The following is a 55951-nucleotide window of genomic DNA, read 5'->3' on the forward strand; positions in this document are numbered from 1 at the left end:
GAGCACGTGCACCTCATCCACTGCGCCATGCCGGAGATGGCCGTGGAGGACGTGGACCTGTCCACGCCGTTCCTGGGCAAGCGCCTCCAGGCGCCGCTGCTCGTCACCGGGATGACGGGGGGCACCGACCGCGCGGGGGCCGTGAACCGGGACCTGGCGCTGCTCGCCGAGCGGCACGGCCTGGCCTTCGGCGTGGGCAGCCAGCGCGCGATGGCGGAGGACAGCGCTCGCGCGGCGTCCTACGCGGTGCGCGACGTGGCGCCCACGGTGGCGCTGTTGGGCAACATCGGGCTCTATCAGGCCATTGGCCTGGGCGTGGACGGCGTGCGGCGGCTGATGGACGCCATTGGCGCGGACGGCATGGCGCTGCACCTCAACGCGGGCCAGGAGCTGACGCAGCCCGAGGGAGACCGCGACTTCCGGGGCGGCTACCGCGTGGTGGAGGAACTCGCGCGGGCGTTTGGCGACCGGCTGCTGGTGAAGGAGACCGGGTGCGGCATCGGCCCGGACGTGGCGCGGCGGCTGGTGGAGCTGGGCGTGCGCAACGTGGACGTCTCCGGGCTGGGCGGCACGTCGTGGGTGCGCGTGGAGCAGCTTCGCGCGGCGGGCTCGCAGGCGCAGGTGGGCGCGGAGTTCAGCGGCTGGGGCATCCCCACCGCGGCGGCCATCGCCAGCGTGCGCAAGGCGGTGGGGCCGGAGGTGCGGCTCGTGGCCAGCGGCGGGGTGCGCGGCGGGCTGGAGTCCGCGAAGGTGCTCGCGCTGGGCGCGGACCTGGCGGGCATGGCGCTGCCGCTGTTCCGGGCCCAGCAGCAGGGCGGACTGCCGGCCGCTGAAGAGGCGCTGAAGGTCATCCTCACGGGGCTGCGGCAGGCGCTGGTGCTGACGGGCAGCCGCTCCGTCGCGCAATTGCGGCAGCGCCCCCGCGTGTTGACCGGCGCGTTGAAGGATTGGCTGGCGGCGTTGTGATGCCGGGTGGATCCCAGGTTGGGAAGGAAGAACATGTCTGACACCGTGACGTCCCGGCTCGCCGGATTCCACAAGCTGCCCCTGGAGGAGCGTCTGGCGCGCATCGGCCAGATGTTCCGGCTGACCGAGGCGGAGCTGGAGCAGCTGCGCGGCGAGAGCGGCCTGGACCTGTCGACCGCCAACCAGATGATTGAGAACGCGGTGGGCACGTTCTCCCTGCCGCTGGGCCTGGGCCTCAACCTCAACGTCAACGGGCGCGACTACCTGGTGCCCATGGCGGTGGAGGAGCCCTCCGTCGTCGCGGCGGTGTCGTTCGCGTCCAAGATCGTCCGCGAGGCGGGCGGCTTCACCGCGGAGGCCGACGAGTCGATGATGATCGGCCAGGTGCAGGTCTCCAACTACGGAGACGCCGGCATCGCGCGCGAGCGCATCCTGGACGCGAAGGAGCAGATCCTCGCCCTGGCCAACAGCTTCCACCCGGCCATGGTGGCCCGCGGCGGCGGCGCGAAGGACGTGGAGGTGCGCCTGCTGCCCGCGCCCGAGGGGCCGCGCGGCGAGCCGCTGCTCATCGTCCACCTGCTCATCGACGCGCAGGAGGCGATGGGGGCGAACCTCATCAACACCATGGCGGAGGGTGTCGCGCCGCTGATTGAGCAGGTCACGGGCGGCCGGGTCTACCTGCGCATCCTGTCGAACCTGGCGGACAAGCGGCTCGCGCGCGCCACGTGCCGCATCCCGCTGCCGCTGCTGGCGGACTTCGGCCTGCCGGGCGAGGAGATCGCCGAGGGCATCGCGCAGGCGAGCCGCTTCGCGGAAGCCGACCCGTACCGCGCCGCCACGCACAACAAGGGCGTGATGAACGGCATCGACGCGGTGGCCATCGCCACGGGGCAGGACTGGCGCTCCATCGAGGCGGGTGCGCACGCGTTCGCGTGCCGGGGCGGGCAGTACCGGCCGCTGTCCACCTGGTACCTGGAGGAGGGGCACCTGGTGGGCCGCATCGAGCTGCCGCTGGCGCTGGGCATGGTGGGCGGCCCCATCAAGATCCACCCGGGCGCGCAGGTGGCGCTCAAGCTGATGCGCGCGACGAGCGTGCGTGAGCTGTCCATGGTGTTCGCGGCGGTGGGCCTGGCGCAGAACTTCGCGGCGCTGCGGGCCCTGGGCTCCGTGGGCATCCAGAAGGGCCACATGGCCATGCACGCGCGCAGCGTCGCCGTCACGGCGGGCGCGCGCGGCGGAGACGTGGAGAAGGTGGCCAACCTGCTGGTGAAGGCGGGGCACGTGAAGGTGGAGAAGGCGCGCGAAATCCTCGCGAGCCTGCCCCCGGAGACGCCCGCCATCGCCACCCTCACCAACGGCTGACGTCCGACCCCCGGGCGCTCCCCACGCGGGAGCGCTTGACGGAGCGGGGCGGGGCGCGGAAAGAAAGCGCCCGTCCCTTCGCCTGCCTGGTGCCATGACTTCCGCAATGAATCCCCTGGTCGCCTTCGGTGCCGGCAAGGTCATCCTGCTGGGCGAGCACAGCGTGGTGTACGGCTACCCGGCCATCGCGGGCCCCCTGACCATCGGCGTGGTGGCGCGCGGCGTGCCCTCCCGCTCGTGCGTGCTGGACGTGCCGGTGACGGCGGACGCGGCGCAGAAGCGGATGATGCGCAAGGCCTTCGCGCGGGCGGCGAGGCTGGTGGGCGAGCCGAAGGTGAAGGTGACGCTGGAGCCGCAGTTGCCGCTGTCCGCGGGGCTGGGCAGCTCCGCGGCGCTAGCGGTGGCCACCTCCCGCGTGCTGCTCCAGGCGGCGGGGCAGGCGCCCACGGCGAAGGCGACGGCGCGGCTGGCGTGGGAGATGGAGCAGGAGTTCCACGGCACGCCGTCCGGCGTGGACCACACCACCAGCGCGGAGGAGAAGCTCATCCTCTACCGGCGGGTGCAGGCGCCGGCGGGCGTCACCGGGCGGGCACGTGAGCTGAAGAGTCCGCGGCCGGTGTCGGTGGTGGTGGCGCTGGCGGGCGCGCGCAGTCCCACGAAGCTGACGGTGGGGGCGCTGCGCGAGCGGCAGGCGCGGTGGCCGGAGCGCTACAAGCGGCTCTTCGGGCAGGTGGGGAGGCTCGTCACCGACGCGGCGAAGGCGGTGGAGGCGGGGGACCTGGAGGGGCTGGGGGACGCGATGAACGTCAACCAGGGCCTCCTGAACGCGCTGGGCCTGTCGTCGCCAGCGTTGGAGGACATGGTGTTCCGGCTGCGCGCGCTGGGCGCGCTGGGCGCCAAATTCACCGGAGCGGGAGGTGACGGTGGCGCGGTCATCGGCCTCTTCTCCGAACCGGAGCCCGTGGTCGCGCGGCTGACGCGCGACGGCGTGCGCTGCTTCGCGAGCCAGCTCGCGGGGCCGCGGGCCCAGGGAGACATTCCATGAAGGCAACGGTCCGGGCGCATCCCAACATCGCGCTCGTGAAGTACTGGGGGAAGCGGGACGAAGCGCTCATCCTCCCGCATCAGTCCAGCCTGTCGCTGACGCTGGCGCCCATCCACGTGACGACGACGGTGGAGTTCGGCGCGCCGTCGGACACGGTGGAACTGCACGGCCACGCGGCGAAGGGCAGCGAGCGCGACCGCGTGCTGCGCCTCCTGGACGCGGTGCGCGTGCAGGCGGGGCGCGACCTGGGGCCCGCGAAGGTGGTGTCGCGCGGGGACTTCCCCATGGCGGCGGGGCTGGCGAGCAGCGCGGCGGGCTTCGCGGCGCTGGCGGTGGCGGGGCGCGCGGCGGCGGGACTGCCGGCGGACACGCGGGCGTCCAGCATCCTGGCGCGGCGGGGCAGCGGCTCCGCGTGCCGCAGCGTGCAGGGCGGCTTCTGCGAGTGGCAGCGCGGCGAGCGCGCGGACGGCGAGGACAGCTACGCCCTCCAGCGCTTCGACGCGGGGCACTGGGCGGACCTGCGCATGGTGGTGGCCATCGTCGACCGCGGCGAGAAAGAGGTGAAGTCGCGGGACGGGATGAAGAACACCGTGGAGACGAGCCCCTACTACCCGGCGTGGGTGAAGGACGCGGAGGCCGAGGTGCCTCGGGCCCGCGAGCTCATCGCGAGGAAGGACCTGGAGGCGCTGGGCGAGCTGTGCGAGCGCAACGCGTGGCGGATGCACAGCACCTCGCTCGCGGCGGATCCGCCGCTCTGCTACCTGAGCTCGGCGACGCTGGGGCTCATCCAGCACCTGCGAGAGCAGCGCAAGAAGGGCGTGCCGGTGTGGTTCACGCTCGACGCGGGCCCGAACCCGGTGCTGCTGACGGACGCGGCGCACGAGGTCGCGGCGGAGGCCCTGGCCCGCGCTTGTGGAGCCGTGGATGTGGTGCGCTGCGTGCCCGGCGGTGACGCGACGCTTCTCTCCGAGCACTTGTTCTGACGGACGGCGCACGTCGCTGGAGCCGCCATGCGGCTCCAGTGGATGCGCCCTGTCGCCCGACGTGGACGGGCTCGTCGTCGGCATCCAGGCAGTGGAAACCTGTCCGACAGTCGGACCCGTTGGGACCCGCCGGGCGGGATTTGGGCGGTCATGGCTGAACCTGTCCGACAGTCGGACCCGTTGGGAGCCGCCAGGCTGGGAGTGGCCCCATGAGGGGCAGCAGGCATGGGGCGGCCGTGCCCGAACCTGTCCGACAGTCGGACCCGTTGGGTACCGCCAGGCGGGATGCGGACCGGGTGAATGTCAGCGGGCTTGGGGCGGTCATGCCCGAACCTGTCCGACAGTCGGACCAGTTGGGGTCCGCCGACGGGCGGGAAGTGGGCGGGACTCAGGTCCGCGGACTTCGGGTGGTCACTTTCGAAATCGCGGACTCGGTCGTGGCCGGGCGCCCAGGCTCAAGGCCTCGCGCTGAAGGCTGACAGGGTCGGCGCCTGCCGGGATGTGCCTCGCAAGGCCATCGCCGCCGTGAGACGGTACGGCGCACGGCCTGGAAGTCGGCTGGACTCCCATGAACGCGCCGCGCCGAGACACGGCACGTCACGCGTGGAAGAGGTGACACACGGATGGACCGAGCGCTCTCCGCACCGGGCAAGCTGTTCATCTCCGGCGAGTACGCCGTGCTGTGGGGCGGCGTGTCGCGCCTGGCCGCGGTGGCGCCGCGCACGGCCGCCTATGTGCGCAGGCGCCAGGACTCGCGCGTGCACATCTGCCTGGAGGAAGGAACGCTCCAGGGGCTCACCACGCCCCGGGGCGTGAAGTGGGACCGCGACGTGCCCGCCGGCTTCTCCTTCGTCGCCCGCACGCTGGATGAAGCCCTGCGCGCGCACGGCCGCGCGAGCGTGGGCTTCGACCTCGCGGTAGCGCCGGGCGCGCTGGGCCCGGGCGGCCACAAGCTGGGCATCGGCGGCAGCGCGTCCGCGACGGTGCTCGCCGCGGAGGCCGCGCGCTACGTGCTGGAAGAGAAGTTCGACGTGCTGAAGCTCGCGCTCACCGCGCACACTCTGGGGCAGGGCGGCAAGGGCAGCGGCGGCGACGTGGCCACGAGCTTCGCGGGCGGCGCCGTGCGCTACCGGCGCTACGACATCACCGCGCTCGCGAACGCCGCCAACACCGGCCGCTTCAACGCCGCGCTCGCGGAGTCCCCGCCGGTGGACCTCTGGCGCATGCCCGTGCCCCGCGTGTCCATGCTCTACGCCTTCACCGGCGAGAGCGCGTCCACCAAGCTCCTCATCGACCAGGTGGAGGCCCGACTCGCGGAAGCCGGCCGCAAGACCTTCGTGGAGCGCTCGGACGCGCTGGGCCATGCGATTGAAGACGGCCTGGGCGGCGGCGACTTCCGTGCGTTCTCCGAGGCCGTGAAGGCCCAGCACGCGCTGCTGCTGGAACTGGGCCCGTTGGAGACCGAAGGCATGCGCCGCGTGCTCGCCATCGCCGCGTCCTACCACTGCGCGGGCAAGCTCTCCGGCGCGGGCGGAGGCGACGGCTGCATCCTCTTCGCCCCGGATGCGCAGGCGCGTGAAGCCCTGCGCCAGGGGCTGGAGTCGCGCGGCTTCCTCACGCTGACGCTGGACGTCGAGCCCGGCGTGCGCGGCGAAGCGCAGGTGGATGCGCGGCTTCGCGGCTGGGTGGACGCGCTCACCTGAAAACGTGCGGCGCGCGCCCGGGCCCGCCGTTAGAACATGTGACCGAACGTGATGTAGAAGCGCTGACGGCCCGTCTCGGTGGAGCGCGCGTAGTCCATGCGCACCACGGCCGCGCGGCGCGAGAAGCGCAGGCCGCCGCCGATGCCCGGGTGCCACTCATGCCACTTGCCGTCCGTCACGCCCGGATGCCACACGCGGCCCAGGTCCAGGAACACCACCGCGCCCAGCGCCAGCGGCTGCCCGAAGAAGGCCATCCGCGCCGCCTGGAAGCGCAGCTCGGAGTTGCTGAAGGCCTTCACGTTGCCGGCGAAGCGGTTGCGCTCGATGCCGCGCACGCTGCTCATGCCGCCAATGCCCTCGGACACGTTGACGCCGCCCGTCGTCATCCACTCGAAGAACGGCACCTCGCCGAACAGCATGTCCAGCGTGAGCCGCTGCGCGAACACGAGCCGCGGCGTGATGCGGATGTAGCGGCGCTCGCTCAGCGTCACGCCCGCGTACTGGTAGCGGCTGAAGGTGGCCAGGCCCGACACGCGCAGCGCCACCTCCTCCACGCCACCAGACGTCGGGTCGGACTCGTCGTCGCGCGTGTCCCAGAGCGCGCCCGCCAGGAGCTGTCCGCTGGGCCCGCCCTCGATGCCGATGGGCTTCTCCTGCGCCAGGATGGACGTCTCGTAGGGTGACACGCGGGTGTAGCGCCAGCCGTAGCCCACGTACGACTGGAACGGGTGCTTCTCACCGAAGGGCCGCCCGCGCAGCCGCACCCAGAGGCCCGGCGAGCCCTTGTCGTAGTTGTACCGCTCGTCGTCCACGTCGCCCCGGAAGTCCGGGGCGGACAGGTTGCCCGCGCCGAAGAAGGGGCTGCTCTTCTCCTGGCGGTACTCCAGCCGTCCCTCCAGCCGCAGGGGCCCCAGCAACTGCGGGCCGTCGTAGCGGAGGTAATGATTCATGGCGCCGCGCGCGGTGAAGAACACCTGTGCGGACAGGGCATGCGCATAGGGCTTCCTGGTGCCGTCGCCGTACAGGTACATGCCGCCCACGGCGCCGTAGCCGAAGCCCTGATCCGAGCTGAAGCTCAAGAGGGGCAGCGCGATGCCGTCCATCGTCGGCGTCTGCTTCACCGGCCCGAGCCCGGGCGCGGTGCGGCCAGCCGCCATGGCGCTCAAGGACAGCAGCAGGAAGAACAGAAAAAGGACTGGAGCCAGCATCGAAACCCCGTGAAGCCCCGAGGGGGCGCATCGATTCCAGCCCGGGACAGGAACCCTTTCCGCCCGCCTGCTCTCCAAGAGAGCAGCGCGGCCTCGGAAGCTCCTGTCCCCCTGAATGCCCATTTTGCCTTGGGGGATGGGGGAGCCGTCAACGTGCGCGAAAGTCTCAACGAGCTCGTCAGCGAGAATTCACGAAATTGGGCGAACACCCTTGTCCGGAGGATTGGCTCGAAAGTTCCGCCCGCGGCGGCGCGTCGGCCCCGGAACGCTCTGCTCGTCCACCTGGACGGGGTGCCCAAGGCGCTGCTTGACGAGGCCATTGTCACGGGGCGAATGCCCTTTGTCGCACAGCTGGTCCGCTCTGGCGCGTATCACCTGGAGAACGCGTTCTGGGGCGCGCCCACGTCCACGCCCTTCTTCCAGGCGGGGCTGCTCTACGGGCTGCAACACCCCAACCTGCCGGGCTACAGCTGGTACGATCGGGCGCTCGGCCGCAAGGTGCAGATGAACACGCCGGGCGACGCGATGGCCATTGACGCGCGCCTGCGGGGCCACGGCCGCACGAGCCTGCTGGATCACGGCGGCCACACCTACTTCTCGCTCTTCCACGCGGGCGCCATGAACCGCATGTGCATGAGCACGCTGTCGAGCTTCAAGCTCATGGCGCGCTCGTTCGCGTACGAGATGCAGGGCCTGGGGTCCGCGCGCACGAAGGGCGCATGGGACTTCCTGCGTTCCTTCGGCATGGAGTCCTGGCAGGCCGTGCGCGAGGTGCGCCAGTGGGCGCGCGCCCTCAACGACTGGCGCCACGAGCAGGGCTTCCTCCTGAGCCGCATCCTCCTCCAGCGGTTGGGCTGGAGCTTCGCGTACACCAAGTCCCTGGTGGACATGGTGCGCGGCGTGCCGCTCATCTACCTGGTCTATGGCAACTACGACGAGGTGGCGCACCGCCGGGGCCCTCGCTCGCAGCTGGCGATGCAGGAGCTGCACCGGGTGGACGCGTCGCTTTCGGAGCTGTTCGCCGTGGCCCGCGCCGCGCCGGAGCCCTACGACGTCATCCTCCTGTCCGACCACGGCCACGTGGACAGCCTGCCCCTGGAGCAGCGCCAGGGCCGCCGGCTGGAGGCCGTGCTCTTCGAGGGCGAGGTGCCGCCGCTGAGGGACGACGTGCGCCGGGGCCTGCTGGATGGCCGCACGCCTCCCGCACCGGACACCGCCGCGCGTGAGCCCTTCATCCCCGTGGTGGTGGAGGCCGGCAACTTCGCCCACGTGTACCTGAGCGGACGGCCCGCGCCGCTGGAGGCGCGCGAGCTGCTGGCGCGTCACCCGGAGGTGCTGGCGCGGGCGACGAACAACCCGGACATCGGCATGGTGGCGATGCGCCGGGGCGCGGAGGCCGTCGTGGTGATGGGCGGGGGCGTCTACGGCCCGGAGGACCTGGACCGCGCGCCGCTCACCACCGAGTACAGCCGGCGCGCCGTGGCGGACTTCCTCCACGGGCTGCCGCGCATGGACACCGCGGGGGACCTGGTCCTCTTCGGTGAGGCCGTCCAGAAGGGCGGCACGGTGGGCTTCGCGTGGGAGTTCGGCTCGCACGGCGGCCTCACGCGCGTGGAGTCCGACAGCCTGGTGATGTGGCCCGCCAACGGCCCGGTGGACCTGTCCGGCCTCAGCCACTGCGCGAGGCTGCACGAGCGGCTGGCGGAGGCCTACCTGGACACCGGCTCACCGCGGATCCTGCATTGACCATGACGAAGGGGAGGACCATGCGGCTTCCCAACGCCGGTGGACGCACGTGGCTGAAGGTGCTGGGCGCGGTGGTGGGGCTCGTCCTGTCCGTGCTGCTGCTCTCCACCGCGTTCTTCAAATGGAACCTGAGTGGGACTGGCGACCTGCTGACGCCGCGCTTCCCCCTGGACAAGTTCGTCCGCGACCTGCCGGGGCACCTGGTGTGGCTGGTGCCGTTCATGCTGCTGCAGGCGTCGCTGGTGCCGCTCCGGGCGGTGCAGTGGCAGGCCACGCTGCGCAAGCCCATCCCGTTCAAGGACCGCTTCCAGATGGTCGGCATCGGCGTGTTCGTGCACAACGCGCTGCCGGGAAAGCTGGGGGAGGTGACGCGCTCCTTCCTCCTGTCGCGCACGCACCACATCCCCTTCGTGCGCAGCCTGGGCTCCGTGGGCGTGTGCAAGCTGATGGAGTTCGCCTGCCTGATGCTGCTGGTGGCCCTGTCCTTCCTGGGCCCCTTCGGCGCGACCATGGCCCACTTCCGCACGGAGATGGAGGTGGCGGTGTCGCTGTGCATCGGCCTGGTCGCCCTGGTGGTGCTGCTGGCCCACTGGGCGGCGCCGCTGGGCCGCTGGCTGCACCAGCGCCACAGCCTGCCCCGCGTGGACAGCTTCCTCAGCCACGTGGGCGAGGGCCTGGGCACCGCGCGCTCCTTCAAGGGCATGGCGAAGGTGTTCTTCTTCTCCATCTTCCCGGTGTGCGCCTCCGCGCTGGCGTACGGCCTGGCGCTGCGCGGCGTGCGCATCCCCGGGGGCCTCTTCGCGGGCGCGGTGGTGCTGGGCGCCATCTCGCTGGGACAGTCGCTGCCGGGCGTCCCGGCGGGCATGGGCATCTACTACTTCGTCACGAGCTGGGCGGCGCGCGCGCTGGGCTCCAGTCCGGAGGACGCGGCGGCCTTCGCCACGCTCACCCACCTGGGCACCGTCATCAGCCAGGTGGCCGTGGGTGCCTGGTCCGTGCACAAGTCCAAGCTGCGGATCCGCGACCTGCGCAAGGGCGGCCGGCTGGCCAACGCCGCCGCGCACCACGTGGCGCACGAGGCCGTGGAGCCCGCGCCGCCCTGAGCCCGCGTGAAGAGGGCAGGGCGGGAAAACAAAAAGGGCCCCGACTTGTGGTCGGGGCCCTTCGTTTACTTCATGCCCAGGAGAGGACTCGAACCTCCATGCCCTTGCAGGCGCTAGACCCTGAATCTAGTGTGTCTACCAATTCCACCACCTGGGCAGGTGGCTCGCGGTGCCTTGCGGCGCCGCGATGGGCGAGACGTATAGAGAACCTCCCCCGCCCGGTCAACACCCTTTTTCAACCCGCGCGGCGGCCTACTTCTCCGCCTACTTTTTCAGGGGCCAGCGGCCCTCGGACTCGAGCTTCCGGCGGATGACCGGGTTCTCGTCCATGAAGGCGACCAGAGACTCCTCGGTGATCTCCACCGTGACGTCCTCGGCGCCGACCTCCGTCTGGCAGGACAGGCGGGAGTACGGCCGGACGTCGAAGCCCATGTCCAGGCGGTCCATCTCGTCGTCCCGCTGCTCGCTCAGCGAGTCCAGGCCCTTGCGGACCCAGACATGGCAGGTGGAGCACCCGCACACGCCGCCGCAGCTATGGCCCACCTGGGCCTCGCCCTTCTCCGCGGCGTCCAGCAGGGTGGTGCCCGGAGGCACGTCCACGGCGACCTCCGCCAGGGGGCTCTTGAAGGTGACCTTGGGCACGGCTCAGTACTCCTCCACGGAATGGCCGGACACCACCTGGGTGATGGCCCGGTTCATGACCCGTTCAATGAAGCCCCGGGACGCCTCGTCCAGCGCGTGCAGGGCCTCCTTCACGGCCAGGTAGTCCTTGCCGGCGGCCGTCTCGCGCACGCGGGCCATGGCGGCCTGGATGGCCTCCGACTCGCCGGGCTCCAGCAGGGACGCGTTCTCGCGCAGCTGGCGGTCGGCCTCGGAGAGGACGCGCTCGGCCTCCACCTGCTGCTCGCGCAGCTGGCGGGCCTGGATGTCGTCCTCCGCGAAGTCGATGGAGTCCAGGAGCATCTTTTCAATCTCCTCCTCCGTCAGGCCGTGGCTGGGCTTCACGGTGATGGCCTGCGCGGCACCGGTGGTCTGCTCCTTCGCGGTGACGGACAGGATGCCGTCCGCGTCCACCTGGAAGCGGACCTCCACGCGGGCCATGCCGGCCGCCATGGAGGGGATGCCGGAGAGGGTGAAGCGCGCGAGGCTGCGGTTGTCCTGCACCAGCTCCCGCTCGCCCTGCACCACGTGCACGTCCAGGCCCGTCTGGCCGTCCTTGAACGTGGTGAACACCTGCGCCGCCGCCGTGGGGATGGTGGAGTTGCGCGGAATCAGCTTCTCCGTGATGCCGCCCATCGTCTCCAGGCCCAGCGACAGGGGGATGACGTCCAGGAGCAGCACCTCGTCCTGGCGGTCGCCGTCAGTCAGCAGGCTCGCCTGCACCGCGGCGCCCAGCGCCACGACCTGATCCGGATCGATGTCGCCCAGGGGCTCGCGGCCGAACAGCTCCGCCACGAAGCGGCGCACCGCGGGCACGCGCGTGGAGCCGCCCACCAGGATGACGCCGTCCAGCTCGCCCGCCGCCACGCCCGCGTCCTTCAGGGCCCGCCGGCACACCGCGCCCGTCTTCGCCACCAGCGGCTGGATCCACGCCTCGAAGTCCGCGCGGGACACCGGCTGGGAGTGGCCCTCCACGCTGAGCGTCACCTCCGCCGCGTCGGTGAGCGCTTCCTTCGCGCGGCGGGCGGCGGCCATCAGCTCCGCCACCTGCGAGGGGGAGGGGGCCTGCACGCCGCGCTTCTGGAGCACGTGCTGCGCGATGGCGCGGTCGAAGTCGTCACCGCCCAGCGCGGAGTCACCGCCGGTGGACTTCACCTCGAAGACGCCGTCCTCCAGCTTGAGGATGGAGATGTCGAACGTGCCGCCGCCCAGGTCGTAGACGGCGAACATCCCCTGGCTGCCCTTGTCCAGGCCGTAGGCGAGCGCGGCGGCGGTGGGCTCGTTGAGCAGCCGCAGCACCTCCAGGCCCGCGAGCTTCCCCGCGTCGCGGGTGGCCTGGCGCTGGGCGTCGTCGAAGTACGCGGGCACGGTGATGACGGCCTGCTCCACCTTGCCGGAGAAGTGCGCCTCCGCGCGGCGCTTCAGCGTGCGCAGGATTTCACCGGAGACTTCAATGGGCGTGACCGGCTGGCCGCCGGCCACGTTGAAGCGCACCACGTTGGCGCCGGGGGCGAAGTCGTAGTGGCCCAGCTTGCGCGTCTCCGGGTCGTCCGGGCTGCGGCCCATGAAGCGCTTCACGGACACGATGGTGTCCGTGGGGGCCTCGGCCGCGAGCTTGCGCGCGCGGGCGCCCACCACCACGCCGCCGTCCTTGCCGTAGTGCACGACGGAGGGCAGGAGCAGCGAGTCGCCCTCGTCCACGGGGACGCAGCGGGGCTTGCCCTGCGTCACGGACGCCACCAGCGAGTGCGTGGTGCCCAGGTCGATGCCCACCACGTGGCCCTTCGGCTTGAGCGGGTCGTGGATCTGCAGATAGCCGTTGTTGCTCACGCGAGCACCTCCTCCTCGAACGCGTCCACCTGCTCGAGGAAGCGCGTGAAGTAGCGCACCCGCCCCAGCGCGTGCGACGCCTTTCTCACCCCGTCCGGCGAATCCCCAGCGCCCTCCAGCGCGCCGAGCGCCGCCACGGCCTCCTGGAGCGCCGCCGCCTTGCGGCCCGCCACGTCCTTCGCCATCCCTTGCGCCTTCGGCAGGTCCTTCGCCGCCATGGCGTCGTCCAGGGCCTCGCGCAACTCCATGACCTCCTCCAGGAAGGCCAGGGGCATGTCCTTCTGGGCGCCCGCGTCCTCGCGGTCCAGGTCCACGCCGTGGAGCTTGAGCAGGTAGAAGGCGCGGCGCACCGGGTCCTTCAGCGTCTTGAAGGCCTCGTTGAGGGCGGTGGTGCCCTCCACGGCGGCCAGGCGCGCCTTCGCGTCACCGGGGCCGACGCGGTCCGGGTGCAGCTGGAGCGACAGCTCCCGGTACTGCTTCTCCAGGGCCGGCACGTCCACGGCGTGGGAGCGGGGCAGCCCGAACACGTCGAAGTGGGTCCTCACGGTGCGCACATCCTCACGGGGGAAACGAAAAAGGGGCCCGGCACCGGGCCGGACCCCTGCTGCCCGCTCCCTGACCAACGGGGCGGGCGGGAAGGCTGCTTCAGGCTTCAGACGGAGAAGCTCTCTCCGCAGCCGCAGGCGGCCTTGATGTTGGGGTTGTTCAGCTTGAAGCCGGACGCCATCAGCGTCTGCTCGAACACCAGCTCCGTGCCGATGAGGTACAGGTAGCTCTTCGGGTCCACGAAGACGCGCACGCCGTCGCGCTCGAACACCTTGTCGCGCTCGCGGGACTTCTCCGCCCACTCCATGGAGTACTGGAGGCCGGAGCACCCGCCGCCCTTCACCGCGATGCGCAGGCCGGCCTCCGGCGTCTGCCGCTCCGCCAGGAGCTGCTTGAGGCGCGCCACCGCGCTGTCCGACAGGCCAATGCCCTTGGGGGCCGGCTTGGGGGGCGCCTGAGGGGCCTGGGTCGTCTGGGCCTGCTCGTTCATGGGGTCGTCCTCGGTTCCTGGAAGAAGTGCCGCGAGCTCTTTGACGCTACGCCTGCCGCGACGCGCGCTTCTTCTTGAAGTCTTCGATGGCCGCCTTGATGGCGTCCTCGGCCAGCACGGAGCAGTGGATCTTCACCGGGGGCAGCGCCAGCTCCCGGGCCACGTCCTTGTTGGAGATGGTCATGGCCTGATCCACCGTCTTGCCCTTGACCCACTCGGTGACGAGCGAGCTGGACGCGATGGCGGAGCCGCAGCCGAAGGTCTTGAACCGCGCGTCCTCGATGACGCCCGAGTCGCTGATCTTCAGCTGGAGCCGCATCACGTCGCCGCAGGCGGGGGCGCCCACGAGGCCGGTGCCGACGTTCGGGTCGTTCTTGTCGAGCGTCCCCACGTTGCGGGGGTTCTCGTAGTGCTCGATGACCTTCTCGCTGTAAGCCATGCGTTTAACGCTCCTTCATCCAACGCTTGAACTGATGCGCCATCCGGGCAACCGATGCGCGGCCGGGCGGGCGGGGGGTTCCGTGCCCGGCGGGAAGTCTTGAGGGGAGGGGAGCGCCTAGTGGGCGGTCCACTCGATGCTCTTGAGGTCGATGCCTTCCTTGGCCATCTCGTACAGGGGGCTCATGTCTCGCAACTTGCGGACTTTGTCCACCACCAGCCGGATGACGAAGTCGACCTCCTCCTCCGTGTTGAAGCGGCCCAGGCCGAAGCGGATGGAGCTGTGCGCCATGTCCTCCTCGACCCCCAGGGCACGCAGCACGTAGGAGGGCTCCAGCGACGCGGACGTGCACGCGGAGCCGGACGACACCGCGACGTCCTTGATGGACATCATCAGGGCCTCGCCCTCCACGTAGGAGAAGGAGATGTTGAGGCTGCCCGGCATGCGGTGCTCCAGGCTGCCGTTCACCGTCACCATGTCCAGCTGCTCCATGATGCCGGTGCGCAGCCGCTCGCGCAGGCGCAGCAGGCGCGCGGACTCCTCCGGCAGGTCCTGCTTCGCCACCTCCGCCGCCGCGCCGAAGCCGACGATGGACGCCACGTTCAGGGTGCCGCTGCGCATGCCGCGCTCGTGGCCGCCGCCGTCCACCATGGGGGCGATGCGCACGCGCGGCTTGCGGCGGACGTAGAGCGCGCCCACGCCCTTGGGGCCGTACATCTTGTGCCCGCTGATGGAGGCCAGGTCGACGTTCATCTTCTCCACGTCGAAGGGCACCTTGCCCACGCCCTGCACCGCGTCGCAGTGGAAGAGGACGCCCTTCTCACGGCACAGCTTGCCAATCTCCGCCACCGGCTGGACCACGCCGATCTCGTTGTTGGCGAACATGATGGAGACGAGCACCGTCTTGGGCGTCATCGCCGCGGCCAGCTTCTCCAGGCTCACGCGGCCGTCCTTCTCCACGTCCAGGTAGGTGACGCGCGCGCCGCCCGTGGGCAGCTCCGCCCACTTCTTGTACGTCTCGTCCGCGTCGATGTTGAACTTCGCGGACAGATCCGGAAGCTCCTCGGCGGACACGTCGCGCTCGGCCAGCTGGCCCAGGCGCAAGAGCTTGAGCTCGTCCAGCCGCTCCTGGCGCACGCGCTCCAGGCGCTTGCAGGTGTCCAGGACGGCCTTGTGCTCGGTCTTCAGGGTGATGATGTGGTCGCCCTTGGACTTGTAGAACTCGATGACGCCCTTGATGGCCAGGTTGTCGGACTCCGTCGCGCCGGAGGTGAAGACAATCTCCTTCTCCGACGCGCCGATGAGGTCCGCCACCTGCCGGCGCGCCTTCTCCACCGCGGCCTCGGCCTTCCAGCCGAACGCATGGTTGCGGCTGGCCGCGTTGCCGAAGTCCTCGCGGAGGTAGGGCAACATCGCCTCCAGCACCCGCGGGTCGAGCGGGGTGGTCGCGTGGTTGTCCATGTAGATGGGCAGGTTCAGCATGGCTTCCTCTGAAAAGAAGTGACGCGGGAGGATGGGACATCCCTCCGCTCCCCGGCGACGCGGTGGGTCCGCGCGCAGCGGCAGGGTCTACATGGGCCCACACGAATGTGGACCGGACTGGTCAATTATAAAATCGACCCCCCTCGGGTCAAGGGAACATAAGGCGCCATGCCCCCTTCTCCGACGCACCGGGTCGCGGGTGGGCCGGCCTGGTTCAACCCTCCTCCGGAGTGGAGCACTCCGGCCGCGCCGGGATGGAGCGGGGTGAGCCAAAACGGCGCTTCGCGCGCCCATAAGTGCCCGTTTCGTGGCCCTGGGGGACATGGCCGGGCGCCTGCACTGGAGCGGACGCGGAGGGTGCCAAACATGAGCGCCAACGCGAAGTCGCAGGCCCGGAACAACGCCCAGGACATGCAGCAGGAGATGGGACGGCCGTCGCTGATCCGCCTGGAGGGAGGCCTGGAGCGCTCCCGCTACTCGGACGGGTGGCGGGCGGGCAAGCCCGCAGAGGACCCGGACAAGGTGAAGAAGTGGGGGCTCATCACCGCGCGGCCCAGCGAGTTCCTCATCCACATGCGCCGCGGTCGCGTGCGCGAGGTGAGCGGCCAGGGCGCCAGCTGCTTCAAGCTGCCGGGGGACTCGGTGGCCATCGTGCCCACCAGCATCCAGCGGCTCCAGTTCACCGCGGATCAGGTGACGAGCGAGAAGGTAGGCGTCGCGGTGACGGGCCTGGCGGTGTACCGCATCGCGGATCCGCTGGTGGCCTTCCGGATGCTCAACTTCAGCTACCCGGAGCGCGCGCAGGAGAAGCTGGCGGAGCTGTTGGGGGAGATGTTCGTGGGCGCGGCCCGGCGCCTGGTGGCGAACCTCTCCGTGGAGGAGTGCCTCACCCGGCGCAAGGAGGGCATCGCGGAGGAGCTGATGCGGGAGATTGCCCCCGTGCTCTCCGGGCGGGGCCGGCTGGAGGACCGCACCGACACGGGCTGGGGCGTGCTGCTGGACACGATTGAGATTCAGGACGTGCGCGTCCTGTCCTCCGCCGTCTTCGAGCACATGCAGGCCCGCTTCCGCCGTGAACAGGAGCGGCAGGCGCGCGAGGCGGAGCTGGCCAAGGAGCGCTTCGTCCAGCGCGAGGAGACGGAGGCCGAGCGCGTGCTCAACCTCCAGAAGCTCGCCGCGCGCGAGGAGGTCCGCCAGCGCACCCAGGCCACGGAGGAGCAGGCGCGGCTGGAGCAGCTCGCGGTGGAGGCGCGGCTCGCGCAGGCGAAGATGGAGCAGGTGCGCCAGCAGCAGCAGGAGCGCACGTCCGTGGAGCGCGAGGTGGCGCTCGCCAGGCTGACCGCGCAGGAGGAGGTCCGCACGCGGACGCAGGCTCTGAAGGAGCAGGCCCGCCTGGAGGCGCTGGCCACGGACGCGCGGCTGGAGGAGGCACGGCTCACGAGCGAGCGGCAGCTCGCGTACAACCGCGCCCAGGGTGGGCTGGAGCAGCTGCGCTGGGAACAGGACGCGGAGGCCGCCAAGGCGCAGGTGGAGCTGGACCGGCTGCGCCGCCAGCAGGAGGCGGAGGCCGCGCGTCACGAGGTACAGCTCGCCGAGGCCCGGCAGGAGGCCGAGCAGCTGTCCGCCCGGCTCCAGGTGCTGCTGGCGAAGCAGTCCATCGCGGAGGCGGAGACCGGCATCGCGGAGCTGGAGCTGCGGCGCACCCGCGCGCAGCAGGGGCTGGAGATGGAGCGCGCGAAGGCGCTGCGCGACATCGAGAACTCGGTGAGCCCGGAAGTCATCCAGCTGACGTTGGCGCGGCAGCTGCCGCAGGTGGCGGCGGCCTTCCAGCAGCAGATGGGCGAGGTGCACGTGACGGCGGTGGATGGAGCGAACCCCTTTGGCTACATCGCCGCCGCCGTGGAGGGCGTGATGGGGCTGGCGCGCTCCGCGGGCCTGAAGGTGCCTGCTTCCCCTTCGCAGGTGCCTGTGGGGTAGCCGCGTCCCCTGCCTCCGCATATAGAAGGGGGCCTCCACAGGGTCCGGACGCGCGGAGGCGAAAAGGCACGCATGGACACGAAGAAGCTGACGCTGGCGGCGGTGGTGGCGGGAGTGGCGGTGGCGGTGGTGCCGTGGCTCTTGCCCACCGGCCCGAGCGCGGGGCTGGACGCGGCCCGGTTCCTGGAGTCCGGCAGCCTCGCGTGGGGCGCCCTGGTGGTGTTCGCCGGCGGCCTGCTCACCGCGATGACGCCGTGCGTGTACCCGCTCATCCCCATCACCGTGTCGGTGTTCGGCGCGCGGAAGGCGGAAGGGCGGGGCCGCTCGCTGGCGCTGACGTCGTCGTACATCGTGGGCATGGGCGTGGTGTTCAGCGCGCTGGGCATCCTGGCGGCGAAGACGGGCCAGGCCTTCGGCTCCATGCTGGGCAGCCCCCCGGTGGTGATGGGGCTGGCGCTGTTCCTGCTGCTGCTGGCCTCGTCGATGTTCGGCGCGTTCGAGCTGGCGCTGCCGTCGTCCATGCAGACGAAGCTCAGCAACGTGGGCGGCGCGGGCCTTGCCGGTGCGTTCGTGATGGGCAGCGTGTCCGGGTTCCTGGCGGCGCCGTGCACGGGGCCGGTGCTGACGGGCCTCTTGGCCTTCGTGGCGAAGTCCGCCAACACGACGTTGGGCGCGACGCTGCTGTTCATCTACGCGCTGGGCATCGGCGTGCCGTTCTTCCTCATCGGCGTGTTCACGGTGCGCCTGCCGCGCGGTGGCGTGTGGATGGAGTGGGTGAAGAGCGTGCTGGGCATCATGCTGGTGGCGCTCGCGTTCTCGTACCTGAAGGACGCGTTCCCCTGGGCGCGCGACACCGTGAAGGCGCTGGGCGCCGAGGTGGGCCAGGTGCCCGGCGCGGTGATTGCCGCGGTGCTGGTGACGGTGGGCGTGCTGGTGGGCGCGGTGCACCGCTCGTTCAAGGAGGGCGCGCGCGACTTCGGCTTCAAGGCGCTGGGCGTGGCGCTGGTGGTGGGCGCGCTGGTGGTGCGCGGCGGCGCGCTGGACGCGCGGCCCACGGGTGAGCTCTGGGTGCGCATGGGGTTGCAGGAGCGTCCCGTGGCGCCGTCCTGGCAGTGGGACCACGTGATGCCGGCGAAGACGGCGACGTTCGACGCGAGCCAGTTCGAGCAGGTGCTCGCGGCGGCGAAGAAGGAGGGCCGCCCGGTGCTCATCGACTTCTTCGCGGACTGGTGCGCGGCCTGCAAGGAGCTGGACCGGCTGACGTACCCGTCCACGGAGGTCATCTCCCAGGCGCAGGACAGCCGCTTCCTCACCATCAAGATCGACGCGACGAACAGCGAGGACCGCCTGGACGCGCTGATGGAGCAGCTGGGCGTGGAGGGCCTGCCCACGGTGGCCTTCGTGAACCCGGACGGCACGGTGCTGACGAAGCCCCGCGTGACGGGCTTCCTGGAGCCCGTGCCCTTCGCGGCGGAGATGCGGAAGGTCCTCCAGTAGGAGGCGCCTCACCGCGGCCGGGCGTCAGAGGTAGTTCTCCCACCCCAGCCGGCCCCGGCTCGCGAGCACGCGCTCAATCATCAGCTCGTGCAGCGTGAGCAGCGGCTTCGCGAGCTCCTCGCCTTCCAGCCGCGCGAGCGCGCCGGCCATGGCCTCCAGCGTGGACATCCCGTCCGGGTGCGGCGGCTTGCGCAGGCGGCGCGTGTCCGGCGCGGGCGGCGGCAGCCTCAGGCCCGGCAGCCGGCGCAGGGCGGGGACGCGCTGCACCATGCGCCGCGCCTGCGCCCAGCTCCCGTCGATGATGACCAGCCGCTTCGGCGGTGGCCCTTCCGCCTCCGGCGCGTCGGGGAACAGCAGCCACGTGTCCGGCGTGTCCAGCACCGATGCGTCAAAGGGCGCCCCGGGCGCGCCATAGGAGACGATGTGGCAGCGGGGCAGCGCCAGCGCCGCGATGCGGGCGGTGTTGGTGCTCTTCTGCGACTCCTTGTTGTGCCGGATGATCAGCAGCTCCGTGCGCGTGGGGATGACGGGCACGTCCGCGCACAGGCACAGGGCCGTGGGCAGGTAGCACCGCTCGCAGCGGCCGGACAGGTCCTCCGGGGTGCTCGACCTCATTTCGCCGCGGTGCGGTAGCGCTCCATCAGGGCCCGCGCCTCACGCAGCTTCTCCTCGACGAAGCGGTCATCCGCGTCCGGCTCGTATTCGGCGTCCGGTGGGTCCAACTGGAAGAGGGCGGACAGGCTCGCGGGCGCGACCTCCAGCCACTCGGACGTGCGGGTGAGCGCGGCCTGCCGGCGCCCGGCGAAGGTCTCCGGCCCGTCCTCCGGGCCGCAGCGGCAGATGCGCGCGGAGTCTCCGGACACGTCCACGTAGAGCCCCAGCACCTCCGCGTCCACCTCCGCCGCCAGGGCGCAGGTGGCCTCGCTGACGTAGGCCGCCATCGCCTGCGCCGCGGAGCGCTCCGTCAGCGAACGCACCAGGTAGACCTGCCACCCGGCCTCCGTGAGGGCCCCGGCCTCGCTCAGCGGGGCCAACTCCGCCGGAGGCGCCTGGATGCGCGACAACAGCCGGCGCACGGGGACCTCCAGCCGCTCGAGCCGGGCGTTGGACGCGGGGCAGAAGAAGACCACGCGGTACTCTCGGCTGTCGGCGGCGGTTTCCATGGGCATACGGCGTGGCCCAAGAGGACCAAAGGACTCCCCAGGCATGCAAGGGGGAGTTTCGCTCCGGGACGCTTCCCCGGGCCCCCGGGAGGCTTCCTCCGGACCGGGAGGGCGCTCCCCCGGGAGGTGTCACCCCGCTTGACGCACCCGGAGGCCCGCCGCGCGGTGCGTCCCCGGAGCCTTCCCGGAGCCTTCCTGGCGGATCCCCGCGTTCACGAAAACGCTCCAGGCACCTCCAGCCGCTGGGGCATGCTGGGCCCCATTTTCCACGCCACTTCCACGCCGGGCGGGGCGCGCGCCACCCGGAGGCAAGACACACCCACGGAGAGGAATTGAACCGGGAGTGCCTGGATGTCTGTCTATTCCATGCAAGGAATTGGCGTCTGCTTGAAGTGTTCCAGCGACACTGGTCGCCGTGACGCGGGAAGAAGCGCGGCAGCGTTTGTCGCATCCGTGAGAGAAAAAGAATCCGACCCTCGGCGTTCTCTGGAGGGAAGGGAGGCGGTCGCATGGTGCCAGGGAGGGAGGAGCCGCCAGTCCGGGAGGGCTCTGGAGGGGAGTTCGCCGCGTTCGCGATCCGCCATCAGCCGGTGCTGGTCGCCATCGCGCGCAACGTCTGTGGCAAGAGTGCCAGTGATTGCGACGACCTGGTGCAGGACGTGCTCTTGCGCGCGCTCCTGCAATGGGAGCGGCTCAAGCGGTGGCCGGAGCCCGCGCGCCGCGCGTGGCTGGTGCGCGTGCTGCACAACCGGTTCCTGGACCAGTGCCGCCGCCAGGGCGCGGAGACGGACCGCCGGGTGGACCTGCACAACGTGCACATGCTCTTCGAGGACCCGGAGGACGCGCCGGAGCCCGAGCAGTGGGAATGCGTCACGGAGGACGAGCTGCGCCAGGCCGTGGCGCGGCTCAACGAGAAGCTGCGCCAGGCGTTCGAACTGCATGCGCGGGGCCTTCGCCATGCGGAGATCGCCCGGCGGATGAACACCCCCAGCGCGGGAACGGTGGGCACGTGGCTCTTCCACGCCCGCCGCCGCCTCAAGGCCATGCTCCACGACACTGCGGAACGCCGCCGCCAGGAGAGGGAACGATGAGCAGCGCGTGCGAGGACCTCCAGCCCTTCCTGGATGGAGTGCTGTCCGCCGAGGACCAGCGCCGCGTCCGCGGCCACCTGGCCGGCTGCGACGTCTGCTCCCGGCGCTTCCACGACCTCCTGCAACTGGAGATGCTCGCGCGGCTCGCGCTGGAAGACGCGGCGGAGAGCGAGCGCTGGGTGTCCGCCCGTCAGGCCCGTGAGACGGTGCCCGGCTCCTGGGACGACGACGTGCCGGAGAACTGGCCGGGGGACGTGCTCGCCACGCAGGAGCCGCCTCCTCCCGAGCGCGAGGGCCGCGCGTGGCACCAGGGCGCCCGCCGCTTCCGCCGCCGCTGCCCGGGGTGCGCCAACTGCTGCCCCTGGTTCTCGCGGACGGAGGCCGTGGAGGCTGTCAGCGCGCCGCGCCTTCCGTGCCCGCGCTCCAGCCGCTCCGGTGGGACGCTGCTGCGCCCCCGCTCGCGGCGCTGAAGAAGGGCTCGGGCAGCCTGCTCCTCCCTGGGGGGCAGGCGGGCGAGCCAGCGCCGGACCGCTGGGAGCGGAATCCACCAAGGATTGCCTCCGCTCGCGTTTCGCAAGGGACGGGAGGCGGCCGCGTGACTCGGGGCCCTGACGCGTGATGGATCTCTGGTGCAAGAAGCTCTACCGGTTCCTGGATGGGGAGCTGGAGTCGGGGGACGAGGAGCATTTCCGGCTCCATCTGGCCCTCTGCCGCGCGTGCGCCAGCGGGCTGCATGATGCCATGCAACTGGAGATGCTCAGCGTCCAGGCCCTGTGTGGAGCGGTGGCCCACAACGACGCGCCACCCCCGCCTTCCTCCGTCCGCGAGCCGGTCCGCTTCTCCCTCCCTCGCGGCCGGTGGCTGCAGGCGCTGGGAGCGGTGCTGGCCATGGGGCTGGGAGCGCTCGCCGCGTTCCTGACGGGGGATGGCTTCCGGCCGGGGGACGCATGGCGGGCGGATGCGTCCGCGCGGGAGCTGGAGGCGCGCATCGCGTACCCGGCCGCGGACCGGTACCTCCCCTACGTCCCCGTCCGGACGGGTTCGGGGGACCTGGCGGCGCTCGCGGCCGAGCCTCCGGTGCCCCTGCGGACCCTGGCCGCGCTGGAGGAGCGGGGGGACCTGCATGGCATCGCGGCGGCCTACCTCGTGCGTGGCGAATTGCGTCAGGCCGCGGACTTCCTGTCGCGCAGCGCGCCGTCCCTGGACCGGGACAGCGACCGGGCCGTGGTGGCGATGGCGGCGGGGGACTTCCGGGGCGCGCTGGAGCTGCTCGAAGGCGTGCTGCGTCAGGCCCCGGATCATCCCCAGGCGCTGTGGAACCGGGCGCTGGTGCTCCGGGCCATGGGGCTCCCGCTCCAGGCGGCGGAAGCCTTCGATGCGGTGGCCCGCCGGGGAGAGCCGGGCTGGAGCGAAGAGGCCGGGATCCGGGCCCGCGCGCTGCGGCAGGGGGGAAACTTTCTGAAATAAATGAGGCAGGGGCGACCCAAGGTTTTTTGCGGTCGGCGTCTAATTATCGAGGCGCGGCGTGGCGGCGGCGTGGATGGACCGGAGACACCGCACCCCGGGGGGAAGCGATGTACCGCATCGAAGCGTGGAGCCAGGGGGACGGTGCGCTGTGGGCGCCCGGTTCCAACGGGGGCGCGGGCGTGCGGCCGGAGGACGAGTCCCGGGAGCCCAGGGGATACCGGGTCGACGAGGATGAGGGGGACGGGGAAGAGGCCTCCTGGCACGAAGGGGAGGAATCGCTCTTCGATTTCGATGAAAGCGGCCTGGACGGGGTCGCCAGCTACTGACGTTACGGCGCGCGCGGTTGGATGTCCGCGCTCCACGCGGCCTTCGGGGGAGGGCCGCCGCTTCCAGTGGATCCGCCAGCCGTGAGGCCCGGCGGGTTCCAGGTGTCCCGGACCGGGGGGGACGGGGCCCGGAAGCGTGAAGGAGCGAGGCCATCCGAGCGGGTGAGCAGGTGGGATGCGCCCCAGGCCCTCCGCGCCCGGAACCCAGGAGGTTCCGGGGCGGGGGGCTTCGGTTTTTCGGGCACGCTACGCTGCCCCACCTTCTTCCCGACCCGGAGTTCCCGACATGAAGCGTTGGCGCAGCGTCCTTCTGCCCGCCCTGAGCCTGGGCTGCCTGGTGGCGTGTGCCACCGCGCCCGTGCGCGACACCGCCGTCCCCGCCACCTCGCCCGTGCCACCGCCGTCCCAGGAGCGGGCCCTGCGCGAGTCCTGGCTGAAGGAGCGGCACGGCCTGCTGCTGGACATGATGCGCCGGCACGGCGTGGGCATGTGGGTGGTGGTCAACGAGGAGTTCCACGATGATCCGCTGACGGCCTGGGTCGCGCCGCCCCTGCCGTACGCGGGCAACCGAGACGTGTTCGTCTTCGTGGACGCGGGCGACGCGGGGCTCCAGAAGGTGGCCTTGACGGGCTACGCCACGGAGGCCGTGACGCGCTTCTTCACCTCGCCTCCGGTGGAGCGCAAGCAGGAGGAGGCGCTCGCGGAGCTGGACGCGCGCTACCACCCGCGCACCATCGCGCTGGCCATGGACGGCCGGCGCGGCGTGACGCGCAGCCTCACGCATGACAGCTACAAGTGGCTGGCGGCGGCGCTGGGCCCGTCCGCGGAGGCGCGCTTCGTGAGCGCGGGGCCGCTCATCGAGGAATACCTGGACACGCGGCTGCCCGGAGAGTTCACGCCCTACCGCGACCTGGTGGCGTTGACGGAGTCGCTGGTGAAGCGGGCGCTCTCCAACGAGGTGGTGGTGCCCGGCAAGACGACGGTGGGGGACGTGCGCCGCTGGCTCTACGACGCGCTGTTCGAGGCGCGCGTGGGCACGTGGTTCCAGCCGGACCTGCGCGTGCAGCGGCAGGGCATGAAGGACGGCTTCTCCCGGGGCTTCCTGGCGGTGGCGGACGAGGCGGTGGTCATCCAGCGCGGGGACCTGTTGCACGTGGACTTCGGCGTCACGGCGCTGGGCCTCAACACGGACTGGCAGAAGATGGCGTACGTGCTGAAGGACGGGGAGCAGGACGCGCCGGAGGGGCTGAAGCGCGCGCTGGCGAACACGCAGGCGCTGCAGGACGCGCTGATGCTGCGGGCGTCGCGGCCGGGGCGCTCGTCGGCGGACGTCTACGACGCGACCATGGCGGAGATGAAGGAGCGGGGCATCGAGGCCAAGGTCTACAGCCATCCGCTGGGCGCGCAGGGCCATGCGCTGGGGGCGGCCATCGACTTCCGCGCGGCGTCGCGCAAGGAAGCGCCCCGGCTGTTGCGCAAGGGCTCGTACCTCGCGGTCGAGCTCAGCACCACCACCGCCGTGCCAGAGTGGGGCGGGCAGCAGGTGGCGGTGATGCAGGAAGATCCGGCGTACCTGACGGACGAAGGCTGGCGGTTCTTCGTGCCGCGCCAGGACGCCTTCTATCTCATCCACTGATGACACGAAGGGAGCGGACGTGATGCGCGTGGGCAGGCCATGGACGACGTTCGGTGGGGAGGGCCGCGCACGAGGCGCGCTGCTCGTCCTGGGATTGGGACTCACGGGGTGTAGCGCCGCCGGTGGGGACGAAGCTCCCGCGCGACAGGAGCGCCCGCTGGTCGCGGACGCGTCGCTCCGGCCGCCGCGCGCGGTGGACAGCCTGCTCAGCCTGTTCGACCAGACGGCCTCCGTGGTGGAGGGCGAGGTCACCGACGTGCGCTCCGAGTACTCGCCGCGCACGGGCCCGTGGACGGTGGTGACGCTGGGGGACGTGCGCGCGCACCTGGGCGCGGCGCCCCGGGAGCTGCGCCTGAAGCAGGCCGGAGGGCTGCTGCCGGATGGACGCCAGCTCGTGGTGAGCCACGTGCCCCGCTTCGTCCGGGGCGCGCGCTACGTGGTGTTCCTGCGCAACACCGGGTGGAGCCTGTCGCCGGTGCTGGACGAGCACGCGTTCCGCGTGGAGCCGATGGGAGGCCGCGAGGTGCTGGTGGGGGCCGAGGGCGGGCTCGTGTCCGGCCTGGGCTCGGAGGGCGTGCGGCAGACGGCGCCGGTGTTCGAGACGGTGGACCTGATGGGCGCGCGTCCGGCGCTGCGCGCGGAGGCCCAGGCGCTGGGGGCTGCTCCGGAGGCGCTGGAGCGGGAGGCGTTCCTCTCGCTGCTCCAGAACCACCTGCGCGCGCGGGGACTCACCGTGACGGGGGCGTTCCGCGAGGAGCCCGTCACCACCGCGTCGTCGCTGTCCGTGCCGGTGACGCCCGCCGTGGCGAATCCGGCGGCGCCGCGTGCCGTTCCCCTCCAGCCCGAGCGGGACATCCCGCCCGGCCAGCCGTGATGAGGTCCGCCATGAAGACAACGACATTCGTGGGTGCCGTCGCGGCGCTGGTGCTGGGCGGCACGGAGGCGGGAGCCGCCGCCTGGGACACGTGCAACGGGTCGCCGGTGAAGTGGTACAGCGGGCCCGTTGTCTACCGGAACCGGTGCAGCATCCCGGACTCCGGCAACGTCAACACGGCGTACTGGAACGGCTTGCGACAGTGGGACGACCTGTCCCACATCGTCAGTGGCTACAACGTGAACGCGGCGACGGACTGCTCGCTGAACCACAGCGACGGGCAGAACGAGATCGGCCTGTGTGACCGGGCGGCGATCGACGGGAACAACGGTGTGACGTACTCCACGGTGGGGCTGTGCTTCATCGGGAGCAACGGCATCGACGAGGCGGACATCTGCATCGCCAGCGACCTGGACTTCACGCCTCGCACCGGAAACGCCTTCGGTACGTCGGGCCGCAGCACGTTCGTGCACGAGGCGGGGCACTTCTTCGGCTTCAAGCACGAGGGAGGGCACAGCATCCTGCGCACCTCGCCGCCGCACCTGGTGACGGGCGGCTTCGAGTCCTCCACGCTGTGGCCCACGAACGCGCAGGGCATGAACACGCTGTACGGCTATTCGCAGACGAAGCCCAACCTGCTGCCGTCGTCGATGGGCGTGGTGGGTGACGTCGCGCAGACGCTGGATCCTTCCGGCACCCAGACCGTGTGCCGCGGCACGGCGCAGAGCGTGAAGTTCTACGTGGGCAACATGGGCAACGCGGCCGTGTCGTCCTACACGCTGCGCGTGCGCCTGAGCCCGACGGCGCCGCCGAATGGCTACAGCGAGTCCACCACCATCGTGGCCACGTTCAACCACTCGCTGGGGGCGTTCTCGGAGGGCACCTACTCGCTGGGCTTCACGGTGCCGGCGTCGCTGCCGTTCAACACGTACTACGTCTACCTGGACATGGATCCGGAGGGCGTGGTGTCCGAGCTGCGTGAGAACGACAACACCACCGTCAGCGCGATGACCCTGCGGGTGGGCTGCTGACCATGCGGTACGGCGCCCTGATGGCCGCACTGCTCCTGGGCGCCTGCGCGAAGCCGAGGGAAGAGCCGATGTCGTCGCGCGGAGCGCTCAAGGACGCTCCCGCGGCGGTGTCCTCCTCCGGCTCCGAGCGTCCCCAACCGCGCGGCGCGGCCACGGTGCGCACGGACCAGGGCACCTACTCGGCCCCGGCCGTGCGGTTCAGCGCCGACTTCCTGAATGATCCGCCTGTTCCCCTGATGCGGGTCGCGCTGAGCGCGCAGTCTGAGGACGGGGGCTCCTGGCGCTTCCGCATGGCGGTGGACGCGAAGTTCCTGGAGTCGAAACACGCCACCGCGCGGATCATCTCGCAGACGGCGCTGGGACCGGGGCTGGCGGTGGTGGACTCCCAACTGGCCCAGGGGCCCGCGATGACGATGGACGAAGGCACCCTGGAACTGACCGTCACCGGGAACCAGGCGAGGGGTGAGGTGCGAACGAAGGACGGACGCGTGCGCGCGACGTTCGAAGGGCCGCTCACCATCGAGTGCATGGTGCCACCCGCGTGGCTGAGCGGAGCGAACGTGCAAGGGGCACCGCCCGCGCCAGTCCCGTCCTCTCCCGACGAGGGGACTATCCGGGTGCCCGATGAGGCCCTGGCCACAAGGCAATGCCGGTCCGTGGCGGACGCCTTCCGTTGATGCCAGGTGCCCCTCCCCAGGTCCCCGGCCACGCGGCCCCCTCGCCGAGCGGCCCCAACCGGTCCGACAGTCGGACAGGTTTCCACGGCCAGGGAGGAGGGACGCCCCCTGCCAGGCGGTTGCCCCAACCGGTCCGACAGTCGGACAGGTTTCCACGGCCGGGGGGACGGACGCCCCCCTGCCACGGCGGTGGTCCCAACCGGTCCGACAGTCGGACAGGTTTCCGCTGCTCGGATGGGACGGGGGCCTCTGCCAGGGCGGTGGTCCCAACCTGTCCGACAGTCAGACAGGTTCGTGCGGTGAGCCGCTGACGGGGGCCCCTGCCAGGGCGGTGGTCCCAACTTGTCCGACAGTCGGACAGGTTCGTACGGTGCGCCGCTGACGGGAGTCACAGCGGGATTCCCACCTTCTCATTCATCGGGCCACGGGACGGCCCGGTCACTCCGCGTCGCGACCGCTCACGTCCGCCCACGTCAGGCCGAAGCGGGCCAGGTACTTCCGGAGCCGGTCCGCGTCGTTGACGCTCTTCTTCTGCGCACGCGACTGCGCGAACAGCGTCCGGCCCGCGTCCGACAACGAACGCGCGGAGCGGCACACCGTGACCACGTCCGCGAGCTGCACCCGGTCGAACCGGTCCAGCTCCGCCGCGCGCGCCGGGCCCATCACCTCCACCAGCACGCCCTCGCTCCCGGACGTCGCCGCCGTGCCCGCGGGACGCCACTGCGCCCGCAGCCGCTCCAGCTCCTCGTCCACCACCTCGCGGGTCATCCGTCCGCCCGCGGCCAGCGTGGACATGCGCAGCACCGCCGCGTTGAGGTCGCGGAAGTTGCCGCTCCACCGGGCCTCCGGGGACGTGGCGAAGCGCAGGAAGTACTCCTGGGCCTCCTTGCTCATCGTCACCCGCGTGCCCAGCGCCTGTGAGGCCTGATCCAGTTCGTATTGCAGGTTGGGCGCGATGTCCTCCGGGCGCTCGCGCAGCGCGGGCAGCCGGAAGGTCCACAGGTTGATGCGCGCGAGCAGGTCCTCGCGGAAGCGTCCCCGCTCCACGTCCAGCTGAAGGTCGCGGTTCGTCCCCGCGATGAGCTGGAAGTCGCTCTCCGCCTCCTTGTCCGCGCCCACGGGCAGGAACCGCTTGTCCTCCAACGCTCGCAGCAACATGGCCTGCTCGTCCGCGCCCAGCTCGCCAATCTCGTCCAGGAACAGCACGCCGCCGTTCGCCTGCCGCATCAGTCCGGGCCGGTCGCCCACCGCGCCCGTGAACGCGCCCTTCACATGGCCGAAGAGCGTGGACATGGCCCCGTCGCCGCGCAGCGTGGCGCAGTTCAAGTCCACGAACGGCCCCGCCACCTGGTTGCGCGCCTTCTTCAGCGCGTAGATGCTCTTCGCGAGCTGCGACTTGCCCGCGCCCGTGGGGCCCGTCAGCAACAGCGGCGCTCGGGACTGCACCGCCACCTGCTCAATCCGCTCGATGAGCCGGTTGAACGCGGCGTTATGCGTGTCGATGCCGGACTTGAGGAACGACAGCCCCTCGCGCTGCTGTTGCCGGAAGCGCGCCGCCAGTGTGTCGTAGTTCGACAGGTCCAGGTCGATGATGGCGTGCGAGCCCACCGCCGCGTGCTCCTTCCCCTTGCCCGGGGACGTCTGCACCAACCGGCCCGGAATCAACCGGCTCTCCACCAGGAGGAACATGCAGATCTGCGCGATGTGCGTGCCCGTGGTGATGTGCACCAGGTAGTCCTCTTCCTCCGGATGGAAGGGGTTCGCGCGAACGTGGTCCAGCAGCGCGCCGTACGTCTCCTCCAGGTTCCACGGGTCCCGGATGGGCAGTGACGTGAGCCGTACCTGCGTCTCCGGGGACACCTGCGCGATGTCCTCCTGGATGACCGTGGCCAGCGACGACGCCCGGGGCGGGTGCAGCAGCTCCAGCCGGTGCACCAGCAGGTCCTCCTGCTGACACAGCGCCACCGTGGGCCGCCACCGCGCCCAGCGCTGCGCCCCCAACCCCGTGTCCAGCGTCGTCCCCAGCATCCCGATGACGACCGTGCGCCGCGTCTTCGCCTTTTGAGCCATCAGGATAGATATTTATCCCATGGGATAGGTATTTCCAGCCTGCCTGGTGGGCTTCCCTCGGAAACGGTGTTGGCACGCCGGCTGCTCTAGCTCCCCCACGTGACCGGGACACAGCGCCCGCGTCGAACGACCGAAAGGTGCAGAGCCATGGACCGCGTGAACACGAACTACGAGGTGCTGTCGGACGAGGCGGGCCGCCCCATCAAGGCGTGGACGGTGGGGGTGCCGTTCGAGGACGAAGCGAAGAAGCAGCTTCGCAACCTCCGCGGCCTGCCCTTCATCCACAAGTGGGTCGCCGTGATGCCGGACGTGCACCGCGGTTACGGCGCGACGGTCGGGAGCGTGGTGCCCACGGTGGGCGCGGTGGTGCCGGCGGCGGTGGGCGTGGACATCGGATGCGGGATGATCGCCGTGCGCACGACGCTGCGCGCGGAGCAGCTGCCGGACTCGCTGCGCGGGGTTCGCTCGGCCATCGAGGCGGCGGTGCCGCACGGCCGTACGGACAACGGCGGCCGGAATGACCGTGGCGCGTGGAAGGACTCGCCCGCGACGCATACCGCTGCCTGGGCCCGCCTGGCGGAAGGGTACGCGCGCATCGTCGCGAAGCACCCGCGCATCGGCCGTGGGCCGGAGCTGGCGCACCTGGGAACGCTGGGGACGGGTAACCACTTCATCGAGCTGTGCGTCGATGAGTCGGATGGCGTGTGGCTGATGCTGCACTCGGGGTCGCGCGGGGTGGGTAACCGCATCGGAAGCCACTTCATCGAGCTGGCGAAGGAGGACATGCAGCGCTTCTTCGTCCACCTGCCGGACGCGGACCTGGCGTACCTGCCGGAGGGAACGGAGCACTTCGAGGACTACGTGTTCGCGGTGAGCTGGGCGCAGGACTTCGCGGCGATGAACCGCGAGCTCATGCTGCACTCGGCGGTGGAGGCCCTGAAGGCGAGCGGCGAGCTGCCCCCGTTCGAGCTGTCCGAGTCCGCGGTGAACTGCCACCACAACTACATCTCGCGCGAGCACCACTTCGGAAAGAACTGCTTCGTGACCCGCAAGGGCGCGGTGCGGGCGCGCGAGGGCGACATGGGAATCATCCCCGGCAGCATGGGGGCCCGTTCCTACATCGTCCGCGGGAAGGGAAACGCGGATGCGTTCCACTCGTGCAGCCACGGCGCGGGCCGGGTGATGTCGCGCGAAGCGGCGAAGAAGCGCTTCACGCTGGAGGACCACGCGAAGGCGACCGAGGGCGTGGAGTGCCGCAAGGACGTGGACGTGATTGACGAGACGCCGGCCGCGTACAAGCCCATCGACGCCGTGATGGCCGCGCAGGCGGACCTGGTGGAGGTCGTCCACACGCTCAAGCAGGTGGTGTGCGTGAAGGGATAGCCGAAGCACAACCCACCCGCCGTCCTGCGGAGGTGCACATGCCGGGATGAAGCCACCGAGGCGCCCGTTCCCCCGAAGAGGTCCGCGCAAGCGGCCGTTAAGGTGGGGGAGCGGGCGCCGCTATTTTTTGTAATCAGGGATGGGATGCTGCATCCGTCCGCGAGCGCGCAAAGGAGCACCACGCACATGGTTCGCATCGATGGTTCACAGGGGGAGGGCGGCGGCCAGGTGCTGCGCACCGCGCTGGCGCTGTCGCTGGTGACGGGCACGCCGTTCGAGATGGTCAACGTGCGCGCCGGCCGCGCCAAGCCGGGCCTGCTGCGCCAGCACCTCACCGCGCTCAAGGCCGCGGAGGCCGTGGGCGCCGCGGAGGTGACGGGCGCGGAGCTGGGCTCCAAGCAGCTGTCCTTCCACCCGCGCGCGCTGACGGCGGGCAACTACCACTTCGCCGTGGGCACGGCGGGCAGCGCGACGCTGGTGTTCCAGACGGTGCTGCCCGCGCTCCTGCACGCGGATGGGGCCTCCACGCTGATGCTGGAGGGCGGGACGCACAACCCGGCGGCGCCGCCGTTCGACTTCCTGGAGAAGGCGTACCTGCCGCTCTTGCGCCGCATGGGCCCGCGCGTGGACGTGACGCTGGAGCGACCCGGCTTCTACCCGGCCGGCGGGGGCCGCTTCCGCGTGGACATCCATCCCGCGAAGCTCCAGCCGCTCCAGCTGATGGAGCGCGGCCGGGTGCTGCGCACGGAGGCCGTGGCCCAGGTGGCGTCCATCCCCTTCGACGTGGCGAAGCGCGAGCTGGACGCCGTGGCCGCCGTGCTGAAGCTGCGGCCGGATCAGCAGCGGCCGGAGGAGCTCAAGCGCGCCTTCGGTCCGGGCAACGTGCTGCGCGTCGAGGTGGAGAGCGAGCACGTGACGGAGGTCTTCACCGGCTTCGGCGAGCGCGGCAAGCGCGCGGAAGTGGTGGGCGAGGAGGTGGCCACGAAGGTGAAGCGCTACCTTGACGCCGGTGTGCCCGTGGGCGAGCACCTGTGTGATCAGCTCCTCTTGCTGTGCGCCCTGGCGAAGGGCGGCACCTTCCGCACGCTGGCGCTGGACAGCCACGCGCTCACGCAGCGCGACACCATGGCGAACTTCCTCGACGTGAAGGTGGACGTTCGGGAGGTGGAGCGCGACGTGCACGAAGTGACCGTGCGCGCCTGACGCGGGGCAGGGCGCAGGCGGGGCCCCGTCCGGTCGGATGCCCGGCGGACGGACGAGGCGCTTCCGCCAGCGGGACACAACCCGTGGCGTTACCTCGCATCCTTCCTACGTTGTAACCCGTGAGGGAGGCTGCGCGTGGCCGAGGTTCCTGAGGTGGAGATCATCGTCCGTGACCTGAAGCAGGCCGTGGTGGGCCGCCGCTTCGTGGACGCGGAGGTGCTGATGCCCGCGGCGGTGCGCTTCGCCTCGCCGCCGGACTTCATCCAGAACCTCCAGGGCCGCAAGGTGCTCGAGGCGGAGCGGCGCGCGAAGTTCATGCTGCTCGCGCTGGATGACGGACAGACGCTCGCGCTGCACTTCATGCTGTGGGGTGAGCTGCAGCTGCGGCCTTCCGGCAGCGAGCGGCCTCCCGCGACGCTCGTGGTCCTCACGCTGGAGGGCGGCGAGGAGCTCCAGCTCACCGACACGCTGGGCTACGCGCGCGTGGCGCTGGGGCCCACGTCGATGCTGGCCTCGCAGCTCAAGCTGGAGGAGCTGGGGCCGGAAGCGCTTGATGAAGCCTTCACGCCGGAGGTGCTGGCGAAGCTGCTCAGGCGCAGGCGCAGCGCGCTCAAGACGGTGCTCCTCAACCAGCGCGTGCTCGCGGGGCTGGGCAACCGCGACGCGGACGAGAGCATGTGGGCCGCGGGCATCGACCCCCGGCGCCTGGCGTCGTCGCTGTCTCCCGCCGAAATCGTCCGGCTGCACCGGGGCATCCGCGACGTGCTGGAGGAGGGACTGAGGCTGCGCGGCACGCAGCGCGACCTGTTCGGGGTGCAGGGGCAGGCGAAGCACCGGCGCAACATCTTCGGTAGGACGGGCGCGCCCTGTCCCCGCTGCGCCACGCCCGTGTCGCACCTGAGAATCGGCGGCCGCAACACGCACTGGTGCGCGCACTGCCAGCCCGCGGACGGCGCCGCGCCCGAGGCCCCGGCGCAGACCTCTCTGCTCTGACAAGCCCCCCGGGTGGCTGGTATGAACGGGCGCGTGTCCGACGTTCCCGCCCCCTCGCCCCTGGCCCTCGAAGACGCGCTCAATCTCGCGAGCGCGGAGCACCAGCTCCCCAGCTACTACCAATCCAGCGTGCGCCCGCTCCTGCGCGACCCCGAAGGGCGCTGGCCGCACTGCTGCGGCGGAGGCTGCGAGCCGTGCGCCCAGACGCTCATCCGCGTCGCGCTGCGCACCCTGGAGCTCATGGGCACGCCGCGCCAGAGCCCTCCGCCGGATTTCTAGGGGCCCCTCCTAGAACAGCCGCGTCCCCAGGCCCACGCGCCCGGTGAGCCCCAGCCGCGTCTGGCCCGCGCCCGCGCGCTCCTGGAACGTCTCCACCCCCACCTGTCCCGCCGCGAGCAGCGACACGTTGCCGCCCAGGTACACCTCCACGCCCAGGCCCCCCAGCGCCTGGAAGCGCCGCTGCTTGTCTCCGTTGAGCCCCAGGTCGATGGGCAGGTCCACCAGCCCCAGCAGCGCCACGGTGTCCGCCACCCGGTAGCCCGCCACCATCCCCGGCAGGATGCGCACCAGCACGCCGGAGAAGTTGTCGTCGTCCATGTACGTGGAGCCGGAGTTGAGGACCAGGCCCAGGCCCAGCGTCGGCGCCAGCGCGAACGACCCCTGGCGCACCACCTCCTTGCGGCCCACGAGCTCCAGCGACGCGCCCAGCTTGAACCAGTCGAAGCGTGCCCGCGCCTCCACCTCCAGCGCGCCCAGCCCCTGCCGGAACCCCAGGCCCACCTCCGGCGCCCCCGTGTAGCCATAGAGCGCCGTCGCCCCCGCCGGCAGCACCACCGGCGCCACCACGGAGCCCAGCGGGTCCTCCTGCGAGAGGGAGACTTCGGCATCCTGGGCCAGGGCCAGGGCGGGCACGACGAGGAGGGCAAGCAGCGGTCCGAGGCGCGTCATGGGCGCGCACCCTAGCGTGGGACGCGGTCTGGCCAAAACCCAACGAATCCAGGGACTTGGAGGCGGGTTGTACATTCACTCGGGTTCCCTGGAAGAATGGGGAATCCATGGTTGCCTACCTGCACGCCGCACCCCCCCCTGAAACCTCCACACCTTCGGGAGGTCGCGACGCACTCGCCCTGCCGGGTGAGGGTTCGGGCTCGGTGTTGCTGGTGGGCGAGACGGCGCGGCCGGCGGTGACGGAGGCGCTCATCGCGGAGGGCTTCGAGCCCGTGCACGTGGAGGGCGCGCGCGCGGCGCTGGCCCGGCTGGGCCTGGAGCCCGGGGTGTCTCGGCCGGAGTCAGAACCGGCGCGGCCGGAGCCGGCGCTGCCCCGGCTGGTCATCATCGACGCGGACCTGCCGGACGGCGACGGCTTCAGCCTCTGCGGCGTGCTCCGGGCGGACGCGAGGTCCGCGCACCTGCCGGTGCTGCTGGTGGCCCGGCACCCGGAGGAGTTCCACCGCGACCTGGCCGCGGGCGTGGGCGCGGACGAATACCTGGTGGAGCCGGTGGACGCGCGCGACGTGGCGGTGCTCGCGCGGCTCAAGGCGGGACGGCGCGGCGAGGAGGACGTCTACGACGCGCACACTGGAGCGCTGCCCCTGGTGGGGCTGGCGCGCGCGCTCCTGTCCGGCGTGCGCTCCGGCCGGGTGGTGCTGGCCGAGGACACCGGCGCCTTCGTCTTCCGCCACGGCCAGGTGGTGGACGCGAGCTTCCACGGTGAGCGCGGCAGCCTCGCGTTCCGGCGCCTGCTCTGCTTCGGCGCGGGCGCGTACACGGTGACGTTCGGCCCGGAGCTGCACCGGGGCACCCTCGCCCTGGACCGCCCGTTCCTGTGCGACCAGCTGGTGCCCGGCCTGGAGCGCTTCGAACAGCTGCGCGTCAAGGGCCTGCCCCTGGCGGCGCGGCTCACGGTGGACTTCAACCGGCTGGCGCGGGAGCTGCCCTCGCTGCCGGAAGACGTGGAGCAGGTGGTGCGCCTCTTCGACGGACGGCGCACCGTGCGCGCGATGCTCCTGGAGTGCCGCTTCCCGGAGGCGCTGGCCTACGAGGCGGCGACCCGGCTGTTCATGCTGGGCGTGCTGGTGCCCGCCATCCTGGTGGAGGAGCGCGAGCGCGCCCGGGAGTCCGCGGGGCCGCCCCGCCTCTTCGAGCCCGTCCTGGCTCCCGACCCGGAGCCGGACGCGTCGTAGGGGTTTGACTCGGGCGGCCTGCTCGGGGCACAAGGCCGGGAGCGCCACGGGCTGAACGCCCGTCCACCCCTCGCCTGAGCCGCCGCCATGTCCGGTCACAACCGATGGTCGAAACTCAAACGCCGCAATGCCGTCCTGGGCGTGGCCAAGGGCAAGCTCTACTCCAAGGCCATCAAGGAGATGACCGTCGCCGCGCGCCTGGGCGGCGGTGACCCGGCCAGCAACGCCCGCCTGCGCGTGGCCGTGGCCCAGGCGCGCGAGTCCAACATCCCGCGCGACACCATCGAGCGCGCCATCAAGAAGGGCACGGGCGAGCTGGCCGGCGAGTCCTACGAAGAGGTGACGTACGAGGGCTACGGCCCCGGCGGCGTCGCGCTCATCATCGAGTGCCTCACCGACAACCGGAACCGCTCCGCCAGCGACGTGCGAAACCTCCTGAGCAACCACGGCGGGAACCTGGGCGCGGAAGGCGCCGTGGGCTGGATGTTCCACAAGAAGGGCGTCATCACCGTGAAGCCCGGCCCCACCGAGGACCAGGTGATGGAGAAGGCCCTGGACGCGGGCGCCGAGGACGTCGTGGACCAGGGCGCGGACGGCTTCGAGGTGCGCACCGCCCCGGCGGACCTGCACGCGGTGGGCGCCAGGCTGGAGGCCGCGGGCCTGCCCCTGGGCGAGCAGAAGTGGACCTTCGTGCCGCAGAACACCGTGAAGGTGGAAGGCGACAACGCGAAGCGCCTGTTGAAGCTGATGGACGCGCTCGACGACAACGACGACGTGCAGCACGTGCACGCCAACTTCGAAATCGACGAGTCCCTGATGGAGTCGCTGTCCACGTAACGCCCCGAAAAGGGCGCGTGGGAAAGGAACGGCCGGTGCGCGTGCTCGGCGTGGACCCTGGCAGCCGCTTCATGGGCTTCGGGGTGGTGGAGGAGAAGAAGGGCCGGCTCGTGCACCTGGGCCATGGCGTCATCAAGGTGGTGGAGTCCGCGCCCCTCGCTGAGCGCCTGAAGGATTTGCACGCCGCCCTGAGCGCCGCGCTCCAGCGCTACCAGCCGGAGGCCGTGGCCGTGGAGGGCCTCTTCACCTTCCGCAACGCCCGGAGCGCCCTGGTGCTGGGCCATGCGCGCGGCGTGGCGCTGCTGGCCGCGGCGCAGGCGGGCCTGCCCGTGCACGAGTACGCCCCCGCGAGCGTGAAGAAGTCCGTGGGCGCCAGCGGCGCGGGCAACAAGGACGCCGTGGCGCGCATGGTGCGCACGCTGCTCGGCGTGGATGAAGCGACGCTGGAGCGCGCGGATGCCAGCGACGCGCTCGCCGTCGCGCTGTGCCACTTGAACCAGTTCCGCGTGGGCATGCCCCGCGCCAGCGCGCCCGGTAACGGCAAGCGCAAGGGGGCCGCGTCGGTGCTCGCGGACCGCCTGTCGTCCGCCTACCAGCGCCCGGAGACCCGCTGATGATCGCCCGGCTGCGTGGCAACGTGTTGGAGAAGGGCCCCGAGGACGCCGTCATCGACGTGCAGGGCGTGGGCTACCGCGTGAACCTCTCCACCGTCTCCCTGGGCAAGCTGCCCGCGGACGGCCAGCCGGTGGACATCCGCATCCGCACCGTGGTGCGCGAGGACGCCTTCGAGCTCTTCGGCTTCCTCTCCCCCCAGGAGGAGGAGCTCTTCCAACTGCTCAACAGCGTGTCGCGCATCGGCCCGCGCATGGCCCTGGGCGTGATGTCCGGCATGGAGGTGGGCGAGCTCATCGCGGCGCTGTCGCGCGGTGAGACGGCCCGGCTCGCGAAGATCCACGGCGTGGGCAAGAAGACCGCGGAGCGGCTCGTGCTGGAGCTCAAGGAGAAGGTGCGCAACCTCCACTCGGAGGGCATCGCGCGCGGCACCACGCCCCGCGCGCCCGTCACCTCCGGCAACAAGGCGGACCTCGTCTCCGCGCTGCTCAACCTGGGCTACAAGCAGCCCCAGGCGGAGAAGGCCGCGGACGGCGTCATCGAGCGGCTGGGCCCGGACGCCACCTTCCAGGCCCTCTTCCGCGAAGCCCTCAAGTCCCTGCGCTCCAGCCCGTGACTTCCAGACACCGCGCTTGCCCCCAGGGGCGAGACGCGGTGCTTCCAAGGCTGGGAAATCCTCGGAAAATACGCGCAAGTCTTTTTCCCTTGGGACTCTGCTGACGTTGCCCGGCGAACGGCTTTACCGTTTGCTTGGAATCATCCGCTGGATCGCGCCGCTCACGGTCCGACATCCTTGCGCCATCCTGGCCGGCCATGAGCTGGCCCATTCCGCTGAAAGCATCAATTTCCAGCCCAGGTGCGGTGGTCCGGACTGGATCGCCTTGCCCCGAGGAGGTGTGTGTGATGGCGGCGTGGCGTGGTGTTCCGGTCCTCGTGCTGCTGCTCACCGGCGTCATCGGGGTGGGGTGTGGCGCGGCGGGCGGTGAGGCCGAGGTGGGGTGGGGCGAGGCGTCGGCGGCGATGGAGGAGGCGGTGGAGGGGGCGGCTTCCGGAGCACCGCAGCCGTGTGGCCCGTCGGCGCGGCCCGTGGGGGACCTCCGCCCTGGCGCGGAGGGCTCGGCGCCGGAGACGCTGGTGGAGGTGGACGGGCGCGTCTTCTACGGCGCGGATGACGGCGTGGCCGGCAGCGAGCTGTGGGTGACGGACGGGAGCACCCTGGACTCGCGCCGGGTGAAGGACCTCCGGCCCGGGGCGTACGGCAGCACGCCGCGCTTTCTCACGCGGATGGGCGGGCGGCTGTTCTTCGTCGCGGACGACGGCGTGAAGGGACCGGAGCTGTGGAGAAGCGACGGCACCGAAGCGGGCACGGTGCTGGTGGCGGACCTCCGGCCTGGAGCGCAGGGCAGCGCGCCGGACGGGCTGAAGGTGGTGGGCGCACGGCTGTACTTCACCGCGGATGACGGCGTGCACGGCCGCGAGCTGTGGAGCACGGACGGCACGGCGAAGGGCACGCAGCTTGCGCAGGAGTTCGCGCCCGGGCCGGCCTCGCTGTTCCTGGACGACCTGACGGAGTGGAGCGGGAAGCTGGCGCTGGTGGCGTACGGCGACGACTCGGTGACGCTGTGGGTCCTGGATGCGCGCTCCGGCGCCGCGCGGGTGCTCTTCCGGGGCCCGGCCTGGACGGTGCTCTTCGCGCTGACGCCTGTGGGGAGCGACCGCCTCTTCTTCCTCGTGGACCCGGGCCAGGGCGAGGCGGACCTCTGGGTGACGCGGGGCCCGTCCTTCACCACGTTCCCGCTGGTGCACGTCCCGGGGGACTACCCGGCGGAGCTCACGCCCTTGGGCAACAGCGTGTACTTCATGGCCGGAGCGGAGGGCTTCTTCGGCGAGCCCGGGGACCTGCTCCACGGCGGCGAGCTGTGGAAGAGCGACGGCACGCTCATGGGCACCCGCCTGGTGAAGGACGTGCGGCCGGGGCCCCTGGGGTCGCAGCCCTCCGGCCTGACGGTGATGGACGGGCGGCTGTACTTCGCGGCGGAGGACGGCGTGCACGGCCGCGAGTTGTGGAGAAGCGACGGCACGGCGCAGGGCACGGTGCTCGTGCAGGACCTGGAGCCGGGCCCCGCGAGCAGCACTCCCACGGCCCTCGCCGCGACGGACGGATGGCTCTTCTTCTCCGCGACGACAGCCGGCCGGGGCCGCGAGGGCTGGTACTCCAACGGCGCCCCGGGCCACGTGGACCCCATGCGCGACATCGCCCCCGCGGGGCTCCACGCGAATCCGCGCGGGTTCGTGCGCGCGGGGGGCCACGTCTTCTTCCTGGCCACGGATCCGGTCCGGGGCGAGGAGCCCTGGGCCCTGCCGTTCCTCCCCGCGGTCTCCTGCGGCCGTCCCCAGGCGCTGGAGCCGCTCAGGCCGCTCAGGCCGCGCGGCGCAAGGCGGGCGTGGGGTGCAGCCCGCCCGTGTTCGGCGCGGGCAGCACCACGGTGGGGCCCAGGCCCGGGGCCAGGAGGTGCGCGGTGAGCAGCGAAGACGGGTGGAAGTTCACGAACGACGCGTCATGCGCGGACGGCCCCGCGAAGAGCTTCTCCACCACCATGGACGCGTACTGCTCCAGCGAGTCCTCGCGCGTGTTGCCGTTGAGCACCACCTCCCAGCCCATCTGCTCCGCGAAGCGGCGCACGCCGGGGATGCGCGACAACAGCGGCGTGAAGCTCTCCGTGCTCACGCCGTTCTCGCTCACCACGAACACCTCATTCGCGGTGGCCACCGCCAGGGACATGTTCCCCTGCGTGTGGCCGGGCGTGCTCAAGAGCGCCGCGCCCTGGCCCAGCCACGTGTCCCCGTCCAGGAGCACCACGCGCTCCTCGGGCACGTCCGTGCCGCCGGGCACGAACCACACGTGCTGCATGGGGTGCAGGTGCTTCACCATGGTCCACTCGGCGCGCTGCACCAGCAGCTTCGCCCGGGGGAAGACGCCCGGCGTGCCGTCACCGCCCAGCCAGCCGCGCAGGTCCTGGATGTGCAGGTGGTCGAAGGCCAGGTAGTCCACGTCCGACGGCGTCAGCCCCAGCTGCTCCAGGTGGCCCTGCACCGTGCCGTGGCGCGTGGACATCACCTTGTCGGAGAGGAACGCGCCGTAGCGCTCGCGCAGCGCGCGGTAGAAGGGCGCCGCGTGGCCCCGCTCGTAGTCGGTGGGGTTGAAGAGCAGCGTGCGCCGCTGGCCGGTGCCTCCTTCCGCGAACTGCACCACCTGCATGCGGTTGGTCATCATCACGTAGGGCGCCGGGGACAGCGCCGCCCCGCTGAAGGCGAACAGGGTGGGGTAGGGGAACGTGATGAGGTCGCGGGTGGCCACCGCCGCCACCGGGCCCTCCCGGACGAAGGCCTCGCGGGCCTCCAGCGCGGCGCGGCGCAGCTTCTGCAGCCGGGGGCCGGGTGAACGCTCGGCGCGGGCCTCGGGCAGCAGGGGCAGGGGACGGAACGGGGCGGAAGCGGAAAGCATGACGCGACTCCCTTCGGGCAGGGGAACGGGCCCCCTGGCTGGCCGGTCGGCGTGCCACTCCGAGTGTAGCGCCGCCAGAAGGGCAGCGACACGTGGCCCCTTCGCTGTATAGGGTCGCAATGGCGATGGCGAGGAAGTCCGACGACACCCTCTCGGGAGATGTTCAGCCGGAAGACATCCGGCTGGAGGCCTCCCTGCGCCCGCGCACCTTCGACGAGTACGTGGGGCAGGGGGCGGTCGTCGAGAAGCTCAAGGTGTACGTGGCCGCGGCGAAGAGCCGGGGTGACGCGCTGGACCACTGTCTGTTCTCCGGCCCCCCGGGCCTGGGCAAGACGTCGCTCGCGCACATCATCGCGAACGAGCTGGGCGTGGGCATCCACGTCACCAGTGGCCCCGCGCTGGAGAAGAAGGGCGACCTGGCGGGCCTGCTCACCAACCTCAACGAGCGGGACATCCTCTTCATCGACGAAATCCACCGCCTCAACGCCGCCGTGGAGGAGTACCTCTACCCGGCGATGGAGGACTTCCGGCTGGACATCACCATCGACACCGGGCCCGCCGCCCGCGCGATGAAGATTGATTTGCCCCCCTTCACGCTGGTGGGCGCCACCACGCGCACGGGCCTGCTCACGTCCCCCCTGCGCGACCGCTTCCAGATCCAGGATCGCCTGGAGTACTACGAGCCGAAGTTCCTGGAGCAGATATTGGACCGCTCCGCGCGCATCCTCGGCGTGCCCATGGACCGCGCCGCCAGCCGCGAGGTCTCCACCCGCTCGCGCGGCACGCCCCGCATCGCGAACCGCCTCTTGCGCCGGCTGCGCGACTTCGCCCAGGTGGAGGGCAACGGCCGCATCACCTACGACCTGGCGCACGACTCCCTGAGCCGCCTGGGCGTGGACGCCAGCGGCCTGGACGCGATGGACCGGAAGATTCTCCTGACCATCCTGGAGAAGTTCGGCGGCGGCCCGGTGGGTGTGGAGACCATCGCCGCGAGCGTGGGCGAGCAGCGCGACACCCTCGAGGACGTCTACGAGCCCTTCCTCATGCAGGAGGGCTTCCTCATGCGCACGCCCCGGGGCCGCACCGCCACGCTGCGCACCTACCAGTACTTCAAGAAGACGCCGCCCCCCACCCCACAGGGGACCCTCTTCTAGCCCCACCCCCTTCCGCCATGAGCCAAGCCTCCGCGCCCGCCGTGCCCACGGTCCTCCCCAGTCCCCGCGACTACTACGGCGACCTGATGCGCGCCTCGCAGGCCACGCGCGCGGGCTTCCTCGCGGAACGGGAGCGCTGGCTCCGGGGCGTCCCGGTGGAGGGGCGCGAGGAGCTGCTCTTCGAGTTCGAGATGTGGCTGCGCGCCGTGGAGCGCTACCTGAACCTCCACAACTCCGTGGTGGACGCCCGCGCCCGGCCGCTCGTCACGCGCGACTTCCACGAGGAGCTGGTGGACGTGCGCGACGCCATGGAGCGCGCGGTGCGCGTCGCCCGGCACCTGCAGGATCCGGACAGCGACCCGAAGATGGTCTTCCGCAAGTACGTGGAGACCCAGCTCGCGGACGACCGCGTCCGCCGGCTCCTCATCGAAGAGGAGCTGGACCAGGAGACCCCGCCGGAGAGCCTCTTCGTCGTGCGCGAGGCCTTCGACGCGCTGAAGAACCTGCTCGACAACCTGCTCCAGCTGCCGCTCATCGGCCTGTCGCTGTTCCAGGACGTGGGCAAGCTGACGCTGCGGGAAATCGTCCTCAACCGCTACTTCCGCCCCTTCCGCCCGCTGGAGTTCCGCGTCGAGTACGACCGGCTGCGCTCCGTGCGCCTGCTGGACGTCCTGGGCACGCTGCCCGCGGACACGCGGCCCCTCTTCACCACCGCGTTCCTGGGCCTCTTCCGCGTGCTGCACTACCTGACGCACGTCGACCCTGAGTCCCAGCCGCCCGTGCCGCGCCGCGTGCGCGTGCTCCTGTCCCTGGTGCGCGGCGAGGTGGCCGCCGTCGCCAGCTACCTGCACACGGAGCTGTCCCCCAAGGCCGGCCCCAAGCACCTCCAGGCCGCCACGCTGCGCGCCGCGCGAGACCTGGCCCGCGAGACGGACCGCATCGCCCGGGACGTGCTGGTGGACCTGGACCGCGACCCCGCCGCCCCCCTGCGCGCCGCGGAGGCCTTCACCACGCTCCTGCGCCAGCAGATCGTCGCGCTGGTGGACGCGCTGTCCCCCAACGGCTCGCTGGGGGACGAGGCCTTCGCCCACCTCACCAGCGCCCAGGACGCGGCGCTGCGCCTGCGCAAGGACCTGTGGGTCTACGCCCAGCTCTGCCGCGCCGCCGAAAGCCACCTGCGCGCCGAGGACGTGGCGTCCGCCGAGCGCGTGCTGGAGGCCCTCAAGTCGTTCCTCGACTACTTCCACGACGGCGGCTACCAGCTGCTGCGCTACGCGGACTACGACGCCTTCGATCGCTTCACCTCGCTGCTGGTGGAGCTGCCCTGGCCCCCGGAAGGCCCTGGCATCCGCAGCCGCCTGGCGGAGGACCTCCGCCGCTTCTCCCAGACGCTGGAGACCACCTTCCACGCCGTCAGCCGCCGCTCGCTCCTCCAGGGCCGCGGCTTCGACCGGCCGGACGCCGAAGCCCTGCGCGATCGCTTCCTGTCGCCCGCCGGACGCTGACCCACCCTCCCGGTCATGTTTTCCGTCAAGCCCCGGACTCCCCGTGAGTCCCGGGGCTGCGTTTGCTTCCGGGCACTCGCCTGCGATAGAGACGCGCCCCTGTTGCATGGGTGACACGTACTCCCGGTTGGCGCGAAACCCGCCGGGGGCGCCGGGGTCCGAAGGATGGATTCCGGACATCGCTGTCACGGTGGGAGGAGCAGTGGTGGGTTTCCCAAGAGGGGTGTCCGCGCCCCGGTCCAGGCCGTACCCCGTCCAGGCCCCTGGCTTTCCCAGCAGTTCCAGGGGGTTGGGAGGGGCAGGGGGGCCCTTCAAGGCAGTCCTTGTGTCACGGCCCCGTGGCATGTTGATTGCTTTTATGTGCACCGCGTCAGACCGCGGTGGAACGGCCTGACGGGGCCATACCCCGCGTATGTCAGTACGAAGCAGTCCCTAGAGGCGACACCGACATGCTCCAGTTCACCGACTTCCAGCGCACCCTCTCCCAGCCGGCCATCTGCCGCGGCGTGGGGCTCCACTCCGGGTTGCCCGTGACGCTGACCCTGAAGCCCGCGCCCGCGGGGCATGGCATCGTCTTCGTCCGCACGGACCTGGCGCGCCCGGTGAGCATCCCCGCGCTGGCGGAGTACGTGGTGGACACGTCGCTGGCCACCACCCTGGGCCGCGACGGCGTGAAGGTGGGCACGGTGGAGCACCTGATGTCCGCGCTCGCCGCGCTGGGCATCGACAACGTGCGCGCGGAGCTGGACGGGCCGGAAGTGCCCATCATGGACGGCAGCGCGGCGCCCTTCACGCACGCCATCATGGAGGCGGGCTCCCACGAGCTGGACGCGCCTCGCGAGTACCTGGTCATCAAGAAGAGCGTGGTGGTGCAGGACGGCGACAAGCAGGCCTCGCTCACCCCCGCCCGGCGCTTCCGCATCAGCTGCACCATCGACTTCGAGCACCCCGTCATCCAGGGCCAGTCCTTCGACGTGGACGTGAACGACCGGGGCTTCTCGCGGGAGATTTCCCGCGCCCGCACGTTCGGCTTCCTGCGCGACGTGGAGAAGCTCAAGACGCTGGGCCTGGCGCGCGGCGGCTCGCTGGAGAACGCCGTCGTCGTGGACGAGGCCGCCATCCTCAACCCGGACGGCCTGCGCTTCCCGGACGAGTTCGTGCGCCACAAGATTTTGGACGCCATCGGCGACGTGTCGCTCTTTGGCCGGCCCGTGATTGGCCACATGACGGCGTTCAAGACGGGCCACGCGCTCAATCACAAACTCGTGCGCAAGGTGCTGGCGGACCCCTCCAGCTTCGACATCGTCACGGCGCGCCGCCGGGACGTGGAGGGCCGCGAGCCGGGCCGAGGAAGCCTCGCGGGCGCGTTGGAGCTGGAGCCCCTGGTCGCCTGAACGCCGGGCTGTCAATTCCTTGCCAGTCCGGAGGACCTCTATTAAGTCGGCGGCCTATGTCCATGCGCTCTACTCGCATCGCCCTGGCCGCCCTCCTCGCGGCATCCCTCACCGCCGGCTGCAACAAGGAGAAGGCGCCGGCCAATGCCCAGGCGCCCGCCGCGCAGGCCCAGGCCGCCAATGCCTCGGAGCCCTCGGCGGACACCGTGGTGGCCACCTTCGGCAACAACGAGAAGGTCACCTTCGGTGAGCTCAACGAGCGCATCAAGGAGCCGCTGGCGAACCTGGACAAGCAGAAGTTCCAGCTGCGCAAGCGCGGCCTGGAAGGGCTCGTCACCGAGCGCCTGGTGAAGGCCGAGGCCACCAAGCGCGGCATCACCGAGGACCAGCTGCTCAAGGCGGAGATCGACGACAAGATCCCCGCGCCGCCGGAAGAGAAGATCAAGGAGGTGTTCGAGGGCGCCAAGGGCCAGCTGCCCCCGGGCGCGACCTACGAGCAGATGAAGCCGCAGATCGTGGACTTCCTGTCCGGCCAGCAGAAGCAGGAGCAGGCCCAGAAGTTCTTCGACACCCTGCGCCAGGGCGCCAACGTGAAGTACGAGCTGCCCGAGCCCCCGCGCCCGCCCGCGGAGCGCAAGCAGGTGGCCGCCATCGGCCCGTCCAAGGGGCCGGAGAACGCGCCGGTCACCATCGTGGAGTTCAGCGACTTCCAGTGCCCGTTCTGCAGCCGCGCCATCGCGTCGGTGGACCAGGTGACGAAGACGTACGGCGACAAGGTGCGCCTGGTGTTCCGCCAGTTCCCCCTGGACTTCCACAAGGAGGCGCAGAAGGCCGCCGAGGCCTCGCTGTGCGCCAACGACCAGGGCAAGTTCTGGGAGATGCACGACAAGCTCTTCGCCAGCCAGCAGGCGCTGGGCGTGGACAACCTGAAGAAGTACGCGGGCGAGCTGCAGCTGGACACCGCCAAGTTCAACGCCTGCCTCGACTCCGGCGAGAAGGCCGCGACGGTGAAGGCGGACATGGCGGACGGCTCCAAGGTGGGCGTCAGCGGCACGCCGGCGTTCTTCATCAACGGCATCATGCTGTCGGGCGCGCAGCCCTTCGACGAGTTCAAGAGCGTCATCGACGCGGAGCTCAAGGGCGCGAAGTAGTCCTTCAGTCGCGGTGAGGGAGGGCTGCGGTGGCGTCCAAACCCAGGGCCACGCCCCGCGTGAGCGGTGAGGCGGCTTCGCTCGAGCTGGAGCGGCCGCTCGCCGCCGTCGTCTCTCCCACCCGGCCCCTCTCGGCGCACTTCCTGGCGCCGGAGGGGCTGGTGCTCCTCCCGGAAGCCCACGGCGCGTCCGGCTTCTTCGCCGGCAGCCTGGAGACGCTCTCGGTCGAGGAGGTGTTCGCGCAGATCCTCTCCGGCATCCGCACCGGCCAGCTCGTCGTGCAGCACGGAAGCGTGCGCCGCACGGTGGCCTTCCGCGACGGGCAGGTGGTGTTCGCCACCTCCAGCGAGCGCTGGGAGCGGCTGGGCGCGGTGATGGTGCGGCTGGGGCTCTTGACGGAAGCCAGGCTCTCCCAGGCGCTCGCGCAGGTGACGCCCGCGCGCCGGATTGGCCAGGTGCTCACGTCGCAGGGGCTCGTCTCCGAGGCCAGCCTCTACAGCGCCATGACGTTCGTGGTGCGCGAGGTGGTGCTCAACCTCTTCGAGATGGTGGAGGGCAGCTTCCTCTTCCTGGAGGCGAAGACCCCGGCGGTGGACGCGGTGAAGCTGCCGGAGCGCACGCGCGACCTGGTGCTCACCGGCATCAAGCGCGCGGAGGAGACGGGCCGGCTGGGCCGCCGCTTCCCGGACGACATGCGCGTGACGCCCGGCCCCCAGGGCGCGCTGCCCGGCGAGGAGGCCCTGTTCGCCCAGCTGGGCGAGGGCACGACGCTGGGCGCGCTGAGGGCCGCCTACGCGGGCAGCCAGTACGCCTTCTACAGCGGCGTGGAGGAGGCGGTGCGCGGCGGCCACCTGGCCGTCCGGGCCGCGGAGGCGCCTCCGGCCCCGGGCCCCGCGGTGGAGGGCATGGCCTGGGAGCTGTTGTCCGCGGAGGAGCGCTACAACCTCCTGCTGTCGCTGGTGCACCGCGCGCTGCGCGAGGCGGGCCGCGACGTGGACCTCTTGCGCGGCTTCGTGGAGTCGCCGCCTCCGGGGCTGGAGGACGCCTACCAGGGCGTCACGCTGGGGCCGGACGGGCGGGTGGACGTGGCCCGGCTGCGCGCCAACGTGTCCACCAGCGGCGGTGAGGCGGTGGGCCGGGCCATGGCGCTGGAGGCGCTGGACGCGTTCGTGTCCTACGCGCTGTTCTCCGCGCGCAACGCGCTGCCGGCGGACGTGGCCGAGCGGCTGGCCAACACCTACCGGACCCTCCAGGGCGGCCTGTCGTAGACCGGGCCCCAGGCGGGAAGTTTCCTCCGTCGGACAGCGTACACCGCCCCCATGTGCCCCTGGCGGGCCCTGGGGTGGGTGCCCACGTTCCTCGCCACGGCTGGTGGCTGGCGGGGGACGAGCGACATGGGCGCGATGCGGATGTTGGGTTGGGGAGTGCTTCTGCTGAGCACGGCGTGTGGCGCGTCCCGGACGGCGGTGACGAAGTCGGAAGCCGGCACGGGCGGTTCGGGCAGGGCCGCGGACGAATCCGCCGTCGCGTCCACCACGCGGCGCTACGTGGACGAGGACCTGGGCTTTGAAATCGTCCGGCCCACGGCGGAGTGGCAGCTGGACGAGACGAACGAGCGCACCCCGGAGGGGCTGGCGATTCCCGTCATCCTGCGCCACCGCGTGACGGGGGCCCAGGTGGTGCTGCAGGTGGCGCCCGGCGTGGCCACGCCCGTGCAGTTCGCGGAGCGGCTGACGCAGGGGCTGCGCCAGCAGCCGGGCTTCACCACCACGGATCCGCAGCCCATCGCGCTGTCGGACAACGCCGTGGGCTTCGACTTCCAGGTGGGGGAGGGCGTGCGCGGCAAGGTGGCCGTGCGCGAGGGCAACTCCGGCCGCGTGCTGATGATGCTGGCCACCTGGCCCACGGAGGCCTCCGCCGACATCACCGAGAGCGTGGACGCCCTGATGGCGGGCGTCCGGCCGCTCCCGGAGCCGAGCGTGGCGGTGCGCTCGACGCCCCGGGTGTCTGAATAGGAACCCGGAGACCCGCGCTGAACGCGTGGAGCCCATGACCGGGCTCCTGAAGGCCCACGCGGCTCACGCGTGGGCCACGAGGCCCGGAGACTCCGGGGGCCTTTACGCGCGGGCCGGCTTGCCCTTGGCGGCCTTCGGGGCCTTGGCGGCCTTGGGCGCCTTCGTGGCGGGAGCCTCGGCCTTGGTGGGCTCCGGCTGCGAGGCGAGCTCCGTGGCCCGGCGGCGCACCAGCTCCACCAGCGTGCGCGCGCCCACGCCCGTGCCGCCCTTGTTGAGGTAGCCGCGCTCCTTGGGGCTGTTGGACGGACCGGCGATATCTAGGTGCACCCAGGGCGTGTCGCCCACGAACTCCTTGAGGAAGAGGGCCGCGTTGATGGCGCCGCCCCAGCGCTCGCCGGAGTTCTTCATGTCCGCCACTTCCGAGCGCAGCGCGTCCTTCTGCAGGTCGCTGACCGGCAGGCGCCACATCTCCTCGCCCGCGGCGCGCGCGGCGGCGAGCACGCTGTTCACCGTGTCGTCGTCGTCGCCAAAGGCGCCCACGATGTAGTTGCCCAGCGCCACCATGCACGCGCCCGTGAGCGTCGCCAGGTCGATGATGGCGGACGGCTCGTGCTCGGCGGCCCAGGTGATCATGTCGCCCAGCACCAGGCGGCCTTCCGCGTCCGTGTTGGTGATCTCCACCGTCTTGCCGGAGCGCGCCGTGAGGATGTCGCCCGGCTTGTACGCCGTGCCGGAGGGCATGTTCTCGCACGCGCCGATGAAGGCGTGCACGGGGAAGGGCGGCTTCACCACGGAGCCGATGACCTTCATCGCGGCCAGCACCGCGGCGGAGCCGGCCATGTCCGTCTTCATCTCCACCATGCCCTCGGTGGGCTTGAGCGACAGGCCGCCCGAGTCGAACGTGATGGCCTTGCCCACCAGCGCCAGCGGGGCGCGCCGGGCGTCCTTCGCGTTCTTCGGCGTGTAGACCAGGTGGATGAGCCGGGGCTCCTGCACGCTGCCGGCGGTGACGCCCAGGAACATGCCCATGTTCAGGCGCTCAATCTCCTTGCGCCCGCCAATCTCCGCCGTGAGCCCGCCCTCCTTGGCGGCCTGCTGCGCGGCCTGCGCCAGCTTCGCGGGCGTCACCACGTTGGGGGGCTCGTTGACCAGGTCGCGCGCCCAGTTGACGGCCTCCGCCAGCTTCAGGCCCAGGGTCAGCGCGTCGTCCAGCGCGCGCGACTTCTCCGTGCCCTCCGGCAGGGACAGCGTGGCGCGATTCAGCTTGGGGCTGCCCTTGTCCTCGCGCGCGGAGGACTTGTACTTGTCGAAGCGGTAGACGCCCAGCTCCAGGCCCTCCACCACCGCGCGCACGGCCATCGCCGCGTCATCCGTGGCGGGCACGCGGAAGCCGATGGCGGTGGCCTTCAGCCGCTGCGCCGTCTTCGCCGCGCGGCCCGCGGCCAGCCGCAGCACCTCCGGCTGGAAGCGCGCGCGGTTGCCCAGGCCCAGCAGCAGGACGCGGTCGGAGCCCAGCTTCCCCAGGGTGTGCATCAGGAAGGACTGGTCCCCCTTGCCCTTGAAGCCCTCCTGGGTGGCGGCGGCGCGCAGCTTGCCCTCCAGGGCCGAGTCCGCGGCCGCCAGCGGCGCGGGGGCGGAATCACCCAGCTCGCCCTCGAAGAGGGGGATGACGAGCAGCTCACCGCTCACCGGCGCGGCTTCACCGGAGACGAGACTGAATTGCATGGCGACTTGGACTCCTGGAGAGGAAGGGGGTGATCCGAGGGGCGCGACTGTAGACGCGTGCCGTGTTGCTCGCAAAGCGCTGGTTGCCACTCGGGCATTGCAATGCCCCGGCGCGCTGGATAGCTGTGCACTCCCAATGCCCACCCTGCTGCTGCATCTGACGGCCATCGAACGGTTGGCCGCCCATCCGGACGGGCTCCCCGCCGACTGGGTGCGAGCGCTGACCGAGGACCTGCCCTACGCGCGCTTCGGCGCGGCGCTGCCGGACCTGCCCCTGTGCGCGGGCGTGCGCGGGGGCCTGGGCGTGCTGATGCAGCCGGAGACCGGCTGGCCCCCCTTCGCGCGGCTGTACCACGAGCGCGCCCCGGTGGGCCTGGGCCTGAAGATGGCGGAGCTCGTGGCCTCAGGGGCCCTGGTGGGCACCGAGGCGGGCCTGGCCATCCTGGCCGGCTACTTCACGCACCTGAGCCTGGACCGGCGCCTCCACCCGCTGGTGGACGGGCTGGTGCTGCGCCACCGCCGCAAGGGGGAGCGGGCCTGGGACGCACGGCGTCAGGTGGAGTGGGCCCAGACGCTCTTCTTCCTGCGCGAACAGGACGGCACGGACGGCGTGGGCACCGCGCGCATCCGCGAGAAGTTCCAGGTGGTGAAGAGCTCCGGCATCCCCCTGCGCGGCATCGGCCGGGGCATCTACGAGCTGGTCCGGCTGGCGTCCCAGGACCGCGTGGGACAGGCCCCCACCAAGGCGGAGCTGGACGGCTGGGTGCGCGGCCTCTACGTCTCCGGCGCCTTCCTCTCCAGTCCGCTCGGCCGCATGCGGGCGCTCCCGGCGTACTCGCAGCTCTCCTTCCAGGAGCTGTATCGCAATGATCACTTCGACTTCGCGGTGGAGCTGGACGCCGCGCTGGAGGTGACGCGCGGCCTCATCAAGAAGCTGCACGGCTACATGGCGCGCGGCACCTACACGCCGCGCACGCGCGCGCGCTTCCTGGAGGAGTTTCCGGAAGGCACGCTGGGCGCCACCGCCGCGTAGTGAACGGATCCACACGGCCCGCGTCCAACGGCCGTGTCCGCGTGCAGGGCATCCAGCCGATCGAGCCGGTTGCCCTCGGGGAGGTGGCGCTATCCGAAGCGGGGAGTGCCTCCTATCCTCGATAGGGAATGACGGTCTTCCTCCTCATGGCGGCGGGTGTGTTGGCGGGTGGGTTGGGGTCGCTCCTGGGCATCGGAGGCGGCATCGTCCTGGTGCCCGCGCTGGTGTTGGGATTCGGAATCCCGCTGGAGCAGGCCGTCCCCGCGAGCCTGATGTGCGTGGTGGCCAACTCCTGCGCCGCCGCCGCCAGCTACGTGGAGAACAAGCTGAGTGACCTGCGGCTGGGGCTCACGCTGGAGCTCGCCACGGTGCTGGGCGCCATCGTCGGGGGGCTCGTCGCCGCCTTCGTCGCGGAGGCGATGGTGGCCGTGGTGTTCGGCCTCTTCACGCTCTTCGTGTCGCTCCAGATGATGCTCCTGCGCAGCCCGCGCCAGGAGCCCGCGACGGCGGCCAACTACGTCCCCGGCAACTACCCGCTGGGCATCTCCGGCTCCTTCGTGGCGGGCGGCCTGTCCGCGCTGCTGGGCGTGGGCGGCGGCCCGCTGAAGGTGCCGCTGATGACCTACGGCATGCGCGTGCCCTTCAAGGTCGCCAGCGCCACCAGCAACCTGATGGTGGGCGTCACCGGCGCGGCGAGCGTCGCGGCCTACGCCTGGCGCGGCCAATTGAATCTGGGGCTCGTCGCGCCGTTGGTCGTAGGGGTGCTGGCCGGAGCCTCCGTGGGCAGCAAGCTGATGTTGAGGACGCCGACCGCGGTGCTGAAGAAGCTCTTCGCGGCCGTCCTGCTGGTCGTGGCCGGACAGATGTTGTGGAAGGGAGGGGAGGGGTTGTGGCCGAGCGTATGGAAATGAGTGAAGCAGAGCCTGAAATACCCGGTGTCCACCCGTCGATGATGGTGCCGGAGGCAGGACCTCCACGTCGCAACCTGCGGGCGACGTCGGTGGCGTTGGACGCGGAGTTCCCCCGGGAGCTGCCGCAAGAGCCCATCACCCAGCCGGAGGAGGCGCTCCCACGTGAGCGCCGGGGCGCGAGGCGGCTCGCCGCCGGGGAGCGGTGGATTGCCCGCGTGCTGCGCACCGGGGCGGTGACGAGTGGCGCCATGTTCGTCACGTCGCTCGCGCTGGAGCTGCTGCCACGCGACGAGTCCGTGCACGTGGCCATCGACCTGCTGCGCAAGGGCGCGGCGTCGCTGCTGCTGGTGACGCCGGTGGCGCGGCTGGCGATGGCGGGCACGCTGCTGGGCCTGCGCGGCGAGTGGCGTTACGCCGCCATCGCCGCGGGCGTCATCGGGCTGCTCGCGCTGGCGGTGGGCGCGGGCTTCCAGGCCTGACGCGAAGCCGGACGCAGGAAGACCGCGCGCGGGGCTACACGCCGCGCGCGGCGAAGTGCGCCAGCACGTTCTTCACCTTCGCCACCTCGTCGTGCTGCTGCAGGTCCTCGTACATGGGCAGCACGGCCTCGAACTGCTCGCGGGCCGCGGCGTAGTCCTGGAGGTAGTAGCAGGACAGCCCCAGGTCCCAGCGCGCGCGGGCCTCGTAGACGTGGTCGTGCAGCCCGCCGTACACGTCCACCGCGCGCAAGAGGTGCGGCCGCGCGTTGTCGTGGTGGCCCAGGAGTCCTTCGGACTCGCCCAGCAGCAGGTGCCCCAGCGCGAGCGCCTCCGGGTCCTCGCCCTGCTCCAGGAGCGGCACGGCCTCCAGGAAGCGCTTGCGGGCGGGCTCGTACTCGCCCTTGGCCATGCGCAGGTCGCCGATGTCCAGGAGCAGCCGCGCGATGCGCTCGTTGTTGCGCGTCTGGCGGTAGAGGATGAGCGCCTCCTGGTACTTCTCCTCGGCGCCGTCGGCCTCGCCCATGGCGCGCAGGGACTCGCCGATGCAGGCGCGGGCGAGCGCCTCGCCCTCGCGGTCGCGCGCCTCGTTGAAGAGCAGGGCGGCGGTGGCCATGTGCTCGATGGCGCCCTTGTGGTCCTCGAAGTGGGCCTTCACCACGCCCAGTCCGAAGAGGGCCTGCGCCTGGCCGGGCTTGTTGCCCGCGGTCTTGAAGAAGCCGTAGGCCTCTTCGTAGTGCTCGCGGCTCGCCGCGTGGTCCTCCAGCATCCCGTACAGCTCCGCCAGCGCCACCAGCCCCTGGCCTACTTCCGCGGGAGAGCCGGTGATGCGCAGCGGGGCGAGCGCGTTCTTCTGCTTCTGGATGGCGTCGGTGATGTGGGCGCGTTCGGTGTCGGACGGGTGCATGTCAGTTCTCGTGAACCTTGCGGCGGCGGACGCCCCTGTCCAGCGAATCGTGCTTCTCGCCGCCTTCAGCGCCGTTGCCATCGGGCTCGGCGTTTCCGTTGCGCTCGGCCTTCTCCTTCTCGTGGACGAGCAGCGGGGAGAAGAAGCAGTCCTTCTTCGTGTACTCGTCGAAGGCGAACGCGAAGCGGTAGCTGGCCGCCGCGCGCTGGTTGCAGTCCGTGCGCTCGCAGAAGCGGCAGGAGATGCCGCTGGGGATGGCGTCCTTGCGCAGGTCGTTGGTGGGCAGGCCGTACGCCAGGTACTTCGCGTTCTCCGCGTGCGTGCCCAGGCCGATGGAGTACGCCGTGCCCTTCACGATGGAGCCTTCAATCGGCTGCAGCTGCACCTTCGCGAAGCAGAAGTACGTCGTGCCGTCCGGCATGATGGAGTACTGCCGGGTAATCTGGGACGGGTTGAGGAACGCCAGGTGCACCGCCCACTTCGCGCAAGAACCGCCGCCCGAGGCGAAGCGGATGCCGGTGCCGCTGTAGCGCTTGGAGATATTCCCGGCGATGTCCGCGCGCAGGAAGTGGAAGGGCAGGCCCTGGCGCTTGGGGTCGGACAGGTTGCAGATGCGGTGGGCCACCGTCTCGTAGGTGGTGCCGAAGACGTTGGAGAGCAGCTCCACGTCGTAGCGCGTGCGCTGCACCTCCTTGAAGAACTCGCCGTAGGGCAGCATCAGCGCGCCGGCGAAGTAGTTCGCCAGGTTCACCTTGATGAGGCGCTCCGTCTCCCCGTGCCGCATGCGCCCGGCGCCCAGGATGCGCTCCACCAGCTTCTCGCGGTCCATCACCATGAGGCCCATGGACGCGGCCACCTGGAACTTCAGCGGCTGCTCCGTGAGGTCCGGCGACAGCGTCAGCGTGCGCGCGTCCAGGTCCAGCCGGCGCACCACGGACGAGCCGCTGGCCGCGCGCTCGATCTGCACCTTGAAGTCGAATCGCTCCTCCAGCATGCGGATGAGCTGGCTGCTGGTGAGCTGCTGCTCCAGGCGGAAGTCGCGGCGCAGCCCTTCCGCCTGCTCCTCCAGCTCCGGGAAGTAGTTGCGGTGCTTCTCCAGGAAGTCGCTGACCTCGTCGAAGGGCGAGTAGTCGAAGCGCACGCCCGGCGTGTTGCCCATGCCGGAAGTGGAGCCCTGCGTGCGGGTGCGCTCCTCCACGTTGAGCTGCGCGAGCACGTTCTCCAGCTGCGTGCGCGTGTTCTTGTAGAGGTTGAACAGGGCCGCCACGGTGCCCGCCAGCTTCGGCTCCGCGGACAGCGACTGGAGCGACTCCGAGTCGATGTCCAGGCTCTTGAGCAGCGGTTCGTCGAGCAGCTTCGCCAGGGCCTCGTCCACGCGGCCCTCGCCCAGCGTGGACATGAACTGCTCGGGGTCCTGCTCGAAGTAGCGCAGCGCCTTCCACAAGAGGGGGAAGGGCATCACGCGCTTCCCCTTCTCGATGAGGTTCAGGTACGCGGGCGAAACGCCCAGGTCCTTGGCGGCGTCCGCCTGCTTGATGTTGCGCTGCAACCGGAGGCCTCGAAGCTTCAGCCCCACGTTCGCGTTCAGAGCGTTGTCGTTGTTCATGGCTCCAACCCCCGGCGGGCCGCGTCAAAAGGCGCGCTCCAGCACCGGGTCTCTGGATCCACTCTGCAAACCGATTTACCGATTTGCAATCAACGTTTTCGGTTCGCCGCAACGCTGTCCCGCAGGCGACGCGCGAAGGGTTGACTGCCCCCACCCTGGCCATAGCGGGACGTAATCCCATGTAATCACGGCGCTTTCAGGCAGCCCCGGTGTGCGGCGGCGGTCCCCGGCCCCCGCGCTGTCAACCCTTGACCGACGCGGTGCGGCAGGCACTGGGGAAAAGTCAGTAAAAAACCGCCAGATTATTTACAAAGTATTAACGCGTCTCCGGGGCCCGCTGGAAGACGAGGGCCACGTTGGTGCCGCCGAAGCCGAAGGAGTTGCTCATGACGGCGTCCACGCGCGTCTCGCGGGCGGTGTTGGGCACGCAGTCCAGCGGGATGCGCGGGTCCTGGTTCTCCAGGTTGATGGTGGGGGGCAGCACGCCGCGGGTGAGGGCGAGGATGCTGATGACGGCCTCCGCCGCGCCGGCCGCGCCGTTCATGTGGCCCGTCATGGACTTGGTTGAGGAGATGGCGAGCGTCTTCGCCGCGTCACCGAACACCTTGGCGATGCCCTCCATCTCCAGCAGGTCGCCGATGTCCGTGGAGGTGCCGTGGGCGTTGAGGTAGCCGATGTCCGCGGGGGCGAGGCGCGCGTCCTTGAGCGCGGCTCGCATGGCCCGCTGGGCGCCCTCGTGTTCGGGCGCGGGCGAGGTGACGTGGTAGGCGTCGGAGCTGGCGCCATAGCCCGTGAGCTCCGCGAGGATGCGGGCCCCTCGGGCGCGCGCGTGCTCGTACTCCTCCAGGATGAGGATGCCCGCGCCCTCCGCGAGCACGAAGCCGTCGCGGTCCTTGTCGAACGGGCGGCTCGCCGCCTGGGGCGCGTCGTTGCGGTTGGACAGGGCCTTCATCGAGGCGAAGCCGCCCACGCCCAGCATGGAGATGGGGGCCTCCGCGCCGCCCGCCAGCGCCACGTCGAACTCGCCGCGCTGGATGCCGCGCAGCGCTTCACCGATGGCGTGCGCGCTGGTGGAGCACGCGGAGTTGGTGGACCAGGACGGGCCCTTGATGCCGTGGCGCATGGAGATGTAGCCGGGCGCCATGTTGATGATCATCTGGAGGATGAAGAAGGAGCTGATGCGGTCCGGCCCCTTCTCCAGCGCCTTGCGGTGGGTCTCCTCCAGGCTGCTGATGCCGCCGATGCCGGAGCCGACGATGACCGCCACGCGCTCCGCGTTCTCCGGCGTGATGACCAGCCCCGCGTCCTCGAGGGCCATGTCCGACGCGGCCACCGCGAACTGCGCGAAGCGGTCCATGCGCCGCACCTCACGCCGCTCGATGTAGGCCTCCGGGTTGAAGCCCTTCACCTCGCCCGCGAAGCGGCAGTCCAGCGCGCTCGCGTCGAACAGGGTGATGGGCCCCACGCCGCTCCGGCCGTTCACCAGCGCATCCCAGCTCTGCTCCACGCCGATGCCACACGGGCTGATGAGCCCCATTCCCGTCACGACGACGCGCCGCTGTCCCATCGCGAACTCCTTGACCCCGTTCATTGAACGGGATGGTATTATGACCATCCTTCCATGAGTTCAAGCCCAAGGCGGTCCTGATGAGCGAGCAGCCCGTGAATCCGCGCACGCGGACGGTGACGTGGAGAGACCCCCGGGAGGGCGCCTCGGCGGCGAAGACGCTGTCGGGGCTGGAGTACCTGCGCGCCATCCAGCGCGGGGAGCTGCCGGCGCCGCCCATCGCGGAGCTGATGGGCTTCGCGCCGGTGGAGGTGGAGGAGGGCCGGGTGGTGTTCGCGGTGACGCCGGGCGAGCACCACTACAACCCCATTGGCATGGTGCACGGCGGCCTGGCCGCGACGCTGATGGACTCCGCGATGGGGTGCGCCATCCACACGATGCTTCCGGTGGGCGCGGGCTACACGACGCTGGAACTGCAC

Annotated in this window: 52 protein-coding genes and 1 tRNA gene (2 of these 53 only partly in view); 36 read left to right on the forward strand and 17 right to left on the reverse strand. The window is 71.1% G+C overall.

Annotated features, from left to right (window positions below):
* The 5 genes from fni to NR792_RS39570 form a co-directional block, all read left to right on the forward strand.
* A protein-coding gene (gene fni, locus NR792_RS39550; protein ID WP_375757856.1) for a type 2 isopentenyl-diphosphate Delta-isomerase crosses the window boundary here: on the forward strand, positions 1-966 show its 3' portion. The gene continues 93 nt to the left of window position 1, outside the view; only the last 966 of its 1059 coding nucleotides appear in the window; its start codon lies off the left edge, out of view; its stop codon occupies positions 964-966.
* A gap of 33 nt (positions 967-999) precedes the next feature.
* On the forward strand, positions 1000-2328 hold the full coding sequence (locus NR792_RS39555; protein ID WP_375757857.1) for a hydroxymethylglutaryl-CoA reductase, degradative: 1329 nt from the start codon (positions 1000-1002) through the stop codon (positions 2326-2328).
* A 106-nt stretch (positions 2329-2434) separates the two neighbouring features.
* Positions 2435-3373: a mevalonate kinase gene (gene mvk, locus NR792_RS39560; protein WP_375757858.1), complete on the forward strand. Its 939-nt coding sequence runs from the start codon at positions 2435-2437 to the stop codon at positions 3371-3373.
* Positions 3370-4356, forward strand: a complete 987-nt coding sequence (mvaD, locus tag NR792_RS39565; RefSeq protein ID WP_375757859.1) for a diphosphomevalonate decarboxylase — start codon at positions 3370-3372, stop codon at positions 4354-4356. Before mvk ends, mvaD begins: the two co-directional genes overlap by 4 nt.
* Positions 4357-4979: 623 nt before the next feature.
* On the forward strand, positions 4980-6059 hold the full coding sequence (locus NR792_RS39570) for a mevalonate kinase (protein ID WP_375757860.1): 1080 nt from the start codon (positions 4980-4982) through the stop codon (positions 6057-6059).
* A gap of 29 nt (positions 6060-6088) precedes the next feature.
* On the opposite strand, the gene NR792_RS39575 is transcribed toward NR792_RS39570, so the two are convergent.
* Positions 6089-7267 (reverse strand): BamA/TamA family outer membrane protein, encoded by a 1179-nt coding sequence (locus NR792_RS39575; protein ID WP_375757861.1) that lies wholly within the window; start codon positions 7265-7267, stop codon positions 6089-6091.
* 291 nt (positions 7268-7558) lie between these two features.
* On the opposite strand from NR792_RS39575, the gene NR792_RS39580 reads away from it, so the two are divergent.
* Positions 7559-9013, forward strand: a complete 1455-nt coding sequence (locus NR792_RS39580) for an alkaline phosphatase family protein (protein ID WP_375757862.1) — start codon at positions 7559-7561, stop codon at positions 9011-9013.
* Between the two features lie 20 nt (positions 9014-9033).
* Positions 9034-10116, forward strand: a complete 1083-nt coding sequence (locus NR792_RS39585) for a lysylphosphatidylglycerol synthase transmembrane domain-containing protein (RefSeq protein WP_375757863.1) — start codon at positions 9034-9036, stop codon at positions 10114-10116.
* 73 nt (positions 10117-10189) lie between these two features.
* On the opposite strand, the gene NR792_RS39590 is transcribed toward NR792_RS39585, so the two are convergent.
* From NR792_RS39590 to NR792_RS39620, 7 genes are all read right to left on the reverse strand, one after another.
* Positions 10190-10273, reverse strand: a tRNA-Leu gene (locus tag NR792_RS39590).
* A 107-nt stretch (positions 10274-10380) separates the two neighbouring features.
* Positions 10381-10758: a 2Fe-2S iron-sulfur cluster-binding protein gene (locus NR792_RS39595; RefSeq protein ID WP_375757864.1), complete on the reverse strand. Its 378-nt coding sequence runs from the start codon at positions 10756-10758 to the stop codon at positions 10381-10383.
* Between the two features lie 3 nt (positions 10759-10761).
* A complete protein-coding gene (gene hscA / locus NR792_RS39600) occupies positions 10762-12606 on the reverse strand; it encodes a Fe-S protein assembly chaperone HscA (protein ID WP_375757865.1) in 1845 nt (614 codons plus the stop codon).
* On the reverse strand, positions 12603-13151 hold the full coding sequence (gene hscB, locus NR792_RS39605) for a Fe-S protein assembly co-chaperone HscB (RefSeq protein ID WP_375757866.1): 549 nt from the start codon (positions 13149-13151) through the stop codon (positions 12603-12605). The genes hscA and hscB overlap by 4 nt, the downstream gene beginning before the upstream one ends.
* A 107-nt stretch (positions 13152-13258) precedes the next feature.
* On the reverse strand, positions 13259-13642 hold the full coding sequence (locus NR792_RS39610) for a HesB/IscA family protein (RefSeq protein ID WP_375757867.1): 384 nt from the start codon (positions 13640-13642) through the stop codon (positions 13259-13261).
* A 46-nt stretch (positions 13643-13688) separates the two neighbouring features.
* Positions 13689-14081: a Fe-S cluster assembly scaffold IscU gene (gene iscU, locus NR792_RS39615; protein WP_120553652.1), complete on the reverse strand. Its 393-nt coding sequence runs from the start codon at positions 14079-14081 to the stop codon at positions 13689-13691.
* Positions 14082-14198: 117 nt separating this feature from the next.
* Positions 14199-15560, reverse strand: a complete 1362-nt coding sequence (locus NR792_RS39620) for an IscS subfamily cysteine desulfurase (protein ID WP_375761761.1) — start codon at positions 15558-15560, stop codon at positions 14199-14201.
* A 369-nt stretch (positions 15561-15929) separates the two neighbouring features.
* Between NR792_RS39620 and NR792_RS39625 the strand changes: the two genes are divergently transcribed.
* Positions 15930-17540 carry an SPFH domain-containing protein gene (locus NR792_RS39625; RefSeq protein ID WP_375757868.1) on the forward strand — a complete coding sequence of 537 codons (1611 nt, stop codon included), beginning with the start codon at positions 15930-15932 and terminating at the stop codon, positions 17538-17540.
* A gap of 72 nt (positions 17541-17612) precedes the next feature.
* Entirely contained in the window at positions 17613-19037 is a 1425-nt protein-coding gene (locus tag NR792_RS39630; RefSeq protein ID WP_375757869.1) for a protein-disulfide reductase DsbD family protein, read from the forward strand.
* Positions 19038-19061: 24 nt separating this feature from the next.
* Here NR792_RS39630 and NR792_RS39635 read toward each other — a convergent pair whose 3' ends face one another.
* Both NR792_RS39635 and NR792_RS39640 read right to left on the reverse strand, forming a co-directional pair.
* A complete protein-coding gene (locus tag NR792_RS39635) occupies positions 19062-19652 on the reverse strand; it encodes a tRNA-uridine aminocarboxypropyltransferase (protein WP_014395290.1) in 591 nt (196 codons plus the stop codon).
* Entirely contained in the window at positions 19649-20200 is a 552-nt protein-coding gene (locus NR792_RS39640) for a hypothetical protein (protein ID WP_014395291.1), read from the reverse strand. The genes NR792_RS39635 and NR792_RS39640 overlap by 4 nt, the downstream gene beginning before the upstream one ends.
* Positions 20201-20709: 509 nt before the next feature.
* On the opposite strand from NR792_RS39640, the gene NR792_RS39645 reads away from it, so the two are divergent.
* The 8 genes from NR792_RS39645 (at position 20710) to NR792_RS39680 (ending at position 27302) form a co-directional block, all read left to right on the forward strand.
* Positions 20710-21291, forward strand: a complete 582-nt coding sequence (locus NR792_RS39645; RefSeq protein ID WP_120564062.1) for an RNA polymerase sigma factor — start codon at positions 20710-20712, stop codon at positions 21289-21291.
* Positions 21288-21761: an anti-sigma factor family protein gene (locus tag NR792_RS39650; protein ID WP_375757870.1), complete on the forward strand. Its 474-nt coding sequence runs from the start codon at positions 21288-21290 to the stop codon at positions 21759-21761. The genes NR792_RS39645 and NR792_RS39650 overlap by 4 nt, the downstream gene beginning before the upstream one ends.
* Positions 21762-21909: 148 nt before the next feature.
* The gene (locus NR792_RS39655) at positions 21910-22758 is read left to right on the forward strand and encodes a tetratricopeptide repeat protein (RefSeq protein WP_375757871.1); all 849 of its coding nucleotides are present in this window, start codon (positions 21910-21912) and stop codon (positions 22756-22758) included.
* 107 nt (positions 22759-22865) lie between these two features.
* Positions 22866-23084, forward strand: a complete 219-nt coding sequence (locus NR792_RS39660) for a hypothetical protein (RefSeq protein ID WP_375757872.1) — start codon at positions 22866-22868, stop codon at positions 23082-23084.
* Between the two features lie 286 nt (positions 23085-23370).
* Complete coding sequence (locus NR792_RS39665) at positions 23371-24720, forward strand: M24 family metallopeptidase (RefSeq protein WP_375757873.1); 1350 nt, start codon at positions 23371-23373, stop codon at positions 24718-24720.
* 22 nt (positions 24721-24742) lie between these two features.
* The gene (locus tag NR792_RS39670) at positions 24743-25594 is read left to right on the forward strand and encodes a hypothetical protein (protein WP_375757874.1); all 852 of its coding nucleotides are present in this window, start codon (positions 24743-24745) and stop codon (positions 25592-25594) included.
* Positions 25595-25605: 11 nt separating this feature from the next.
* Complete coding sequence (locus NR792_RS39675) at positions 25606-26625, forward strand: CARDB domain-containing protein (RefSeq protein ID WP_375757875.1); 1020 nt, start codon at positions 25606-25608, stop codon at positions 26623-26625.
* 2 nt (positions 26626-26627) lie between these two features.
* Entirely contained in the window at positions 26628-27302 is a 675-nt protein-coding gene (locus NR792_RS39680; protein ID WP_375757876.1) for a hypothetical protein, read from the forward strand.
* Positions 27303-27740: 438 nt separating this feature from the next.
* Here the strand turns inward: NR792_RS39680 and rtcR are convergent, their stop codons facing one another.
* Complete coding sequence (rtcR, locus tag NR792_RS39685; protein ID WP_375757877.1) at positions 27741-29372, reverse strand: RNA repair transcriptional activator RtcR; 1632 nt, start codon at positions 29370-29372, stop codon at positions 27741-27743.
* A gap of 147 nt (positions 29373-29519) precedes the next feature.
* Here rtcR and NR792_RS39690 point away from each other — a divergent pair, with 147 nt between their 5' ends.
* The 4 genes from NR792_RS39690 to NR792_RS39705 all read left to right on the forward strand — a co-directional run bounded on the left by NR792_RS39690 (position 29520) and on the right by NR792_RS39705 (position 33230).
* Positions 29520-30755: an RtcB family protein gene (locus tag NR792_RS39690; RefSeq protein WP_375757878.1), complete on the forward strand. Its 1236-nt coding sequence runs from the start codon at positions 29520-29522 to the stop codon at positions 30753-30755.
* A 186-nt stretch (positions 30756-30941) separates the two neighbouring features.
* Positions 30942-31958 (forward strand): RNA 3'-terminal phosphate cyclase, encoded by a 1017-nt coding sequence (rtcA, locus tag NR792_RS39695; protein ID WP_375757879.1) that lies wholly within the window; start codon positions 30942-30944, stop codon positions 31956-31958.
* Positions 31959-32093: 135 nt separating this feature from the next.
* Positions 32094-32951 (forward strand): DNA-formamidopyrimidine glycosylase, encoded by an 858-nt coding sequence (gene mutM / locus NR792_RS39700; protein WP_375757880.1) that lies wholly within the window; start codon positions 32094-32096, stop codon positions 32949-32951.
* Between the two features lie 21 nt (positions 32952-32972).
* Entirely contained in the window at positions 32973-33230 is a 258-nt protein-coding gene (locus tag NR792_RS39705) for a hypothetical protein (protein ID WP_375757881.1), read from the forward strand.
* Between the two features lie 9 nt (positions 33231-33239).
* Here NR792_RS39705 and NR792_RS39710 read toward each other — a convergent pair whose 3' ends face one another.
* Positions 33240-33899 carry a hypothetical protein gene (locus NR792_RS39710; protein WP_375757882.1) on the reverse strand — a complete coding sequence of 220 codons (660 nt, stop codon included), beginning with the start codon at positions 33897-33899 and terminating at the stop codon, positions 33240-33242.
* A gap of 107 nt (positions 33900-34006) precedes the next feature.
* Here NR792_RS39710 and NR792_RS39715 point away from each other — a divergent pair, with 107 nt between their 5' ends.
* The 5 genes from NR792_RS39715 (at position 34007) to NR792_RS39735 (ending at position 39106) form a co-directional block, all read left to right on the forward strand.
* Complete coding sequence (locus NR792_RS39715) at positions 34007-35134, forward strand: PleD family two-component system response regulator (RefSeq protein ID WP_375757883.1); 1128 nt, start codon at positions 34007-34009, stop codon at positions 35132-35134.
* A gap of 87 nt (positions 35135-35221) precedes the next feature.
* Positions 35222-35971, forward strand: coding sequence for a YebC/PmpR family DNA-binding transcriptional regulator (locus tag NR792_RS39720; RefSeq protein WP_375757884.1), 750 nt, complete (start codon positions 35222-35224; stop codon positions 35969-35971).
* 35 nt (positions 35972-36006) lie between these two features.
* Positions 36007-36585, forward strand: coding sequence for a crossover junction endodeoxyribonuclease RuvC (ruvC, locus tag NR792_RS39725; protein ID WP_375761762.1), 579 nt, complete (start codon positions 36007-36009; stop codon positions 36583-36585).
* The gene (ruvA, locus tag NR792_RS39730) at positions 36585-37199 is read left to right on the forward strand and encodes a Holliday junction branch migration protein RuvA (protein WP_375757885.1); all 615 of its coding nucleotides are present in this window, start codon (positions 36585-36587) and stop codon (positions 37197-37199) included. Before ruvC ends, ruvA begins: the two co-directional genes overlap by 1 nt.
* Before the next feature lie 287 nt (positions 37200-37486).
* Entirely contained in the window at positions 37487-39106 is a 1620-nt protein-coding gene (locus tag NR792_RS39735; RefSeq protein WP_375757886.1) for an ELWxxDGT repeat protein, read from the forward strand.
* Here the strand turns inward: NR792_RS39735 and NR792_RS39740 are convergent.
* Positions 39003-40088, reverse strand: a complete 1086-nt coding sequence (locus tag NR792_RS39740) for a hypothetical protein (RefSeq protein WP_375757887.1) — start codon at positions 40086-40088, stop codon at positions 39003-39005. The genes NR792_RS39735 and NR792_RS39740 overlap by 104 nt on opposite strands.
* A gap of 119 nt (positions 40089-40207) precedes the next feature.
* On the opposite strand from NR792_RS39740, the gene ruvB reads away from it, so the two are divergent.
* The 6 genes from ruvB (at position 40208) to NR792_RS39770 (ending at position 47307) form a co-directional block, all read left to right on the forward strand.
* Positions 40208-41242, forward strand: a complete 1035-nt coding sequence (gene ruvB / locus NR792_RS39745; protein ID WP_375757888.1) for a Holliday junction branch migration DNA helicase RuvB — start codon at positions 40208-40210, stop codon at positions 41240-41242.
* A gap of 17 nt (positions 41243-41259) precedes the next feature.
* Positions 41260-42747 carry a hypothetical protein gene (locus NR792_RS39750; RefSeq protein WP_375757889.1) on the forward strand — a complete coding sequence of 496 codons (1488 nt, stop codon included), beginning with the start codon at positions 41260-41262 and terminating at the stop codon, positions 42745-42747.
* 449 nt (positions 42748-43196) lie between these two features.
* On the forward strand, positions 43197-44141 hold the full coding sequence (gene lpxC / locus NR792_RS39755; RefSeq protein ID WP_171415079.1) for a UDP-3-O-acyl-N-acetylglucosamine deacetylase: 945 nt from the start codon (positions 43197-43199) through the stop codon (positions 44139-44141).
* Positions 44142-44197: 56 nt separating this feature from the next.
* Positions 44198-45292: a thioredoxin domain-containing protein gene (locus NR792_RS39760; RefSeq protein ID WP_375757890.1), complete on the forward strand. Its 1095-nt coding sequence runs from the start codon at positions 44198-44200 to the stop codon at positions 45290-45292.
* Positions 45293-45321: 29 nt separating this feature from the next.
* Complete coding sequence (locus NR792_RS39765; protein ID WP_375757891.1) at positions 45322-46560, forward strand: DUF4388 domain-containing protein; 1239 nt, start codon at positions 45322-45324, stop codon at positions 46558-46560.
* Positions 46561-46686: 126 nt separating this feature from the next.
* Positions 46687-47307 carry a hypothetical protein gene (locus NR792_RS39770; RefSeq protein WP_375761763.1) on the forward strand — a complete coding sequence of 207 codons (621 nt, stop codon included), beginning with the start codon at positions 46687-46689 and terminating at the stop codon, positions 47305-47307.
* A gap of 102 nt (positions 47308-47409) precedes the next feature.
* On the opposite strand, the gene NR792_RS39775 is transcribed toward NR792_RS39770, so the two are convergent.
* Positions 47410-49032, reverse strand: a complete 1623-nt coding sequence (locus tag NR792_RS39775) for a leucyl aminopeptidase (RefSeq protein ID WP_375757892.1) — start codon at positions 49030-49032, stop codon at positions 47410-47412.
* Between the two features lie 136 nt (positions 49033-49168).
* On the opposite strand from NR792_RS39775, the gene NR792_RS39780 reads away from it, so the two are divergent.
* From NR792_RS39780 to NR792_RS39790, 3 genes are all read left to right on the forward strand, one after another.
* Entirely contained in the window at positions 49169-50065 is an 897-nt protein-coding gene (locus NR792_RS39780) for a hypothetical protein (RefSeq protein WP_375757893.1), read from the forward strand.
* Between the two features lie 128 nt (positions 50066-50193).
* Positions 50194-50976: a sulfite exporter TauE/SafE family protein gene (locus tag NR792_RS39785; protein WP_375757894.1), complete on the forward strand. Its 783-nt coding sequence runs from the start codon at positions 50194-50196 to the stop codon at positions 50974-50976.
* Positions 50973-51455 carry a hypothetical protein gene (locus tag NR792_RS39790; RefSeq protein ID WP_375757895.1) on the forward strand — a complete coding sequence of 161 codons (483 nt, stop codon included), beginning with the start codon at positions 50973-50975 and terminating at the stop codon, positions 51453-51455. Before NR792_RS39785 ends, NR792_RS39790 begins: the two co-directional genes overlap by 4 nt.
* A gap of 34 nt (positions 51456-51489) precedes the next feature.
* Here the strand turns inward: NR792_RS39790 and NR792_RS39795 are convergent, their stop codons facing one another.
* From NR792_RS39795 to fabF, 3 genes are all read right to left on the reverse strand, one after another.
* Positions 51490-52359 carry a tetratricopeptide repeat protein gene (locus NR792_RS39795; protein WP_375757896.1) on the reverse strand — a complete coding sequence of 290 codons (870 nt, stop codon included), beginning with the start codon at positions 52357-52359 and terminating at the stop codon, positions 51490-51492.
* Between the two features lies 1 nt (position 52360).
* Positions 52361-53965 carry a short-chain fatty acyl-CoA regulator family protein gene (locus tag NR792_RS39800; RefSeq protein WP_375757897.1) on the reverse strand — a complete coding sequence of 535 codons (1605 nt, stop codon included), beginning with the start codon at positions 53963-53965 and terminating at the stop codon, positions 52361-52363.
* Between the two features lie 316 nt (positions 53966-54281).
* Complete coding sequence (gene fabF, locus NR792_RS39805; RefSeq protein ID WP_375757898.1) at positions 54282-55532, reverse strand: beta-ketoacyl-ACP synthase II; 1251 nt, start codon at positions 55530-55532, stop codon at positions 54282-54284.
* Between the two features lie 80 nt (positions 55533-55612).
* Between fabF and NR792_RS39810 the strand changes: the two genes are divergently transcribed.
* Positions 55613-55951, forward strand: the 5' portion of a protein-coding gene (locus NR792_RS39810; RefSeq protein ID WP_375757899.1) for a PaaI family thioesterase. It continues 186 nt past the right edge of the window; the window shows 339 of its 525 coding nt (coding positions 1-339); the start codon lies at positions 55613-55615; its stop codon lies beyond the right edge, outside the window.

The sequence above is a fragment of the Corallococcus exercitus genome, assembly GCF_042231735.1.
Taxonomy (GTDB): Bacteria; Myxococcota; Myxococcia; order Myxococcales; family Myxococcaceae; genus Corallococcus; species Corallococcus exercitus_B.

Bases quoted from the DNA above. Each gene is read 5' to 3' on its own strand.
- ruvA (WP_375757885.1), top strand. From the start codon at position 36,585: ATGATCGCCCGGCTGCGTGGCAACGTGTTGGAGAAGGGCCCCGAGGAC.
- NR792_RS39715 (WP_375757883.1), top strand. From the start codon at position 34,007: ATGGTTGCCTACCTGCACGCCGCACCCCCCCCTGAAACCTCCACACCT.
- NR792_RS39570 (WP_375757860.1), top strand. From the start codon at position 4,980: ATGGACCGAGCGCTCTCCGCACCGGGCAAGCTGTTCATCTCCGGCGAG.
- NR792_RS39705 (WP_375757881.1), top strand. From the start codon at position 32,973: ATGAACGGGCGCGTGTCCGACGTTCCCGCCCCCTCGCCCCTGGCCCTC.
- NR792_RS39770 (WP_375761763.1), top strand. From the start codon at position 46,687: ATGGGCGCGATGCGGATGTTGGGTTGGGGAGTGCTTCTGCTGAGCACG.
- NR792_RS39640 (WP_014395291.1), bottom strand. From the start codon at position 20,200: ATGGAAACCGCCGCCGACAGCCGAGAGTACCGCGTGGTCTTCTTCTGC.
- NR792_RS39650 (WP_375757870.1), top strand. From the start codon at position 21,288: ATGAGCAGCGCGTGCGAGGACCTCCAGCCCTTCCTGGATGGAGTGCTG.
- NR792_RS39630 (WP_375757869.1), top strand. From the start codon at position 17,613: ATGGACACGAAGAAGCTGACGCTGGCGGCGGTGGTGGCGGGAGTGGCG.
- NR792_RS39740 (WP_375757887.1), bottom strand. From the start codon at position 40,088: ATGCTTTCCGCTTCCGCCCCGTTCCGTCCCCTGCCCCTGCTGCCCGAG.
- NR792_RS39680 (WP_375757876.1), top strand. From the start codon at position 26,628: ATGCGGTACGGCGCCCTGATGGCCGCACTGCTCCTGGGCGCCTGCGCG.
- NR792_RS39780 (WP_375757893.1), top strand. From the start codon at position 49,169: ATGCCCACCCTGCTGCTGCATCTGACGGCCATCGAACGGTTGGCCGCC.
- NR792_RS39645 (WP_120564062.1), top strand. From the start codon at position 20,710: ATGGTGCCAGGGAGGGAGGAGCCGCCAGTCCGGGAGGGCTCTGGAGGG.
- NR792_RS39785 (WP_375757894.1), top strand. From the start codon at position 50,194: ATGACGGTCTTCCTCCTCATGGCGGCGGGTGTGTTGGCGGGTGGGTTG.
- lpxC (WP_171415079.1), top strand. From the start codon at position 43,197: ATGCTCCAGTTCACCGACTTCCAGCGCACCCTCTCCCAGCCGGCCATC.
- NR792_RS39710 (WP_375757882.1), bottom strand. From the start codon at position 33,899: ATGACGCGCCTCGGACCGCTGCTTGCCCTCCTCGTCGTGCCCGCCCTG.
- mvaD (WP_375757859.1), top strand. From the start codon at position 3,370: ATGAAGGCAACGGTCCGGGCGCATCCCAACATCGCGCTCGTGAAGTAC.
- NR792_RS39800 (WP_375757897.1), bottom strand. From the start codon at position 53,965: ATGAACAACGACAACGCTCTGAACGCGAACGTGGGGCTGAAGCTTCGA.
- NR792_RS39575 (WP_375757861.1), bottom strand. From the start codon at position 7,267: ATGCTGGCTCCAGTCCTTTTTCTGTTCTTCCTGCTGCTGTCCTTGAGC.
- NR792_RS39555 (WP_375757857.1), top strand. From the start codon at position 1,000: ATGTCTGACACCGTGACGTCCCGGCTCGCCGGATTCCACAAGCTGCCC.
- NR792_RS39635 (WP_014395290.1), bottom strand. From the start codon at position 19,652: ATGAGGTCGAGCACCCCGGAGGACCTGTCCGGCCGCTGCGAGCGGTGC.
- NR792_RS39655 (WP_375757871.1), top strand. From the start codon at position 21,910: ATGGATCTCTGGTGCAAGAAGCTCTACCGGTTCCTGGATGGGGAGCTG.
- rtcR (WP_375757877.1), bottom strand. From the start codon at position 29,372: ATGGCTCAAAAGGCGAAGACGCGGCGCACGGTCGTCATCGGGATGCTG.
- NR792_RS39760 (WP_375757890.1), top strand. From the start codon at position 44,198: ATGTCCATGCGCTCTACTCGCATCGCCCTGGCCGCCCTCCTCGCGGCA.
- rtcA (WP_375757879.1), top strand. From the start codon at position 30,942: ATGGTTCGCATCGATGGTTCACAGGGGGAGGGCGGCGGCCAGGTGCTG.
- fabF (WP_375757898.1), bottom strand. From the start codon at position 55,532: ATGGGACAGCGGCGCGTCGTCGTGACGGGAATGGGGCTCATCAGCCCG.
- NR792_RS39665 (WP_375757873.1), top strand. From the start codon at position 23,371: ATGAAGCGTTGGCGCAGCGTCCTTCTGCCCGCCCTGAGCCTGGGCTGC.
- iscU (WP_120553652.1), bottom strand. From the start codon at position 14,081: ATGGCTTACAGCGAGAAGGTCATCGAGCACTACGAGAACCCCCGCAAC.
- NR792_RS39625 (WP_375757868.1), top strand. From the start codon at position 15,930: ATGAGCGCCAACGCGAAGTCGCAGGCCCGGAACAACGCCCAGGACATG.
- NR792_RS39660 (WP_375757872.1), top strand. From the start codon at position 22,866: ATGTACCGCATCGAAGCGTGGAGCCAGGGGGACGGTGCGCTGTGGGCG.
- mvk (WP_375757858.1), top strand. From the start codon at position 2,435: ATGAATCCCCTGGTCGCCTTCGGTGCCGGCAAGGTCATCCTGCTGGGC.
- NR792_RS39670 (WP_375757874.1), top strand. From the start codon at position 24,743: ATGCGCGTGGGCAGGCCATGGACGACGTTCGGTGGGGAGGGCCGCGCA.
- NR792_RS39795 (WP_375757896.1), bottom strand. From the start codon at position 52,359: ATGCACCCGTCCGACACCGAACGCGCCCACATCACCGACGCCATCCAG.
- NR792_RS39690 (WP_375757878.1), top strand. From the start codon at position 29,520: ATGGACCGCGTGAACACGAACTACGAGGTGCTGTCGGACGAGGCGGGC.
- NR792_RS39790 (WP_375757895.1), top strand. From the start codon at position 50,973: ATGAGTGAAGCAGAGCCTGAAATACCCGGTGTCCACCCGTCGATGATG.
- NR792_RS39585 (WP_375757863.1), top strand. From the start codon at position 9,034: ATGCGGCTTCCCAACGCCGGTGGACGCACGTGGCTGAAGGTGCTGGGC.
- NR792_RS39675 (WP_375757875.1), top strand. From the start codon at position 25,606: ATGAAGACAACGACATTCGTGGGTGCCGTCGCGGCGCTGGTGCTGGGC.
- NR792_RS39720 (WP_375757884.1), top strand. From the start codon at position 35,222: ATGTCCGGTCACAACCGATGGTCGAAACTCAAACGCCGCAATGCCGTC.
- ruvB (WP_375757888.1), top strand. From the start codon at position 40,208: ATGGCGATGGCGAGGAAGTCCGACGACACCCTCTCGGGAGATGTTCAG.
- NR792_RS39775 (WP_375757892.1), bottom strand. From the start codon at position 49,032: ATGCAATTCAGTCTCGTCTCCGGTGAAGCCGCGCCGGTGAGCGGTGAG.
- NR792_RS39735 (WP_375757886.1), top strand. From the start codon at position 37,487: ATGGCGGCGTGGCGTGGTGTTCCGGTCCTCGTGCTGCTGCTCACCGGC.
- NR792_RS39750 (WP_375757889.1), top strand. From the start codon at position 41,260: ATGAGCCAAGCCTCCGCGCCCGCCGTGCCCACGGTCCTCCCCAGTCCC.
- NR792_RS39610 (WP_375757867.1), bottom strand. From the start codon at position 13,642: ATGAACGAGCAGGCCCAGACGACCCAGGCCCCTCAGGCGCCCCCCAAG.